The organism is Rahnella perminowiae (assembly GCF_019049695.1).
GTDB lineage: Bacteria > Pseudomonadota > Gammaproteobacteria > Enterobacterales > Enterobacteriaceae > Rahnella > Rahnella perminowiae.
Window position 1 is genome coordinate 1 of the sequence record NZ_JAFMOT010000157.1, and the last position, 57671, is coordinate 57671.

The following is a 57671-nucleotide window of genomic DNA, read 5'->3' on the forward strand; positions in this document are numbered from 1 at the left end:
TTATTATTTTATGAGTGAATGTCTATTTAAACGCTAGCATGTAAAATTGGGTTATAAATGTTATTGTCGTCACACAAATGGTTTTGTTTAACGTTAAACTTTATTTTTATATTCATTGCAAAACACATTTTCTTATGACTAACTATAGGCGATTAATACTGCAGTTGATTTTTTACTGTATTATTTAAGCATCAGGGAGTATTCACGCTGAGTAAGATAACACTGAAGTCCATTGCCAGGGAATTAGGCGTAACACACACGACGGTGTCGAATGCCTTTAATAATCCGGGGAAATTATCAGAATCATTAAAAAAACGAATTATAGATTATGCTCACTCGGTTAATTTTTATGGCCCGGATAATGTGGGGCGGGCATTACGTACCGGTAAATCGAATGCGATTGGCATTATCTTTAACGACACGCTCAGTTACGTGTTTACCGACAGTCATGACGTGCAGCTGATGCAGGGTATCGCCGCAAAATGTGACAAAGAAGGTGTCAGCCTCATCCTGATCCCTTTGCATAATAAGCAGGGCCCGCAGATCAGTGCCATTAACACGGCAGTCGATGGCTACATACTTAATGCTACGCATATTAATGATCAGATCATCGTCAAGGCGCTGGCGAAAAAGGTGCCGGTGGTGACAACAGATTTTCGCATTCCGCCGCACAGCAGTGTATCGATTGATAACCGCAAGGCGATGCATGAAATCTGTCATCACCTGCTGGAAAAAGGGCACCGCGAATTTGGTATTATTTCCTTTCCGTCCTTGCAGGGGCGTAAAGGAATAAAGCCGCTGACCGTTCCTGTTTCCGGTGATAATGACGTCATGATCACCCGGGTAAACGCCTGTGTGGAGACTTTCCATGCCGGAAATATAAATCTGAATAAATGTTTTCTTTGTGAGACAAGTCACCATGAGGAATTTGGTGAAATTGCCGCAAAGGCATTACTTACCCGTAATCCGGAAATTACCGCGCTGATTTGCCTGTCGGATCGGTTTGCACAAGGCGCGGCGAATTACTGTCGGAAAACAGGATTAACGGTTCCACAGGATATCGCCATTACCGGTTTCGATAATATCCCGCGAGCCGGAAATGAAATTGCCCTCACCACCATTTCTCAGGATCCTGTTAAAAAAGGAGAAGTAGCCGCTGGCCTGTTATTAGAAGGAAAACCGAATATTCACTACGATCTCGAATTTACCCTCATTATACGTGGCTCAACCTGATATTTAGGGGCTCGCCATGAAGTCGAAAGTACTGATGTCAATTTTCAGGATGAAATATGGTCTTATTAAATTGTTTTAAAGCTTATGATATTCGTGGCGTACTGGGCACCGAACTTAATGACGATATTGCTTATCGTATCGGCGGCGCATTTGCCCTTTTTTACCGCCCGCAGCGGGTCGTGCTGGGCAGTGATATTCGTCTGACGTCGTCCGCTCTCAAGCTGGCTGTTGCGCGTGGACTCATGGATCAGGGCACGGACGTGATTGATATCGGCATGACCGGCAGTGAAGAGGTGTATTTTGCCACCCGTTCTTTACAGGCGGACGGCGGGATCGAGATTACCGCCAGTCATAACCCGGACAACTATAACGGCATGAAAATCGTGGGCAGGGAGGCGAGGCCGGTCAGCAGCGACAGCGGGTTAAAGGATATTCAGGCGCTGGCTGAAAATCACCTGTTTTCGACGGTGGCGCAGCCCGGTTCGTATCAACAGCGCTCAAACCGGAGCGCTTATCTGGATCATCTGCTTAGCTATTTAACCTTACCCTTCGGACGGCCGCTGCGGGTGGTGGTTAATGCCGGTAACGGTGCGGCGGGCCCGACGCTGGATGCGCTGGAAAATGCCTTTCGGGCACGCAGTATTCCCCTGAATCTGATAAAAATTCATCATGAGCCGGACGGCACTTTTCCCCACGGTATTCCCAACCCGATGCTGCCGGAAAACCGGCTGGCGACGCGCGATGCGGTGCTCGCGCATCGGGCAGATTTAGGCATTGCCTGGGATGGTGATTTTGACCGCTGCTTTATCTTTGATGAACGGGGTGATTATGTTGAGGCGTACTACATTGTAGGATTACTGGCCGCGTTATTTTTGCAACGTTCGCCTGGCGAAAAAATCCTTCATGATCCGCGTCTGGTCTGGAATACCCGCGACATTATCAATGCCAGTCATGGCATCGCCATCGAAACCAAAACTGGCCACGCCTTTATCAAAGAAAGAATGCGCAGTGAAAACGCTATTTATGGCGGAGAAATGAGCGCCCATCACTATTTCCGGGATTTCGGCTACTGCGACAGCGGAATGATCCCGGCTTTACTGGTATTACAACATCTCAGCCAGAGTCGTCAGAAAATGTCCGGGCTGGTTGCTGCCCGTAAAGCCCTTTTTCCGGTATCCGGCGAAATGAACATCTCAGTCAGTCAGCCCGCTGAGGCCATCCGCCGTGTCCGCGACCATTACCAACACCAGGCGCTGAGCACCCGTCTGACCGACGGGCTGAGTATGGAATTTGATAACTGGCGGTTTAATTTACGCTGTTCCAATACCGAGCCGCTCCTGCGGCTCAACGTAGAAACCCGACAATCTAACGCGCTGTTAGCTGAAATCACCGGGAAACTCCTCGCCCTTGCCGGGGCGTAACCGCCCGTTTGTTTGTTACAAAGGACAACGTTATGTCAGCCTTAACGCTAAAAAATATCCAAAAATATTATGACAAAACGGTCGTGATCCCCGATTTGTCTCTGGAGATCCATTCCGGTGAGTTTCTGGTGCTTGTCGGTCCTTCAGGCTGCGGTAAATCAACGTTACTGCGTATGATTGCCGGGTTGGATACGCTGAGCGGCGGGACTATCCACATTGAAAAAACCGATGTGACGGATTTGCCCGCCGGAAAGCGCGGTCTGTCGATGGTATTTCAGTCCTACGCACTCTATCCACACATGACCGTCAGGCAGAACCTGGCATTTGGTCTGAAGAATATCCGTACGCCGCCGGAAGAAATCACCCGGCGCATAAGCGAAGCGGCACTGATTCTGCGGCTGGATGACATGCTGGACCGGTTGCCGCAAAATCTTTCCGGCGGGCAGCGTCAGCGTGTTGCCATCGGGCGTGCCATTGTTCAGCAGCCGAAAGTGTTTTTGTTTGATGAACCACTTTCGAATCTTGATGCGGCACTGCGTGTGCAGATGCGTCAGGAAATCAGTCAGCTTCATGCCCGCCTGAAAAACACCATGATTTACGTGACCCACGATCAGGTCGAGGCGATGACGCTGGCGGACCGGATTGTGGTGCTGAACCAGGGACACATTGAGCAAACCGGCACGCCGGTTGAACTCTATAATTGCCCGGGCAGTCTGTTCGTCGCCGGTTTTATTGGTACGCCGAAAATCAATGTAATCCCGGCGCAGGTCATTGATCGACAACTGAGTATTCAGGGCCAGCCGATATTCCCGCTGGGCGATAAATTCACGGCTGTCCGGGAAGGGCAAGCAGTATCGCTGGCGATCCGCCCCGAGCTGCTTCGCCTGAATGAAGTGACAGATCACGCGTTTGAGGTTTTGGTTGTTTTCACTGAATTGCAGGGTGATTCCACGCTGGTCTATGCGCGCTTTGGCGAACATATCCTGAAAATGAAGTCATCGAAACAGCTCTCCTTTGCTAAAAATACGCCACTCAGGTTCGGGTTTAATGCCGCCAGCATTTTATTGTTTGATGAAACGGGCAAGCGCATTCTCCCGGATGGCGCGTAAAAAAGGCACTTTTCGGTGCCTTTCGACGAAGATAAACCCAATATCAGGCACTTTTTGCCAGCTGCGCCTTATGTTTGTTTTCACTGAGCATGGTCAGTAGCAGCAGAATAACGGCCAGCACACAACCGGCAATCATCACGATAAAACCGCCGTCCCAGCCAAAGTAATCCACGGTATAACCCACAATGGCGCTGGCCGCGACCGAGCCGCCAAGATATCCAAACAGTCCGGTAAAGCCGGCGGCGGTGCCGGCTGCTTTCTTCGGTGCCAGTTCCAGCGCATGTAAACCAATCAGCATTACCGGCCCGTAAATCAGGAAGCCGATGGTGATCATACAGGCCATATCAATGCCCGGATTGCCGACCGGATTGAGCCAGTACACCACGGTCGCGAGGGTGACCAGCACCATAAAGAACACGCCGGTTGCGCCTCGATTACTTTTGAAGACTTTGTCCGACATCCAGCCGCACAACAGGGTGCCGGGAATGCCTGCGTATTCATAAAGGAAATACGTCCAGGAAGATTTATCTAGCGCGAAGTGCTTCACTTCCTTCAGATACGTCGGCGACCAGTCCAGAATGCCGTAACGCAGCAAATAGACAAAGACATTGGCCAGCGCGATGTACCACAGCAATTTATTCGGCAAAACGTATTGCATGAAAATCTGCTTCGCCGTCAGTTCCTGCTCAGCAGATTCTTTTACATAGTCCGGCGGGTAATCGTTTTTGTATTCTTCAATCGGCGGCAGACCGCAGGACTGCGGCGTATCGCGCATGGTCATGAAGGCAAATACCGCCAGCAAGATGGCGCCGAAAGCAGGCATATACAGCGCCGCATGCCAGTCGTTAAACCACGCCATACCCAGCAGAAACAGCAGCGGAGGAATGCCGCCGCCGACGTTATGTGCGCAGTTCCATACCGATACCACGCCACCGCGTTCTTTCTGTGACCACCAGTGCACCATAGTACGTCCGCACGGTGGCCATCCCATTCCCTGGAACCATCCGCACAGAAACAGCAAGACAAACATGATGGCGATGCTTGACGTTGCCCACGGCACGAAGCCCATGAATAACATCACTGCGGCGGCCAGGATCAGGCCAGCAGGCAGAAAGACGCGCGGATTCGAACGATCCGACACCGAACCCATGATGAATTTTGAGATGCCGTAGGCGATGGAAATCCCGGACAACGCAAAACCAAGGTCACCCCGTGAGAAGCCCTGATCAATCAGATAAGGCATCGCCAGTGCGAAGTTTTTGCGCACCAGATAGTAGGCCGCATAACCGAAGAAAATCCCCATAAATATTTGCCAGCGGAGGCGGCGGTACAGCGGATCGACGTGAGTCTCATCAACAGGAGCTTTGTGGGGCGCGGGTTTAAAGATACTGAGCATACATGCCTCCGATGGCATAAATCAGGTCCGACTCATCATGAGCCATGGGGAAATGGCTGGGCCAATGTGTTCTATAACGAACATCATGTTAGCTATTCGCGCACAAACGGACTGTGATTTATGACGGAAATGTTACATTTTTATTACAATCGGGCGGGGTTGTGAGATTGGGTAACAGCACAAAGCAAAAAAGGCGGAGCCTGAGCCCCGCCTGATATTTCCATCACCCCTGAATTTATTGAATTTTCAGGGTACTGATAATGGCTTCTGCATCGGTTTGTGCCTGCTGCTGATTATCCGCAGGCAGGGTAATTTGCAGGGTCAGCAAATGGCTGTCGACCTTGCCCAAAACGATAGACGAATAGGCTTTCTGACCGGCAGAAGTGATCACGCTGTCGTATTGCTGCAACGTCTGGCCGTTCACCTGAATAGATTTATTAGTGACGACCTGCAGATTGGTATCACGCGCTTTTTGCTGATCCTGTAAACGACCCGCCAGAACGTCCAGTGATTCGGGGGTGTTATCTCCCAAAATGACGATCACTGCTTTCTGGCCGGTACTGTCTGCATACACGTGCATATTATTGGCCTGAGTACCCAGCTTACCACTCTGATCGCTCATCCCCTGCGGCAGGGAGAAGGTGACTTTGCCATCCAGCAGGCTGACTGGTGTGGTCGCCGCCGCCGCTGCGGCCGCCGGTGCACCTTTATCTGTGGCCGGTGCATCGGTCGACTTACCGTCACACGCAGCCAGACCGGCGATCAGTACTGCCATTCCCATCATTTTCGCGATATTACGCATCGGGCTTCCTTAAGTGGCCTGTTCACCAGGCTTACATGTTGACTTAACAGCCTTTATGGCAACCTATTCAGGCCACAAATGCAAGTCAGATTATGGCGCGATTTGTGTCTTACCGGCGACCGGGTTTAATGCACGCTGACGGCAGAATGCGGAGTGTTTCCCTTTGCTGACAAACGTTTAAGCAGCATGTTGAGCAGCATGCCGTACATCGGCAGGAAGAACACCAGACAGATCAGGACTTTGAACGTGTAATCCACCATCGCGATTTCTACCCAGTGCTGAGCCATAAAGGCATCGCTGCTTTTGTAGAAGGCGATGAAGAAGAAGGACAGCGTGTCGCTGATATTGCCGAGGAACATTGAGGCGACCGGCGCTATCCACCAGCGGCGGTTCTGGCGCAGGCGGTTAAACACGTGAACATCGAGAATTTGCCCCAGCACATACGCCATAAAACTGGCGGTGGCGATACGGGCAACCATGATATTCAGGCTGTTGAGCGCTCCCATGCCCTGCCATTGCGCTTCAAAGAATAACGCTGAGATGACATAGGAAATGGCCAGTGCGGGCACCATCACGGACAGAATAATCCGTCGTGCCAGCGGTGCACCAAAGATGCGGACAGTCAGATCGGTGGCCAGAAAAATAAACGGAAAAGTGAACGCGCCCCAGGTGGTATGAAAACCAAAGATGGAAACGGGCAGCTGAACCAGATAGTTACTTGAGGTGATGATGGCAATGTGGAATAGCGAAAGCCATATCAGCGCGGAGAACCGCTGCTGAGCAGTAAAGGAGTACATATATGTGACCTTTTTAGTTGATTGGGGTGAGGGAACCCAAATACCCTGCATTCTTGAAACCGCAGGGGCGTTAGCTGTTTGCGGCGCGCATAGTAACTGTTTGCGCACCGTTTGCGCAACAGGGCCGGCGGTTAATTTTAGCGCAATGAGCTCTGTCTGTTGCGTGTGAAATCCAGCGGGTTAAACTATGAGGCTTTGCTGCGCCCAAAGAAGTGTAGAGAAACGAAATGACCGATCCCTTTATCAATCCCGACCATCAGCTTGATGCGCTGGGCTTGCGCTGTCCGGAACCTGTGATGATGGTTCGCAAAGTGGTACGCACCATGAAAGATGGCGAAACACTGCTGATTATCGCCGATGATCCGGCAACGACCCGCGATATTCCCGGTTTCTGCCGTTTTATGGAACACACGTTATTAGCATCTGATACCGATAATCAGCCGTATCGTTATTTACTGTGCAAAGGGTTGAGGGAAAAACAGGGCTGATGGCTCAGCCCGTGTGGTTTATTTCGATTTATTGCGCAACAGCCGCAGCGCATTGGCGGTCACCAGCGCTGTTGCACCGGAGTCCGCCAGCACTGCCAGCCACAATCCGGTCAGACCCATCAGCGTGGTCACCAGGAAAATCGCTTTCAGCCCCAGCGCTATCGTAATGTTCTGGCGGATATTCGCCCGCGTGGCGCGTGAAAGACTGATCATCTGCGCCAGTCCGCTCAGGCGGTTGTGCGTCAGCGCGGCATCCGCCGTTTCCAGCGCGACATCCGTCCCACTTCCCATCGCAATACCGATTGTCGCCGCTTTCATGGCAGGCGCATCGTTAATCCCGTCACCGACCATGGCGACCGGTTTCTGTGCATTCAGCGCGGTGACCGCCGAAACTTTATCGGCAGGCAGCAGACCCGCACGAAAATCAATACCCAGGCGGTCCGCGATGGTTTTTGCCGCGCGCGGATTATCGCCGGTCAGCATGACGGCGGACACGCCCAGTGCTTTGAGTTTCTGCAATGCGTCGGCCGCGTCATCACGCAGACGATCCTGCATGGCGATCAGCCCGATCGCATTCCCTTCCTGTAATACCACGACGACGGTTTTTCCTGTGGATTCCCAGTCAGCAATTTGCACAAAGGTTTCCGGCGTCAGGCCGTTTGGCGTGACACTTTTCGGGGCCAGCACCTGAATTTTACGGCCTGCGACCACACCCTCGACGCCGGCACCGGCCAGGGCCCGGCGATCCTGCGCCGTGAGCGGTAGCGGATTACTGGTTTTTGCGCGGGTCAGAATCGCCTGCGCCAGCGGGTGATGCGAACCTTCTTCTACCGCAGATGCCAGACTTAATACCTCGCCTTCGCTGGCGCCGTTCAGCGGTAAAATCTTCGTGATTTCAGGTTTGCCTTCAGTTAGCGTACCGGTTTTATCCAGCGCAACGGTTTGAATCAGCGCCAGTTGCTCAAGCGCTGCACCCCCTTTAATTAATGCGCCCTGACGCGTGGCCGCTGCCAGTCCGGACGTAATGGCGGCAGGTGTTGAAATCACCAGCGCACACGGGCAGCCAATCAGCAGCAGTGTCAGCCCGCGGTAAATCCAGGTCTCCCACGACAGCCCCATTGCCAGCGGGGGAACGATAATCACCAGCAACGACATCAGCATAATGACCGGTGTGTAATAGCGGCTGAAGGTATCAAGGAAACGCTCGATTGGCGCACGGCGTTCATCGGCTTCTTCAATCAGTTGCAGGATGCGGTCGATGGCGCTGCTGCCCGGTGCGGAAGCCACTTCGAGGCGTGCCAGCCGGTCAACACACAGGCTGCCCGCCGGTACTTTTTCACCGGGCAGATGATCTACAGGCACTGATTCACCGGTCAGCGCGCTTTCGTCGAAACTGGCGGCGCTTTGTAAAACGGCGTCGGCAGGCAGGCGTGCACCTGCCGCGATTTCAATGATATCGCCGGGACGCAAACGGCTGACCGGCACGGTTTCCGATTGACCATTCACAATACGGACGGCGGTATCCGGGATCAGCGCCATCAGCGCTTTTACCCCGCTGCGTGCACGGCCGGATGCAAAAGCCTCCAGGCGTTCACCCACCATAAATAGCAGCAGAACCATGGCCGCCTCGGCCGTAGCCCCGATAAACAGTGCACCGAGCGCGGCGATACTCATCAGCGTTTCGATGGCGAATGGCGAACCGGCCCGTGTCTGGCGAATCGCCTGTCGCAGTACCGGCCATAGCCCGACCAGCGTCGTGGCGATAAACGCGATTTTGCCAGCCTGCGGATTGATATGGTCGAGAATCCAGCTCAGCAACATTAGCGCCGACAGCGCGATCAGAGGCAGCGCTTCCTGGAAACGGGAAGGTTCAGCGGCAGGTTTACTGTGTGGCTTGTCGAGCGATTGCAGGGTAAAACCTGCGGCGGTGACGGCATTCTGTACGTTCCGGGTGATATCAAAACCGGCATCAATCACCAGCTTTTCGGTGGCGAACAAGACTTTGGCGCGGTTGATGCCATGAATGCCGGAAACCGCTTTTTCAATTTTCCGGGCACAGGCCGGGCAATCCATGCCTTCCACCTTCCAGCTGTATTGCTGACTGCCGGAAAGCGGTACTCCGGGGTCATCTTCACCCGGCGAGCCTTCAGTGCCGCTGCCGTCTGATGTGTGTGAGTGCTCACCTGTTTTTGGCGCACAGCAACTGTCTGTCGTGGCGCAGGCAGAAACCGCCAGCGTGGCTTTTTCGCTACAGCAACCTGCCGGATGGGTGCCCGGCTGTGCAATAGCGCCGATTTTGTTGATACGCAGTGCAGGCGCACGTTTGCCCTGACATCCGCAGCTACAGCCGTTGTTTTTTTGCAGTGGGATCATAAAGCCTCCGGTTTGGAACCGAGTGGAATGACTCCCAGTGTAAACCCTGGAGTCAGCTCTAAGGTCAACAAGTATTTTATCAGCGGAACCAGAACGGTTCCGCGGCGGGATATTTTACAGGTATAGCGACCGGACGATCAGGAAGTGCCCGCCAAAATAACAGGCGGCAACCAGCGCGTCAGCGGCGCGGAAGGTAAAGCGGTAACGGCTGACCAGCCAGAGAATATTTCCCAGTAGTAACAGCGCCGCGCCGCAGAATAACGAAAACGCCATGTCGGTGCTGCGTGCGAAATACTGTTCGCCCGCCAGCCAGACCATCAGCAGGGTCATGGCGATGTAAGTGGTCACTGGCCAACGCAGTTCAGCCAGCCGCGTCCAGATCACGGCAAGAAGTATTGCACCGAGGATCAGCAACGTCAGCGGTAGCGGCCAGAAGAAAGTGATGGTCATCTGGCTGGCAAAACTCAGCGTATACAGCAGATGCGACAGGAAGAACGCACCGATGGCATACATAAAGCGTTCTTCAGGCAACAGTAACAGGCCGTCAGCCACCAGCGTCGCCGCCAGACCCAGCAGGATCAGATAGCTGTAAACGTTGAGTGTCGGTGCCTGCCAGGCAAGCAAAAGGAGCAATAACAGGGTGACGGGTTTAAAGACCCAGCGCTGCCAGCGCGGGCCGCGATAGCTGGCATCAACGAATAACCAGCCGGAGAAAAATACAGCGAGGAATGGCCAACTCATTGTTTATCCTTTTATATTTCAGCACAGAACATAAAAACCGATGTCAGGGTCTGCCTTCAGAAAAACGCATCCTGTTTTCCCGGACTTGCTTTCAGTGTAGGAGAGAGAGCATGGCGGCGACAATCAGAAATCCCCGTAACGGCAGGTCTGATGTATGTGGGTTCAGGATGAGAGGAATTTACGGCGCAGGGCGCGCCGTAAAAGCGGGGATTACTTTTTAGCTGGCAGCGGCGGCTGTTTTTTCTGCCAAGCCATCAGTTCGAAGACGCCGAACAGGAAGATGCGGGTTTGCAGCCACGGGCCGATGGTGTCTTTTTCCTTGCCCTGCGTGGCTTTAAGCAGCATTACCTGCAAACCATGCATGAAGAACATGAACACAATCGCCACGTCCAGAAAGTATTTGATCGGCTTAGGGAACGGGTGGATCAGGTTAAACGCCAGAAACACCCAAATACATAACATCAACAACCGACCAATATTGATCAACATCTTACTGCTCCTGTTCTGGTGAGCCGGTTTCAGGCGTCACATCGCGATGGTAGAGGCGATAAGCAACTTGTCCGGCGACTTTCTCACGGTGTAACCGCCAGCTGGCAGGCACATCCAGAGTGTCATGTTCGGCTTCTGTTTCGACATAAATCCAGGCTTCGTCAGCCAGCCACTGGTTGTGCTCCAGCAGGTTCAGGGTGTCTTGCAGAATGCCTTTGCGGAAAGGCGGATCGAGGAAAACCACGTCAAAAGCATTTCCGGTTTTTGCCAGCCAGTTCAATGTATTGACGTTAAATACTTTCGCATCACCGGCGTTTAGCAGCGCCAGGTTTTTCTCTAACTGTTGTGCAACCGGCCGTTCAAACTCCAGCAGTGTTGCGCTGGCCGCATAGCGGGACAATGCCTCCAGACCGAGTGCGCCACTGCCTGCAAAGCAGTCCAGACAATGCGCACCCTGCAAAACCGGCGCCAGCCAGTTGAACAGCGTTTCACGTACGCGATCGGTGGTCGGTCGCAACCCCGGGCTGTGGGGAACCGGAAGTTTGCGTCCGCGCCATTGTCCGCCAATAATTCGGATCTGGCCTGCGGCGGGCGTGTTGGGTTTTTTTGCCATAGTTCGCTTGTGTCATCCAAAGCCGTCAGGCTTCGTTACTTATCGTTTGGAGGGCTATTCTACCGGTGTGTGGGCAATGGGCAAATGTTTAACATTGTCGATTGAAAAACCAGCGGAATTCAATACGCGGGCGTGTTGCCTGCAGGGGAAAGTGATAGACTGCCTGACCATAACCCTATTAATAATCCGTTCGCCAGTCATTAACGGCGAGGAGTGACGTTGTAAAATGGCAAAAGATAAAAAACGCGGTTTCTTCTCCTGGTTCGGTCGTGGCCGTCAGGAAGAAGAGCAGCAGAAGGAAGAAACACGCGACGCACAGTCCGTTGTCGAAGAACAACCGGCGTCCGTGCCTGAGCATGAAGAGTCAGCCGTTGCTGAAGAACCGGGTGTTCCGGTTGAACGTGAGCCAGTTGTTGAACCAGAACCGGAAGTCGGACCCGCGCCGGAAATCGAACCGGAACCTGAAATTGAGCCTGAGCCGCTGACAGAGCCGGAAGCTGAACCGGAACCGGTTCGCGAACAGGCCTCGGCTGAACTGGCACAAGAAATTGTTCACATCACCGAACAGGTTGCCGCGCAGCCTGAGGTTGTTGAAGAAAAAGTCATTGAAGATGAGTTTGTTGAATCGGCAGAAGAGATTGCGGAAGACCAGCGTCAGGATACCCTTGATTCTGTTGACGATAACGCGGCGGTAGACGAACCGCTGCCTGTGGCGTTGGATCCTATCGTCGTCCTGCCTGCCGGTGAAACTGAACAGGAACGCCCGACTAAAGAAGGTTTCTTCGCCCGTCTTAAACGCAGCCTGGTCAAAACGAAGCAGAATCTGGGCTCCGGTTTTGTCAGCCTGTTCCGTGGTAAGAAAATCGATGACGATCTGTTTGAGGAGCTGGAAGAACAGCTGCTGATTGCCGACGTTGGCGTCGAAACTACCCGTAAAATCATCACTTCACTGACAGAACATGCCTCGCGTAAGCAACTGAAAGACGCCGATGCGCTGTACGGCAAGCTGAAGGAAGAAATGTCCGAAATACTGGCAAAAGTTGACGAGCCACTGGATGTCAGCGGCAAAACCCCGTATGTCATTCTGATGGTGGGTGTGAACGGTGTCGGTAAAACCACCACCATCGGTAAAATGGCGCGCCAGTTTGAAGCACAGGGTAAATCTGTGATGCTGGCGGCAGGCGATACCTTCCGTGCGGCGGCCGTTGAGCAGTTGCAAGTCTGGGGTCAGCGTAACAAGATCCCGGTGATTGCGCAGCATACCGGTGCCGATTCCGCCTCCGTCATTTTCGATGCCATTCAGGCGGCGAAAGCCCGCAATATCGACGTACTGATCGCCGATACCGCAGGCCGTTTGCAAAACAAAGCGCACCTGATGGAAGAACTGAAGAAAATCGTCCGGGTGATGAAGAAACTCGACGAAGATGCACCGCATGAAGTTATGCTGACGCTCGACGCCAGCACCGGCCAGAACGCGGTCAGTCAGGCCAAATTATTCAACGAAGCCGTCGGACTGACCGGAATAACGCTGACTAAACTGGATGGCACCGCAAAAGGCGGCGTGATCTTTGCCATCGCTGATCAGTTCAGCATTCCGATCCGCTACATTGGTGTCGGTGAAGGTATCGAAGATTTAAGGCCTTTTAAGGCAGACGATTTTATTGAGGCACTTTTTGCCCGAGAGGATTAATACGGATGATTCGCTTTGAACAGGTCAGTAAAGCTTATCTGGGCGGACGACAGGCGCTTCAGGGCGTCAACTTTCACATCCAGCAAGCGGAAATGGCATTTCTGACCGGACACTCTGGCGCGGGTAAAAGTACCCTGCTGAAGCTGATTTGCGGTATTGAGCGACCGAGTGCCGGACATATTTTGTTTGGCGGTCATGATATCAGCCGCCTGAAATCCAGTGAAGTGCCGTTTTTGCGTCGCCAGATCGGCATGATTTTTCAGGATCACCATTTGCTGATGGACCGTACGGTCTATGACAACGTGGCGATGCCGCTGATCATCTCCGGGGCCAGCAGTGAAGATATTCGTCGCCGCGTGTCGGCCGCACTGGATAAAGTCGGATTACTGGATAAAGCGAAGAACCTGCCGATCCAGCTTTCCGGTGGTGAACAACAGCGTGTGGGTATTGCCCGCGCAGTGGTGAACAAACCTGCAGTGCTGCTGGCGGATGAGCCGACGGGTAACCTTGACGGTGAACTATCAGAAGGTATTTTGCGTTTATTCGAAGAATTTAACCGTGTCGGCGTCACCGTGCTGATGGCGACGCATGATGTGGGTCTGATTGCCCGTCGTAATTATCGCACGCTGACGCTGAGTCAGGGGCGGATGTCGGGAGGGGTGTACTAATGGCAAACAGTCCGAACCCGGCGAAAACCGCAAAAAGCGCCCGTGCTGCGAAAAGCAAAGCATTACAGGGAGGCTGGCGCGAGCAGTGGCGCTATGCGTGGATGAATGCGCTGGCTGACATGTTGCGTCAGCCGCTGGCAACGCTGCTTACGGTGATGGTGATCGCTATTTCCCTGACGCTGCCGAGTGTCTGTTATCTGGTATGGAAGAACGTCAGTACGGCCGCAGAGCAGTGGTATCCGACGCCACAACTGACGGTGTATCTTGACAAAGCACTGGATGATGATGCCGCAGAAAACGTGGTGAAAACCCTGAAAACGGAAGCAGGGGTGGATAAAGTTAACTATCTGTCCCGCGAAGAAGCGATGGGTGAATTCCGCAACTGGTCAGGCTTTGGCGGCGCTATGGATATGCTGGAGCAAAACCCGTTGCCGGCCGTGGCTATCATCACGCCTAAAATGAATTTCCAGGACGCCGCAACACTCAACACCTTGCGCGACCGCGTGGCGGCTGTGCATGGCGTGGATGAAGTGCGTATGGATGACAGCTGGTTTGCCCGTCTCGCGGCGCTGACCGGTCTGGTCGGACAGATTGCGGCGATGATCGGCATCCTGATGGTGATTGCGGTCTTCCTCGTCATTGGTAACAGTGTGCGACTGAGTATCTTCAGCCGGCGCGACACCATCAACGTCATGAAGCTTATCGGTGCGACCGATGGCTTCATTTTGCGACCGTTCCTCAACGGTGGTGCGATGCTTGGTTTCACCGGCGCGTTGTTGTCACTGATCCTCTCGGAAGTCCTGGTACTGCGTCTTGAGAGCGTGGTGACGCAGGTTGCGCAAGTCTTCGGCACGACCTTTGACCTGCACGGTCTGGGCTGGGATGAAAGCCTGCTGCTGCTGATCGTTTCCGCGATGATTGGCTGGATTGCCGCCTGGCTGGCGACGGTTCAACATTTACGGCGATTTACACCACAGTAGTCAGAATTTGCTATAATGTCCCCCTGCTGCTCAGTCATTGTGTATCAGGGGGAAGCGGTTTCAGGCCAGTCAGCCACATCATTTTCCTGCTTCCCCTGCAATGGCACAAATTCACTATCCAATAGTCAGTCTGTCACTTACAGTCTTTAGACTGTTGAATCTGTCCGTGAACTTTATGTAAAATTCGTGGTCGTAGAGCAGCGAATATGAAGGGCTCGGCGTTGCTTTGTTGTCGCCTTTAAGGCCAGCAATGTCGCGGTATCATCCCGCAGCAACGTGGTATAAAACCTGCATTACGTCATACATGAGAGGCTTTAATGACCAAAGAAATGCGCACTTTAGCATTAGTACCCCAAGGTAGCCTGGAAGCCTATGTTCGGGCCGCCAATGCCTATCCTATGCTCACCGCAGAGGAAGAGCGGGCGCTGGCTGAACGGCTGCATTACAACGGTGATCTGGAGGCAGCGAAAGAGCTGATCCTGTCTCACCTGCGCTTTGTTGCTCACATTGCCCGCAACTATTCAGGCTACGGTTTGCCACAGGCAGACCTTATCCAGGAAGGTAACATTGGCCTGATGAAAGCGGTACGTCGCTTTAATCCGGAAGTCGGTGTGCGTCTGGTATCCTTTGCCGTGCATTGGATCAAAGCGGAAATTCACGAATATGTGCTGCGTAACTGGCGCATCGTGAAAGTCGCAACCACTAAAGCGCAGCGTAAGCTCTTCTTCAACCTGCGTAAAAACAAACAACGTCTGGGCTGGTTCAGTCACGACGAAGTCGAGCACGTCGCCCGCGAACTGGGTGTGACCAGTAAAGATGTGCTGGAGATGGAATCACGCATGGCCGCACAGGACATGACGTTTGACCCGACGCCGGATGATGAACCACGTGACGGCGCAGCGATGGCACCGATGCTCTATCTGCAAGATAAGAGTTCTGACTTTGCAGAAACCATCGAAGAAGATAACTGGGATCAGGACGCGACCGACAAACTTTCCTATGCGATGGAAGGTCTTGACGAACGCAGCCAGGATATCATCCGTGCACGTTGGTTAGACGACGATAACAAATCGACGCTGCAGGAACTGGCCGACAAATACGGTGTTTCCGCAGAACGTGTTCGTCAGCTTGAAAAGAACGCGATGAAGAAATTACGTATGGCGATCGAAGCCTGATCAACGTAGCGCAAAACGAAAAAAGCGACCTCCGGGTCGCTTTTTTTATGCCTCAAATTCAGCGATAACGCACCGTGCTTCAGGATTTTCTCCAGACGTCTTCTTCCCGCACAAAACCACATGCCTGCATAAAGGCAGCGGTAACGGCGTCATCATCAGCCTTCATCGTCCAGCTCCTCACCTGTGGCAATTGCGCCTGTAAGTCCTCCATCAGATACAACCCGACACCACGACGGCGGGTGACGTCCCGTACCAACAGATCGTGAAGTTCACCCTGATTGCCGTTGAGCGTGATTTTGACTGCGCCCAGAATGCGTTCATTAAACACGGCCGCGAACAGCGCACGGTTATTTTGCAGGCTGGCTTGCCAGTCACTTACAGTTTGCGCCGGCCAGATTTTGGCCAGATCGATCAGGTCCTGCGCGCTGAGTGACGTCAGTTTTTGGATAGTTAATTTCATGATGCGGAAGGTCAGAAAATGGGAACGCCAGTGTAGCGGATCCTTCTAAAAATCGGGCGTAACTTTTTTTGTACAGTAACAGCGTGAAAACTTTTTTAGAGATCCGAGTATAAGCGATAAATGTTGGCTTTAATCAATAATGCCAGCGTTAACGACTGATTGTCTGAAACGGAACCGATTTTCCATCCAAATAAAATTCTGTTTACACCTCATATTTCTGATTGTGCCATTTGATTTGCAGAAGAAAATTCCTGTTTAATGTTATGAATTATAAAGTCTTATTCGAAAATAAGACGAAATAAGCCGGTAACTCGTTATTACTTATACTAAATTTCCTAAGTGATGACGTTTTGAACAGGCAACAAAGAGCAAACCACAACACACACATGAACGGGGTAATCGGATGAAAGTAACAAAGGGTAAGATCTGGCTGGCAGGGTGTATCGCATTAGCAATGAGTCAGGCGGCGTTCGCAAAAGACATCAAAGTTGCCATCGTGGGTGCTATGTCAGGTCCGGTTGCCCAGTACGGCGACATGGAATTTACGGGGGCAAAACAGGCGATCGCTGACATCAACGCCAAAGGCGGAGTGAAGGGCGATAAACTGGTTGGCGTGGAATATGACGATGCCTGTGACCCTAAACAAGCTGTTGCCGTGGCCAACAAAGTGATTAACGACGGTATCCGTTATGTTATCGGCCACCTGTGTTCTTCTTCCACTCAGCCTGCCTCGGACATCTATGAAGATGAAGGCGTGCTGATGATCACTCCGGCGGCGACCAACGCTGACCTGACCACCCGTGGTTATAAAATGGTGATGCGCACCACCGGTCTGGATTCCGATCAGGGTCCGACCGCAGCGAAATATATCCTCGATACCATCAAACCAAAACGCATCGCTGTTGTGCATGATAAACAGCAATACGGCGAAGGTCTGGCCCGTTCCGTACAGGACGCGCTGAAAAAAGGTGGCGGTAACGTTGTTCTTTTTGAAGGCGTAACCGCAGGCGACAAAGATTTCTCCACACTGGTGGCGCGTCTGAAAAAAGAAAACGTCGATTTCGTTTATTTCGGCGGTTATTACCCGGAAATGGGTCAGATCCTGCGTCAGTCAAAACAAGCCGGTCTGGCAGCGAAATTTATGGGCCCGGAAGGCGTGGGCAACTCTTCATTGTCTAACATCGCGGGTGATGCCTCTGAAGGCATGCTGGTGACATTGCCAAAACGCTATGACCAGGTTCCAGCCAACCAGCCAATCGTTGATGCGCTGAAAGCCAAGAAACTGGATCCAACCGGTCCGTTCGTCTGGACGACTTACGCCGCATTGCAGGCGCTGACGACCGGTATGGAACGTAGTGGCAGCATGGAACCGGCTGATATCGCCAAAAATCTGAAATCAGCGTCAGTGGATACCGTAATGGGCCCGCTGAGCTGGGATGATAAAGGTGACCTGAAAGGATTCGAATTCGGTATCTTCGAGTGGCATAAAGACGGCACGTCTACCCCAATCAAATAAATGCCCGGCATCCTTCGCGCCGCCTCTGCGTTGGCCGCCTTCATTCACCCCGGTCACTTACCTGTGTAAGCTCCCGGGGATTCATTCAGTTGCCGCCTTGATGCAACACGAATGATTTTGGGCATTATGTTTCAGAACAGCGCATTACTCTGCCCGGCGTCTATTGTTATAAGAGGCGCCGGGTTGCAGTCTCAGCACAAGTTATCAAACCCTTGATTAATAAGGATAGGGTATGTCAGAGCAGTTCCTCTATTTCATTCAGCAGATGTTCAACGGTGTCACGTTGGGCAGCACTTATGCGCTGATTGCCATTGGTTACACCATGGTTTACGGCATTATCGGCATGATTAACTTCGCCCACGGCGAGGTGTATATGATCGGCAGTTATGTCTCCTTTATCGTTATCGCCGCCCTGATGATGATGGGTATCGATGCCAGCTGGTTGCTGATCGGTGCCGGTTTCATCGCGGCGATTGTAATTTCCAGTGCGTATGGCTGGAGTATTGAACGCGTGGCATATAAGCCGGTGCGTAACTCCAAGCGTCTGATTGCACTGATTTCTGCCATCGGGATGTCTATTTTTCTGCAAAACTACGTCAGCCTGACCCAGGGCTCACGCGATCTTGCCTTACCGAGTCTGGTTACCGGCCAGTGGAAACTGGGAGAGACCAACGGCTTTGCGGCGACCATCAGCACCATGCAGCTGATTATCTGGGTCGTCACGTTTGTTGCGATGCTGGCGTTGACGTTGTTCATCCGTTATTCACGCATGGGCCGCGCCTGCCGTGCCTGCGCAGAAGATCTCAAAATGGCCAGCCTGCTGGGCATCAGCACGGACCGCGTAATTTCGCTGACCTTCGTCATTGGTGCATTAATGGCGGCCGTGGCGGGCGTTCTGCTCGGTCAGTTTTACGGTGTCATTAATCCGTATATTGGCTTTATGGCCGGGATGAAAGCCTTCACCGCAGCGGTGCTGGGAGGGATCGGCAGTATTCCGGGCGCGATGATCGGCGGCCTGATTTTAGGCGTGGCCGAAGCGCTGACCTCGGCGTATCTGAGCACTGAATACAAAGACGTGGTCTCCTTCGCACTGCTGATCGTGGTGTTGCTGGTGCTGCCGACCGGTATTCTTGGTCGCCCGGAGGTTGAGAAAGTATGAAGCGCCTGAATCTGTTAAATGCGCTGGTCTCGGCATTCGTCCTGCTGGTGCTGGCGGCGTTCATTATGGGATTGCAGCTGAGTCTCGACGGCACAAAACTGGTGGTCAACGGGGCCGGTGAAGTGCGCTGGACGTGGATTGCGATCGGTTGTGTGATCGTCTTCGTGTTCCAGTTGTTCCGCCCGATGGTCAGTAGCAGCCTGAAAAAAGTCTCGGGTCCTGGCTGGGTTTTGCCAAGCTTTGATGGCTCAACGCCAAAACAAAAACTGCTGGCGCTGGTGCTGATTATCGCCGCTATCGCCTGGCCGTTTATCGTCTCGCGCGGCACCGTGGATATCGCCACGCTGACCCTGATCTACATTATGCTGGGCCTCGGTCTCAATGTTGTGGTCGGGCTGTCCGGTCTGCTGGTGCTGGGCTACGGCGGCTTTTACGCCATTGGTGCTTACACGTACGCATTGCTCAACCATTATTATGGCATCGGTTTCTGGGAAGCCTTACCGCTGGCCGGTCTGGTGTCTGCGGCATTCGGTTTCCTGCTCGGATTCCCGGTTTTGCGGCTGCGCGGTGACTATCTGGCGATCGTCACGTTGGGTTTCGGCGAAATTGTCCGTATCCTGCTGCTCAATAATACCGAACTGACCGGCGGGCCGAACGGCATCAGCCAGATCCCGAAACCGACGCTGTTCGGGCTGGAGTTCAGCCGGACGCCGCGCGACGGCGGCTGGGATACCTTCAGCAACTTCTTTCATGTCACGTATGACCCGAGTGATCGCATCATCTTCCTGTACATGGTGGCGCTGCTGCTGGTGATCGCAACCTTGTTCATTATCAACCGTTTGCTGCGTATGCCGCTGGGTCGTGCATGGGAAGCACTGCGTGAAGATGAAATTGCCTGCCGCTCACTGGGCCTGAACCCGACCCGCATCAAACTGACCGCATTCACCATCAGCGCTGCGTTTGCCGGTTTTGCCGGTACGCTGTTTGCGGCACGTCAGGGCTTTGTCAGCCCGGAATCCTTCACTTTTGCGGAATCTGCGTTCGTGCTGGCTATCGTGGTGCTCGGCGGGATGGGCTCGCAGTTTGCGGTTATCCTGGCGGCGATTCTGCTGGTGGTATCCCGTGAGCTGATGCGTGATCTCAATGAATACAGCATGTTACTGCTCGGTGCGTTGATGGTGCTGATGATGATCTGGCGTCCGCAGGGCTTGCTGCCGATGAAGCGACCGCAACTGAAACTGAAACTGTCTAAGCAACAAATCGCGGATCAGGGGGAAAAGGCATGAGTACGCAACCTCTGTTAGCGGTTGAAGGGCTGATGATGCGTTTTGGCGGCCTGCTGGCGGTCAACAACGTGGCGCTGAACCTTAATCAGGGTGAAATTGTTTCCCTGATCGGCCCCAACGGTGCCGGTAAAACCACGGTATTTAACTGCCTGACCGGTTTCTATAAACCAAGCGGCGGCACCATTAAGTTACGTGATCAACATCTTGAAGGATTGCCGGGGCAGAAAATTGCCCGCATGGGCGTGGTGCGAACTTTCCAGCACGTACGCCTGTTCCGTGAAATGACCGTGATCGAAAACCTGCTGGTCGCCCAGCATCAGCACCTGAAAAGCGGTGTACTGGCTGGCCTGTTCAAAACGCCGGGTTTTCGCCGTGCTGAAGCCGATGCTCTGGATCGTGCTGCTGACTGGCTGGAGCGCGTCGGATTGCTCGAACTGGCAAACCGCCAGGCGGGTAATCTGGCTTACGGCCAGCAACGCAGGCTGGAAATTGTCCGCTGCATGGTAACGCATCCGGAAATCCTGATGCTCGACGAACCGGCTGCCGGCCTGAACCCGCGTGAAACTGAAGAGCTGAACCAGCTGATTGCTGAACTGCGTAACCAGCACAACGTGTCGGTGCTGCTGATTGAGCACGACATGAAACTGGTCATGGGCATTTCTGACCGCATCTACGTGGTGAATCAGGGAACGCCGCTGGCGCAAGGCACACCGGCTGAAATTCGTAATAATCCTGACGTGATCCGCGCCTATTTAGGCGAAGGTTAATGGGCGAAGTCTAAGGGACAGAACAAGATGTTGTCATTTAATCAGGTATCCGCCCATTACGGCAAAATTCAGGCGCTGCATGAAGTCAGCCTGAACATTAATAAAGGGGAAATCGTCACGCTGATCGGCGCAAACGGTGCCGGTAAAACCACGCTGCTCGGCAGTTTATGTGGCGAACCGCGTGCGACGAACGGCTCGATTATTTTCGAAGGGAAAGACATCACGCAGTGGCAGACCGCCAAAATCATGCGCGGCGATATCGCGATTGTGCCGGAAGGTCGCCGCGTATTCTCCCGTATGACGGTGGAAGAAAACCTGGCGATGGGCGGTTTCTTTGCCACACGCGATCAGTATCAGGAGCGGCTGGAGCGTGTGTTTACGTTGTTCCCGCGCCTGAAAGAGCGTCGTGTGCAGCGTTCAGGCACCATGTCCGGCGGTGAGCAACAGATGCTGGCGATTGGCCGTGCGCTGATGAGTCAGCCACGCTTGCTGTTGCTCGATGAACCGTCGCTGGGGCTGGCACCTATCATCATCCAGCAGATTTTCGACACTATCCAGCAGTTGCGCGAAGAAGGCATGACCATCTTCCTGGTTGAGCAAAACGCCAATCAGGCGCTGAAACTGGCCGATCGCGGCTATGTGCTGGAAAACGGTCATGTGGTGCTGGAAGACACCGGTGCGGCATTGCTGGCGAACGAAGCAGTGCGTGCGGCTTATCTCGGTGCATAAACTGGCTTCGGATTTTAAAAAACGGTGTTAAACCTGACAAACCGCACGGCAAGCGCTTTGCGGTTTTTATTTTGTCTATAAATTAACATCTCTTACATTCGTATAACTTTGCATACCATCAGGAATATGTCATGAACACAGAAGGTTTACTCGCCGCCCGTATGGTCAGGCTTAAAAGTTCGGCCATCCGGGAATTGCTGAAACACAGCAAGATGGAAGGCGTTATTTCGCTGGCGGGTGGTATTCCTTCTTCGGCGCTTTTTGATTTCGACGGTCTGCGTGAGGCGACGCAACTGGCCATCACTGAACAGCCGGAGCATGCTTTTCAGTATGGGCTGACTGAAGGCAGTTATACGCTGCGTGAGCGTATTGCTGAGCTTTGTCAGGAACGCGGTGTGGTGGCCAGTCCGGATGATATTGTGGTCACTGCCGGCTCCCAGCAGGCGCTGGATCTGGTGATGCGCGCCGTGGTAAACCCGGATGACGTTTTCGTGGTCGAGCGCCCGACCTATCTGGCAGCCTTACAGACGCTGGAACTGGCGGAGGCCAGACTGTTATCCGTCGGTTCTGACGGCGATGGCATGATTGTTGATGAGCTGGCACAACTGCTGAAGACGCAGAAAATCAAAGGTGTATATCTTGTCCCGACATTCGGTAACCCGAGCGGCGTGACCCTGAGTCGTGCCCGTCGCGAACAGCTGGTAAAACTGGCGGCACAGCACGAATTTCTGATTGTGGAAGATGACCCTTACGGCGAACTGCGTTTCACTGAAGAACGCCAGCCGACGCTTTTCGAGCTGTCGAAGGCGCTGTACGGTAACGCGGATAACATCATCTACACTTCGACATTTTCTAAAATTCTGGCACCGGGCCTGCGTCTGGGCTGGGTCATTATGCCCGACTGGCTACTGCACAAAGTTGCCATCATCAAGCAGGCGGCGGATCTGCATGCCAGCGCGCTGTCGCAGACAATTGCCGAATATTATCTCGGCCTGGGCCGTCTGCCGAAGCAGATCGAAACCATCCGTACGGCCTATAAAAAGAAATGTCAGGTTATGGCCGAACTGCTGGAACGCGAACTGGGAGACGTGCTGACGTTTGAATATCCGAAAGGCGGCATGTTCCTGTGGGCACGCTTCCGCGAACCGCGTAATTGTGCTGACTGGATGAAAAAGACGCTGGCGCAGGGTGTGGTATTTGTACCGGGCGAATTCTTCTATGCCGATAACCCGGATCACTCGACGTTCCGTTTGTCGTTCGCTACCGCGACTGAAGAGCAAATGCATGAGGCGGTTGCCCGCCTCAAACGCGCATTGTAATTTTCCTTCGCTTGTCTGTCAGCAGGTACCTTTTTGTGCCCGGTACCTGCCGGCAGGCATTACATGTCGGATGGATAAACTTTACACGGTTTTATATTTTTCGTTCCCTTTTTCCCGCCATTTAACAGCACTTCTTCCGCGTCAAAAAATTCCTGAATATGATTGCTAATGACCGGACAGGCAGCAACACCCTGGAGCAGGGCGCCATGCTGCTTTAGCCAGAATAAAATGCGCACAAAACTGGCCGCATTCGGGCGGTAATGGCCGCTTTTACACGTAATCCCGACCAAAATTCCATTATTTACCGCTATTTCACCGGCAGCCTGTACCGGCGCACCGCTCAGGAAGCTCGAGTGGTGGAAAATATCCACCCTATGATCGTTAGCGTAAAGGCTATTATTGGGCGCCATCACAAATATGGCCCATCCCTCGCCAGCAATATTGGTGCTCATATTACCCGTGTGAAACCGTTCACCGCGTGAATTATAAATGATGCCATTGTTGATATAAATTTTTTTATCTTCACGCTGTGCGCTGTCTAAATAAGTGACGCCCATTTGCAGTCTGCGTAGTAATTCTTCTCCCTTTTTATTATCAAACATATCCGGAATATAAAATTCACGCAGCCAGTCCAAAAAACTCAATGGGCTTGAGGACGTCTTCCAGATTTATAACGGGTCTTTACTATAAGCAATGGCCCTTGCTAAAGGAAAATGGCCGGGTATTAATGCTTCCTGCCAGTAATCTTGATGTAAACGGTGATGTGTTTTGCCCGTTACTCCCACCACAAAAGGTTTTACTGCCGCCCTGACTTTTGCCCAACCCCGAAGTCCGTGGCCTGAGCTATCGCCGGTCACGAGTTGAAGAGTGAGGGCCTTAGCGCGTTTAAGGGCCTGATCATGAAGTATCATGACCGCCGCAGCGCGATGGTTTGCAGGCTTACGGTGATAATATTTCTGACAGGCATCACAAATCATTAGCAGCAGATTGGCTTCTAAATCGGGCGTTTCTAACGTAATGATTTTGTAATGTTGTAAGAGCGTATCAATATGAGCCAGATAAACATTGGCCCTTCTGTGAAACAATCCCAGATTGGATTGCTTTTTAAATTCCTCTATCGTCCATATTTTATCTGGCATATGTTCTTACCTTCCATTTCTCTTAATTACACCTAGTATTTGTATGTTATTTAAGGGGTTGTAAATGAGGTGGGTAGTAGATTTTTCTGAGTGCATGATAATTTTAGTGGCTGTTCAAGTCGAATTCATTATGAATTAAGCAATGCCCTACAAAGCTTTATTTAACATCGCTGTCATATTACTGTCATTGATTTTATGTTTTTCTGTCATTTTTCCATGTCATGTTAGCTCCCGAATAAAAACGTTTCTTAATATCCATTATTTCTCTGCACTTGTTCTACACCAGCAGAATTCAGGAGACAGGCATGTTCATCAACCTCAAAAAAACGGTCATTGGCACCGCGCTGGCGCTGGCTTTCAGCGCCAATGCTTTTGCTGTGACAGAAATTCCTTTCTGGCACTCTATGGATGGCGAGTTAGGCAAAGAAGTGAACTCGCTGGCTGACCGTTTTAACCAGACGCACCCTGATGTCAAAATTGTGCCTGTCTATAAAGGCAAATACGACGAAAGCCTGGCGGCTGGGATTGCAGCGTACCGAACCGGTAATGCGCCTGCGATTCTGCAGGTTTACGAAGTGGGCACCGCGACCATGATGGCCAGCAAAGCCATCAAACCGGTTTACGAAGTGTTCAGTGATGCAGGGATTAAAGAAGACGTTTCCCAGTTTGTGCCGACTGTTTCGGGTTATTACTCCGATTCCAAAGGCCGCCTGCTGTCTCAGCCTTTCAACAGCTCCACGCCGGTGCTGTATTACAACAAAGACGCTTTTAAGAAAGCCGGTCTTAATCCGGATCAGCCGCCGAAAACCTGGCAGGATATGGCGGTGTACACCGAGAAATTACGTGAAGCTGGCATGAAATGTGGCTACGCCAGTGGCTGGCAGGGTTGGATCCAAATCGAGAACTTCAGCGCCTGGCATGGTCTGCCGATCGCTACCAAAAATAATGGCTTCGATGGCACGGATGCTGTTTTGGAATTCAACAAACCAGAGCAAATCAAACATATTCAGATGCTGGAAGACATGAACAAAAAAGGTGATTTCACCTATTTTGGTCGTAAGGATGAATCCACCGCCAAGTTCTATAACGGCGATTGCGCAATGACCACCGCCTCTTCCGGTTCCCTGGCTGACATCCGTCAGTATTCTAAATTCAGCTACGGCGTAGGCATGATGCCTTACGACGCAGACATCAAAGGCGCCCCACAAAACGCCATCATCGGTGGTGCAAGCCTGTGGGTAATGAACGGCAAAGACAAAAATACCTACAAAGGCGTTGCCGAATTCCTGCAATTCCTGACCACACCTGAAATTGCTGCCGAATGGCATCAGAAAACCGGTTATCTGCCGGTGACCACCGCCGCGTATGAACTGACCAAAAAAGAGGGCTTCTACGACAAGAACCCGGGTTCTGACGTTGCTACCCGCCAGATGCTGAACAAGCCGCCATTGCCGTTCACCAAGGGTCTGCGTCTGGGCAACATGCCTCAGATCCGCACCATCGTGGATGAAGAACTGGAAAGCGTATGGAGTGGTAAGAAAACTGCCAAAGAAGCATTAGATACTGCGGTACAGCGCGGGAATTTGTTACTCCGTCGCTTCGAAGCTTCTACTAAGTAATCCAGTTTTGCTCCCTCCCCAGTGAAGGGGAGGGTTGGGGTGGGGTATTAAAGACAACTCAGTCGTTTGCAAAACCCCCTCCCAACCTCCCCTTCGCAGGGGGAGGAGCTAAACCCGCCATCGCATCAACGAGTACACCATCATGAGTTCACACCGTCCCGGTTTTGGTTGCAGCTGGCTGCCCTACGCGCTGGTATTGCCACAGCTGCTGATCACCGCGATATTTTTCCTGTGGCCTGCAGGTCAGGCGCTGTGGTATTCGGTTCAGACGCTGGATCCGTTCGGCTTATCCAGTACGTTTGCCGGTCTGACTAACTTCATACAGCTGTTTCAGGACCCGTACTATCTCGATTCGTTTTATACCACGTTGAAATTCAGCTTTATGGTGGCGTTTATCGGGCTGGCCGTTTCGCTGTTTTTCGCGGCGCTGGTCGATCACGTTGTACGCGGCAGCCGGATTTATCAGACGCTGATGATCCTGCCATACGCCGTTGCGCCTGCCGTGGCAGCCGTATTGTGGATGTTCCTGTTCAGCCCCGGCCTCGGTCTGATCACCCATTTCTTAGGCTCGATGGGCTATAACTGGAACCACGCGCAAAACAGCGGTCAGGCGATGTTTCTGGTGGTGCTGGCATCGGTCTGGAAGCAAATCAGTTACAACTTCCTGTTCTTCCTGGCGGCATTGCAGTCGATCCCCAAATCTCTGGTGGAGGCGGCGGCTATCGATGGTGCGGGTCCGGTTCGCCGGTTCTTCCATCTGGTGTTGCCGCTGATTTCGCCGGTCAGTTTCTTCCTGCTGGTGGTCAATCTGGTCTACGCCTTCTTTGATACCTTCCCGGTGATTGATGCCGCGACGGCCGGTGGCCCGGTACAGGCGACAACTACCCTGATTTACAAAGTGTATCGCGAAGGTTTCTCCGGTCTGGACTTGTCCAGTTCTGCCGCGCAGTCCGTGATTCTGATGTTGCTGGTTTGCGGCCTGACGTTCATTCAGTTCCGCTTTGTCGAGCGTAAGGTGCGTTACCAATGATTGAAAACCGCAGAGGGCTGGATATTTTCAGCCACATCATGCTGCTGCTCGGCGTGCTGGTGATCCTCTTTCCGCTGTATGTCGCGTTTGTGGCGGCATCTCTGGATAACAAACAAATTTTTGACGTGCCGATGACGCTGATCCCAGGCACGCATTTATGGGAAAACATCAGCATCATCTGGACGCAGGGCGCGGGCAACAGCAGTCCGGCATTCGGGCGGATGCTGTTCAACAGCTTCATCATGGCGATGGTGATCACCATCGGTAAGATTTCGGTATCCATGTTGTCGGCCTACGCGATTGTCTATTTTCGTTTTCCGCTGCGTAATCTGTTCTTCTGGCTGATTTTTATGACGCTGATGTTGCCGGTGGAAGTGCGTATTTTCCCGACCGTGCAGGTGATCGCCAATCTGCATATGCTCGACAGCTACACCGGACTGACGTTGCCGATGATGGCGTCTGCGACCGCGACCTTCCTGTTCCGTCAGTTCTTTATGACCTTGCCGGATGAGCTGCTGGAAGCGGCGCGTATCGACGGTGCTGGCGCGATGCGCTTCTTCTGGGACATCGTTTTGCCGCTGTCAAAAACCAACCTTGCAGCGCTGTTCGTCATCACCTTCATCTATGGCTGGAACCAGTATTTGTGGCCGATCCTGATCACCAATGATGCCTCGATGGGCACGGCGGTGGCGGGAATTAAAAGCATGATTTCTTCCGGCGACGGCTCGACCCAATGGAATCAGGTGATGGCGGCCATGATCCTGACCTTATTGCCACCGCTGGCGGTGGTGCTCCTGATGCAGCGCTGGTTTGTGCGCGGCCTGGTAGACAGTGAGAAGTAAACTGAAATGGCAAATTTGAAATTACAGGCAGTGACCAAATCCTACGACGGCAAAAACCAGATTATCCAGAGCATTGACCTGGACGTCGCTGACGGCGAATTCATCGTGATGGTCGGTCCTTCCGGCTGCGGAAAATCCACCCTGCTGCGTATGGTTGCCGGGCTGGAGCGCACCACCTCCGGTGATATTTATATCAACGACCAGCGCGTCACCGAACTGGAACCGAAAGACCGCGGCATCGCGATGGTATTTCAGAACTACGCGCTGTATCCGCACATGACCGTGTTCGACAACATGGCATATGGCCTGAAAATTCGTGGCTTCGGCAAGGCGCAGATCCTCGACCGCGTCGAAGAGGCGGCGCGTATCCTGGAACTCGGCCCGCTGCTCAAACGCAAACCGCGTGAGCTTTCCGGTGGCCAGCGTCAGCGTGTGGCGATGGGCCGCGCTATCGTGCGTGAACCGGCGGTATTCCTGTTCGACGAACCGCTGTCCAACCTCGATGCCAAACTGCGGGTGCAGATGCGCCTCGAACTGCAACAGCTTCACCGCCGTCTGCGCACCACCAGTTTGTATGTCACGCACGATCAGGTCGAAGCCATGACGCTGGCTGAGCGTGTGATCGTGATGAACAAAGGCATTGCCGAACAAATCGGTACACCCTCCGAAGTTTACCGCCGACCGGCAAGTCTGTTTGTCGCCAGTTTTATCGGTTCGCCAGCCATGAATTTATTACCGGGCCAGCTGACTACGGATGGATTATCGCTGGTAATGGAAGGCGGATTTGAATTGCCGCTGCCGGTTCCGCGCCCTGAATGGGGCGGACGTGAACTGACGGTGGGCATCCGTCCTGAACATATTCATCTGACTGATGATACTCAGAAGGGGATCCCGATGGTGCTGAATACGCTGGAACTGCTGGGCGCGGATAATCTGGCGCACGGCAAGCTGGCGGGCAGCGGCGTTGTTGTCCGTTTGTCGCATGAAGTGTTCCCGACAGCCGGATCGCTGTTGCGCTTGGATTTCCCGGCGAAAGCGTTACACTTTTTCGATACTCACAGCGGATTACGGATGGAATGAACATGAAAGCCTGGCCCTATCCACGTATTGTGGCACACCGCGGTGGTGGCGCACTGGCACCGGAAAATACGCTGGCAGCCATCGACACAGGCGCAAAATACGGTCACACCATGATCGAATTTGACGCCAAACTGGCGCAGGGTGGAGAGATCTTCCTGCTGCATGACGATACGCTGCAACGTACCAGCAACGGCTGGGGTGTTGCGGGGGATTTGCCGTGGGAAAAACTGGCCCAGCTTGATGCGGGTGACTGGTACAGCGCCACATTTAAAGGCGAGAAATTGCCGCTGCTGGCGCAGGTAGCCGAACGCTGCGCATACCATCACATGATGGTAAATATCGAGATCAAACCGACCACCGGAACTGATGAGAAAACCGGCACTGACATTGCGCTGGCTGCCCGTGAATTGTGGAAAGATCAGGCCGTTCCGCCGCTGCTTTCCTCGTTTGAATTCGACGCGCTGGTGGCTGCCAAAAAAGCCGCACCGGAATTGCCTCGCGGCTTACTGATCGACGAATGGTACGAAAACTGGAAAGCACTGACCGGTGAACTGGAGTGCGTTTCCCTGCATCTTAACCATAAATTACTGAACGAAGAACGCGTCAGAGCGATTAAAGACGCCGGGTTGCGTATTCTGGTGTACACGGTGAATAGCCCGGAACGCGCCCGCGAATTACTGCGCTGGGGCGTGGACTGTATCTGTACGGATAAGATTGATGTGATCGGGCCCGATTTTGCCTAGAACCTGGTGTTAAAATCCGGCATCAGGCGTGGTGTTCACCACGCCTGAACTGCGGGTTAAGGCGTCTGGTTCAATTTCTGATTCAGCGTCTGATTATTCTGCTGGATCTGCAACCGTTGCTGATTGCTTTGGATTTGTGACTTCAGTTTGAGTTGCTGTTGCTGCTGGCTGTTACGTAAATCCTGCTCCTGCTGGCGTTTTTGCATCTGCTGATTGTTTTGCTGTTGCTGCTGCATGCGTTGTTGCGACGGATTGGTCAGCAGCGGATCGTTAGGATTCGGCACCTTTTCGGCGGCGCTGGCGGTCTGAACGGCAAACAGCAATGGCAGCGCGGCAAGCATTCCATACAAACATTTCATCAGGTCATCCTCCATTTCCGGTCATAGGTTAAGTGTATGCCATCCCGGCGGCAGACGTGTGATTTGAGCGCACGATTCCCTCAAAGCGTGGCACGGCTCTCGTTTGCTCAATAATTAAACAAACGTAAACCATCTTCGTACTTCGCGGTTTCCCCCATTCCGTTACAATCGTGCATCTTTCACTTTTTCTCTGACAAACAGGGCGTAGCTGCCGTGCCTTTACTCATCATTACCACCATTTTGTGGGCCTTTTCCTTCAGCCTGATTGGCGTGTATCTGGCCGGACAGGTCGACAGCGTGTTTTCCGTATTAGTCCGTTTAGGGCTGGCGGCGCTGGTTTTTCTGCCTTTCCTGCGCTGGAAAGGCCATCAGCTCACCACCATTTTGCTGTATATGGCGGTGGGGGCGATGCAGCTCGGTATCATGTATCTCATCAGTTTTGAGGCCTACCTGTATCTGTCGGTACCGGAATTCCTGTTGTTTACGGTAATGACGCCGCTGTATGTCACGCTGATTTATGACCTGATCAGCGGACGGAAAATCCGCATGGGCTATGCGCTCAGTGCACTGCTGGCGGTGGCCGGTGCAGCGATTATCCGTTACGACCATATCAGCGAACATTTCATCATCGGTTTGCTGCTGGTGCAGGCGGCGAATATCTGTTTTGCCATCGGGCAGGTGGGGTACAAGCGTCTGATGGAAACCCGTCCGGTGCCGCAACATACGGCGTTTTCCTGGTTTTATCTGGGGGCGTTGCTTTGCGCAGTGGTGGCGTGGTTCCTGTGGGGGAATCCGCAAAAACTGCCGACCACCCATCTGCAATGGGGGATTCTGGTGTGGCTGGGGATCGGGGCTTCCGGGCTGGGATACTTTATGTGGAACTACGGGGCAACGCAGGTTGATGCGGGAACGCTTGGGATTATGAACAACTTTCACGTCCCGGCAGGGCTGCTGGTTAACCTGGCAATCTGGCAACAGCAGCCGCACTGGCCGAGTTTTATCACAGGTGCCGCTGTGATTATGTCCTCACTGTGGGTACACCGGCGTTGGGTCGTGCCGCGTCGCGAACAAACGGCAGATGATCGCACGCGTGCTGCCGGGCCGAACGAATAAACGCTTCCGTCACAGGCTGACGCTGTTCGCCGTCACGCACGGCGGCGTACAGACGGCTCCATAAGCCTTCGCCCAGGGTTTTGGTGACAACCAGACCCTGGCGCTCAAAACTCTCCACTACCCAGTGCGGTAACGCTGCAATCCCCATCCTCGCCGACACCATCTGAATCAATAACAATGTGTTATCGACACTTTTCAGTGACGGGCTGATACCTGCCGGTTGCAGGAAATGTCGCCAGATATCCAGACGCTGGCGTTGCACCGGATAAATCATCAGCGTTTCAGTGCTCAGATCTTCCGGCGTGATGACCGCTTTGCCTGCCAGCGGATGATCCGGTGCCAGCACCAGACGCACTTCAAAATCAAACATCGGAGAATAGTGCAAACCGCTACGCGGCAGGATGTCGGAGGTTAATACGATGTCCAGCTCGCCCTGTTGCAGTGCGGGCTGCGGGTCGAATGTCACGCCGGATTTGAAATCCATTACTACTTGTGGCCAGTTCTGATGGAAATTATCCAGTGCGGGCGTTAACCACTGAATACAGCTGTGACATTCAATCGCGATACGCAGCGAAGTCTGATGTGGCTCATTGCATGCCTGCAATGCCTGCTGAATTTGTGGCAGCACCTGTTCTGCCAGATTGAGCATGATTTCACCCTGCGGGGTAAAACGCAGGGGCTGACTTTTTCGCACGAACAATCTGAAACCGAGGCGTTGCTCAAGGTCACTGAACTGGTGCGACAGGGCCGATTGGGTCTGATGAAGCTGCGAGGCGGCTGCGGCCAGTGACCCGGTGTTGCGCAGTGCTTGCAACGTTCGCAGGTGTTTCAGTTCGATCATGAGTGTCCTTCACTTTGTCATGAATAATTTGCGCTTGTGGAATATACACTACCTGCGGATTATGGATGTGTAAACATCTGGATGGCTAAACAGGACTTAAAAAGATGACGATACTGAATCACACTCTGGGTTTTCCACGCGTTGGTCTGCGTCGTGAACTTAAAAAAGCACAAGAAAGCTACTGGGCGGGTAATGCCACGCAGGAAGAATTGCTGGCAACCGGTCGCGAATTGCGAGCCCGTCACTGGAAACAACAAGCTGAAGCCGGCGTGGATTGGGTCCCGGTGGGCGATTTTGCCTGGTACGATCACGTACTGACCACCAGTCTGCTGCTGGGTAACGTGCCTGCACGTCACCAGAATGACGACGGCTCTGTTGACCTCGACACTTTATTCCGTCTTGGCCGCGGCCGTGCACCGACCGGTAAACCGGCTGCCGCAGCGGAAATGACCAAATGGTTTAACACCAACTACCACTATATGGTGCCGGAGTTCGTGAAAGGTCAGAAATTCAAACTGACCTGGACACAACTGCTGGAAGAAGTGGATGAAGCGCTGGCGCTCGGTCACAAAGTGAAACCGGTTCTGCTTGGCCCGCTGACCTATCTCTGGCTCGGCAAAGTGAAAGGCGAACAGTTTGACCGTCTTTCCCTGCTCAACGACATCCTGCCTGTATATCAGCAGGTGCTGGCTGAACTGGCAAAACGCGACATCGAATGGGTGCAGATTGACGAACCGGCTCTGGTGCTGGAACTGCCTCAGGAATGGCTAAATGCTTACAAACCGGCTTATACCGCCCTGCAACAGAATAAAATTAAACTGCTGCTGACCACCTATTTCGACAGCGTCGGACATAATCTCGACACCCTCCGGGCCCTGCCGGTTCAGGGGCTGCACATTGATGCCGTTGCCGGTCATGATGATCTGGAAACCGTCATCAACGCGCTGCCAAAAGAGTGGCTGATTTCTCTGGGTGTCATCAATGGTCGTAACGTCTGGCGGGCGGATCTCAGCACCTGGTTTGAACGTCTCAAGCCACTGGTTGAAGGCCGTAACGTCTGGATTGGCAGTTCCTGTTCATTGCTGCACAGCCCGATCGACTTAAACGTTGAAAGCCGTCTGGATGATGAAGTGAAAAGCTGGTTCGCCTTCGCCCTGCAAAAATGTGCCGAACTGGCATTGCTGACATCTGCCCTGAACAATCCCACCGCGCAGGCACAACAGAAACTGGCTGAATACAGTGCGCCAATCCGTGCCCGTCGCGAATCAGCCCGCGTAAATAACGCTGCTGTGGGGAGACGTGTGGCTGCAATCACGGCTACGGATATTGAACGTCAGCACGTTTATACCGAACGTGCCAAAGCACAGCGTGCCCGTTTCAACCTGCCGGCATGGCCGACGACGACCATCGGTTCATTCCCGCAAACCACTGAAATCCGTGGTCTGCGCCTGGACTTTAAACAAGGTCGTCTTGATAAGAGCAAATATCGTACCGGTATCAGTGAGCACATCCGGCAAGCCATCAAAGAACAGGAGCGTCTGGATATCGACGTACTGGTTCACGGCGAAGCGGAACGTAATGACATGGTGGAATACTTCGGCGAACACCTGGATGGTTTTGTGTTCACGCAAAACGGCTGGGTACAGAGCTACGGCTCACGTTGTGTGAAACCACCGGTCATTATCGGCGACGTCAGCCGTCCGGAAGCGATCACCGTTGAGTGGGCGAAGTACGCACAGTCTCTGACCGAAAAACCGGTGAAAGGCATGCTGACCGGCCCGATTACCATTCTCTGCTGGTCATTCCCGCGTGAAGATGTCAGCCGCGAAACTATCGCCAAACAAATCGCGCTGGCATTGCGCGACGAAGTGGAAGATCTGGAAAAGGCCGGTATCGGCATCATCCAGATTGACGAACCGGCACTGCGTGAAGGCCTGCCATTGCGCCAGTCTGAATGGAATGCCTACCTGCGCTGGGCGGTGGATGCGTTCAAACTGAATGCCGCGATTGCCAGAGATGACACGCAGATCCACACCCACATGTGTTATTGCGAGTTCAACGACATCATGGATTCCATTGCCGCGCTGGATGCCGATGTGATCACAATCGAAACCTCACGCTCCGATATGGATTTACTGGAGTCGTTTAAAGATTTCGAATACCCGAATGAAATCGGTCCGGGTGTTTACGACATTCATTCGCCAAACGTACCAAGCGTTGAATGGATTGAAGATCTGCTGCGTAAAGCCGCAGACCGTATTCCGGCCGAACGCCTGTGGGTCAATCCGGACTGCGGCCTGAAAACCCGTGGCTGGCCGGAAACCCGTGAGTCGCTGGAAAACATGGTGAAAGCGGCCAAGCGTCTGCGTGCTGAGAAAATCTGAGTGAACGCTGACTAGATTTACGTTGTGGTGTTGCTGAAACGTTTGGGGCACTCCGGTGCCTCTTTTTTATGGGGGTCTTCTTTGGCCTGTTAGCTGAGTCACGCAGGGGTAAAAGGGTTGCTGAGCCATGCCCCGGTTCAGGAAAAATACCGGGCGCTCTGCGTCGGCATACCGGCGGCAATACCGTAGTCAGTTGGAAAACAGGGCATCGTCACCATCAGGGTAGAATAATTTTCGTTCCCTGAGGCGAGGAGGCGAGTTTCTTTACCGCTGCCATCACTTTCTCCGGCGTACGTAAAAAGGTGTGAATTCCGGTCTGGACGCATCGGTTATGTGCAAACCGGTCGCTGTTTTCCAGCTGAATTTCAGTGATTAACAGGACAACATCGGCCTGAGCAATGTCGGTTTGTGACAGGGCATTTTCGATGCCCAGTGCACCTTGCGTTTCGACTTTCACCGGCCATTTTTCCTGCAGGCACAGTTTTTCCAGCTTTTCTGCCGCCATATAAGTATGCGCCACGCCACTGATACAGGCGGTTACGGCGACCAGTTTGAGCGACATAATATTTCCCCTGTTTAAAAAGTTTATCCACCGAGCGTCACGTTATAACCGTATTTTTCGGCCATCGTATAAAACGGCGCAACAGTGGCGTCATCCGGCACCTTTATCTTATGCATTGAATACGGTTTATCCAGTAACGGATATTTTGCTTCGCCGTATTTATGGAAAGGCAGCAGATGGATTTCAGTTAAGTTGAAGGGTCGCAGAAAATCCAGAATTTGTTGCATATTTTCAATCGTTAACGTGAAGCCGGGGATCAGCGGTACGCGGGGGATCAACTTAACGCCGCGCCGCGCCAGCGCCGTAAAATTTTGCCGTACTCTCGACTGGTTCATATTCAGAACCGATCTTGCATGAGTAGGATCCATTATCTTGAAGTCATACAACACCTGATCGCAGTGATCGGTGAGCGACAGCAGGTGATCCAGCGGCGCATCGCCCGCCGTTTCGATCGCCGTCGTTATACCTAATGCCTGTAGCTGCCTGAGCAACTCACCGGCAAACTCGTGCTGCATCAGTACTTCGCCGCCGGAAAGCGTGATACCACCGCCTGATGAGCGGAAAAATACCTCATCTTTGAGCAGGCGCGTCATTAACTCCGGCAGCGTGATGTCTTCACCGACATATTCCATTGCACCGCTCGGGCATTCGTTCGGATCCTGCAGGCAGGTGCGGCAGTTCAGGCATTTTGCCTGACGTTTGATGATCTGAATGCGCGGCGACATCGATTCAGGGTTGGCGCACCACGGGCAGCGATGCGGACAGCCTTTGAAGAAAACCAGGGTACGAATACCCTGACCATCATTGAGTGAAAAACGCTGAATATTGAAGATACGCGCGTGTCTTTCCGCGGCCTCCCTGACGGGGATCTGCCCGTCAGAGCTGATGTGCGGTGCGGCCGATAATGTCATCCTGGATCTCCTTTGACAGCTCAACAAAAAACGCGCTGTATCCCGCTACCCTGACGACCAGCCCTGCGAAATCCTGCGGGCGTTTTTGCGCTTCGCGAAGCTGCTCAGCATTCACCACGTTGAACTGTACATGCTGCAACTTCAGGCGGGTGAACGCGCAGAGGAAATCGGCCAGTTTATTCAGCCCCTGCCTGCCTTCAAGCGTTGATGGCGTGAATTTCACATTCAGCAGTGTGCCATTGGAGAGCAGTGTGTTGTCGAGTTTACTGACGGATTTCAGTACCGCTGTCGGTCCCTGATGGTCCTGTCCCCTCATCGGTGAAAGGCCGCCATCTGCCAGTTGTTCACCGGCAAAACGACCATCTGGCGTTGCGCCGACCACTGCGCCCAGCGGTACATGCGCGGAAACCGTATACGAGCCTGGCGTAAACTGACCGCCACGTGGATTGCGAAACTGCTCGACTTGTTTGCAGTAGAAACGCAGCAAATCGGCACTGATCAGATCGACCTCATCAATGTCATTACCGTACTTCTCAAAGCGGTTGATCAGACGGGCACGAATGGCGAGCCCTTCTTCGCCGGCAAAATTCCCTTTCAGAGAAGCCAGTAATTCATCAAAGGTCAGACGTTGCTGATCAAATACCATGCCTTTCAGCGCATGCAGGGAATCACTGAGGTTAGCGATACCGATGCCCTGAACACCGGAAAAGTTGTAACGTGCGCCGCCAGCGGTAATGTCTTTACCGCTGTCCAGACAACCTTCAATAAACGAAGACAGCAGCGGAACCGGTGCCCAGTCGCGGTGGCCGATATCACAGATGTTGCTGCCTTGCGCCATCAGTCTGACGTAATGGCTGATTTTCCGGCGGATCTGTTCCACCAGTTCTGGATAAGTGATCGCCGGGTTGCCCTCGTTCTCATACAGCGCCAGTTCCATGACCTTTAACAGGTTAAACATGGCGATATCGTGCAGGCCGTAGGTTTTTCCGGGGATCGACAGTTCGACGCAGCCCACGACAGCATAATCCCGCGCATCTTCGAGGCGTACGCCACGGTTAAGAAACGCCGGAACCACCACTTCATCATTGAATATTTGCGGAATACCGGTACCGAGACGGATCGTTTCAGCGGTTTTCAGCAGAAACTGACGGTCGATCAGTTCATTGACCCGTACGCCAAGGTTAGGCTGTGGCAGGCAAATGCTCTGATACGCGTCCAGACACAGAAACGACAGCACATTGATGGCACTACGTCCGGCGTCGGTCAGGCCGCCGAGCAAAATGGTATAACCCGTCGGGAAGCCGGCGAAGTAACGAGCGCTGGACATCGAACGCAGCAGCACGATGTCATTGCACTTTATCCACAGGCTTTCCAGCAACTCTTTAAGGAACGCCGGTGATTCACCGTGCGAAAGGGAATACTGATAGAACGGCAACATGTACAGATCGAAGCGCCCGAGCGATAACGAGCTGGCATTGGATTCGATTTGTAAAATGATATTCATGTACCAGAACAGCTGGCAGGCCTGATAGAAATCCTGCGGTTTATTGACTGAAATATGACGCGAAATGCGGGCAATACGCATCAGCTCCTGTTTTCGCGAGGCATCCTGACAGGCTTCTGCTAACCCTTCTGCCAGCGCGGCGTAGCGCAAAATATGCCGCTGTGCTGCCTGTAGCGTAATCAGCGCTGCCTGATAAAAGGTATTATCCGGCGCGCCGGCGACGCGCTGCTGAAGTTCTGAAACGACGTTATCCAGGCCAGAATTCAGTAACCGGGGATAATCAATAATGATATGCCCCTGGCCTTTGTCTGTCTGGTTGATACTGAATATCTGCATTTTGGTGGCAGCGGTGACATCTTCCGGCATCTGACTGTTGATGAAATCTTTCATCGAACGCGATTCCCAGTAAGGGAAAAGCTGTGTGCGGTAAATCTGTTTATCCTGCTCCGAAATGTTAAAGCGGTCCTGTGGACGGGCTGAAAACCCATCCAGTTCTTCCAGCAACCAGTAGGGGTCCATTTCAGGAGAGATGATCCCCGCACGCGGTTTGACCGTACGGTTACCGGCAATCAACTCGCCTTCACGCAGGGCAATCTCAACGTTATCCAGAATATGTGCCGTGGCCTTTGCGCGGCGCAGAAGCGTAGGTTCGCCTTCTGTGCTGCGGTGACTTTCGGTATACAGCAGGGCACGTTCCAGCGAAATTTCACGCGGGCTGGCGAAAAGTGCGGCTTTAAGACGTTCTGTGCGGGAAGTCATCTCATTCTCCCTGGCGTCAATCCGTGATGGCAGCGTTGGCGAGATGTGCTGCGATTTTTTCCATGATGGCATCTGCCCGTTTTACGGCATCACTGATGGCCACACGCACCGTGACTTTACCTCTGAAGCGCTCTTCCTGTTTGATGCCAATGTCTTTCGTCAGGATCACGATGTCTGCCGCCGCCACATCTTCCGGCGTCAGTTCGTTTTCCAGGCCGATTGAACCCTGCGTTTCAACTTTGCATTCCCAGCCTTTAGCTTTTGCCGCGCGTTCAATCGCTTCAGCCGCCATATAGGTATGAGCAACACCGGACGGGCACGCGGTTACAGCAATAATGTGAGTCATGATGTTTTCCTTTGGGTTCAGTTAATTTCGAAGTCCAGATCAAGTTCTGATTCCTGACGCGTTTTTGCCGACTGCTTTTTGGCGGCCAGATATTTCAGCGTGTTGACGCACAGTGCCGTGACAACCATGCCGACCAGCAATGCACCGATATACCCCAGTTTTCCCTGTACAACCGGCAACACAATCAGTCCGCCCCAGCCGGCATAGCATTGAGCGCCAACCAGAGCTGCTGTCACCGCCGCACACACTGAACCAGCCATGATGGCAGGAATGACACGCAGCGGGTCAGAGGCGGCAAAAGGAATAGCACCTTCGGTGATGCCGACGCAGCCCATCAGCATGGCGGCTTTGCCCGCTTCGCGCTCTTCAGTGGAATAATATTTACGGCCAATCAGCGTGGCGAAACCCAGTCCCAGAGGCGGTGTTGCGATAGCCACGGCGGCAATGGCCACCACGGTATACACACCCTGTGCCACGCAAATCAGCATGAAAGCGTAGGCAACTTTATTCACCGGCCCGCCCATGTCGAAGGCCAGCATCAACCCCATAATGATGGCAAGCACAATAATGCTGCCCTGCTGCATGCCTTGCAGCCAGTGAGTCAGGGAGGTGGTCAGCAGACCAACCGGTTCGCCCAGTCCCCACATCATGACCCCTGCTGTCAGCAGCGTGCCGATAATCGGGATCACGAAGATCGGCATCACCGAGCGCAGGATCTTCGGTACGCGGATCTTTTTAAGATAGAAGACGATAATGCCACCCAGCAGGCCAGCGATGATCGCGCCAAAAAATCCTGCACCGAATGACGCACCGACCCAGGCACCGATGGCAGCAGGAGCCAGCGCGGAACGATCCGAGATGGAATAGCCGATATAAGCCGCCAGAAAAGGCACCATCAGGGTTAAACCAGCGACACCGATATCAAACAGCTTTTTCAGGTTCGGATCGGTTGCCGCATCCGGTACGGCACCTTTGCCATACAACATCACGGAGACCGCCAGCAAAATGCCGCCTGCGACCACAAATGGGATCATATGAGACACGCCAGTCATCAGATGCTGGCGGGTATTTTTTAGAATAGTGATCAAGTCTTTCATGATGAACTCCACGAAAACCGGTGCCGGGCTAAAAATCGCAAATATCAGGGTTTCATTTCAAAACCGCAGATACAGAAAGGCTATCGACCACAACAATAGGCCGCTGCTGATAACGCTAATAGTGGACAAATTTGTGTTTTACTGGACTTTTGTAATGTCCTGCCAAAAATGCGAGCAGGTTCAAATAAGCCGAAATAAAGCGAGGTTTGTGCGCTCGTTTGCTGTGTGAGCTGCTTCGCAAAAAATGACAGATATTACATTTATCCAGTGTTTGTCATTTTTGTCTGGTAGCTATTGGATCCGCCTGACTCTTATTCTGCAAAGAGCCGGTGCATTACACCGGAATTTGGGATGAGGATTCAGAAATGAGTAAGACGTTGAGCTTCACCTGCATGTTAGTCAATGGGGTTCATGCCCGGCCAGCCAGCCATATTGAAACGTTGTGCAATGGCTTCGGGTCTGCGTTTCAGTGGCATAATGGGCGCACTGACCGCGTTGCCGATGGTAAAAGTGTTCTTTCACTGATTGGTGCCGATATTCTGTTTAATGATGAATGCCTGGTCACCATAGAAGGGAATGACGAAGACGCCGCGTACAGGGCGCTGGCTCATTTCATTGAATACCAACTCCCTCATTGTGATGAAGCCCTGCCTGAGCATGATGAAAGCGCGGAACTTGAGCCGCTTCCTGAATCCCTGAGCCATCTTTCTCCGTTGGTTTTCCGCGCCCGTTCAGTCAGTGAAGGGTGCGCGTCCGGAAAACTGGTCAGCCTTTCTGATGTGAACCTGGCAACATTCAGGGACTTACCCGCGTCTCAGGGGAAAGATAAAGAACAAAGCCTGCTTTGCCGCGGGCTGGCTGGATTGGAAAAATCTCTCAATTTACAATTGATGGCGGGCAGCGGGACGATGACTGCGGTGCTGGAATCACACCTTTCTTTGCTGCGTGATAACAGCCTGCGCGAAGCTTTGCTGAGCCGTGTGGCACAAGACCGGAGCTGTGCACAAAGTATTGTGGACACCGCAGCATATTTCAGCTCGCAACTCGCACAATCGTCCAGTGCTTATTTGCGTGAACGCGAACTGGATATTCGTGATGTCAGCTTCCGGCTTTTACAGCAAATCTATGGTGAGGAACGCTTTCCTTCCCAACAGGCACTGAGCGAAGCGAGTATTTGTCTGGCCGATGAACTGACGCCGAGCCAGTTTCTCGAACTGGATAAAACCCATCTGAAAGGTCTGCTGCTCGGCAGCGGAGGCAGTACGTCACATACCGTGATCCTCGCCCGATCATTCAATATACCCACTCTCGTCGGTGTGGATCCGCAACCACTTCTGGCTTATTTACAGCAGGATGTGCTGATCGACGGCGATCTCGGTCTGATTGCCTGTGCACTCAGCGAACCGGTACGTCGTTATTATTGTCAGGAACAGGCAGTGCAACAGGCGCTGCGCGGACAGCAAAGCGAATATCTCGATAAACCCGGGTACACGGCAGACGGAGTGCGTCTTGAAGTGGCGGCCAATATCGCTCATTCGGTTGAAGCCAGCGCGGCATTTGATCATGGCGCTGAAGCGATCGGGCTGTTCCGTACGGAAATGTTGTATATGGACCGCGCCAGCGCCCCTTCCGAAGATGAGCTGTACAATATTTATTGTCAGGCGACGGAGGCAGCCCGGGGCAAAACTATCATTGTCCGCACGATGGATATCGGGGGAGATAAGCCGGTTCATTATCTGAACATTCCTGCCGAAAACAACCCGTTCCTCGGTTATCGCGCCGTGCGTATTTATCAGGAATTTCTGCCGTTATTTCATACGCAGTTGCGTTCGATCCTGCGCGCCTCGGCGCACGGGTCGCTGAAAATCATGATCCCGATGATCTCTTCCATGGAGGAGATCTTATGGGTGAGAGAGAAGCTGGCGGAAGCCAAACAGTCGCTGCGCAGCGAGCAAGTGCCGTTTGATGAAAAAATTCAGTTGGGGATCATGCTGGAAGTGCCGTCGGTGATGTTCATCATCGATCAATGCTGTGAAGAGATTGATTTCTTTAGCATCGGCAGCAATGACCTGACGCAATATCTGCTGGCGGTCGATCGTGATAATACGAAAGTGACCCGCCATTACAACAGCCTGAATCCGGCCTTTCTGCGCGGGCTCGATCATGTTGTGCGCGAGGTGCATCGTCACGGTAAATGGATTGGTTTATGCGGTGAGCTGGGCGCGAAAGGCTCGGTGTTGCCGCTACTGGTTGGAATGGGGCTTGATGAAATTAGCATGAGTGCGCCGTCAGTTCCGGTGACCAAAGCGCGTCTGGCAAAACTCGACAGCCGCGAATGCCGCCTGTTGCTTAACCGCGCCATGCAGTGCCGGACGTCGCTGGAAGTCGAACACCTGCTGGCGCAGTTCAGGATGACGTTTAACGATGCTCCGCTGATTACGACGGAATGTGTGACGCTTAATGCCGACTGGCGCAGCAAAGAAGAAGTGATTAAAGGTATGGTGGATAACCTGATGCTGGCAGGGCGTTGCCGTTATCCGCGCAAACTCGCCGCTGATGTCTGGGCGCGGGAAGCCGTATTTTCCACCGGTCTCGGGTTTGGTTTTGCGATACCGCACACCAAATCAGAGCACATTGAGCAATCGACCATCAGCGTCGCGAAACTTCCGCAACCGGTGCAGTGGGGTGATGAACAAGCACAATTTGTGATCATGCTGACCCTCAATAAACATGCCGCAGGCGACCAGCATATGCGGATTTTCTCAAGGCTGGCGCGACGGATTATGCATGACAGTTTCCGCGACGCACTGATGCATTCGGCCACGGCAGCACAGATTGAAACGTTGCTCAAACAAGAGCTTGAACTCTGACAGGAGAGGGTATGGAACTTTATCTGGATACTGCTGATATCAGCGCAGTAAAACGTTTATCCCGGATTTTGCCGTTGCAGGGCGTGACCACGAACCCGAGCATTGTGGCTAAATCGCAAACTTCCCTGTGGGAGGTTTTGCCCGCGCTTCGTGATGCATTAGGAGGAGAAGGGAAACTGTTTGCGCAGGTACTGGCAAATCAAACTGAGCAGATAGTTGAAGAAGCTGAATTATTGTATTCCCGCGTGCCAGGGCTTGTGGTCAAAGTGCCGGTAACCGCTGCCGGGTTGGCAGCGATTAAGACGCTGCGTATTCGTAAAATTCCAACCCTGGGAACCGCTGTGTATGGTGCGGGGCAAGGGTTACTATCGGCACTGGCCGGGGCCGAATATGTCGCGCCTTATGTTAACCGGCTGGATGCCCAGGGGGGTGATGGCATTGCGATGGTGACCGAGTTGCAGCAATTGCTTACCCTGCATGTACCGCATGCCAAAGTGCTGGCCGCCAGTTTTAAAACGCCGCGCCAGGTTCTGGCCTGTCTGCTGGCAGGCTGTCAATCGGTCACGATCCCTGTCGATGTCGCGGAGCAATTGATCAGTGCGCCCGCCGTACAGGCGGCTGTCGATAAATTTGAACAAGACTGGCAAGGTGCTTTCGGGCAACTTTCACTTTAATCGGCTAACGTTGCGTAAAAAGCCCGGCAGGAAAACCTGTCGGGCCTTTGTCATTCTGGTCAGTATCCTTTTACTTTACGCCTTACTTTTACTTAACTCCGTACTGCGCAAAGAAAGCCAGCATGCGTTGCCAGCCATCGGCAGCGGCTTCAGCATGGTAACTCGGGCGATAATCGGCGTTAAACGCGTGACCCGCTTCGGGATATACCACGATTTCCGCTGTGGCATTGGCTGCGCGAATGGCCTGTCGCATGGTTTCAATGGTATCCAGAGGAATGCTCGAATCTTCCCCGCCATACAAACCCAGCACCGGTGCATCCAGTGCCGCTGCGCGGTCAACCGGTTGGAACGGGCTGGTTAGCGTTTTATCACCGACCAGTTTACCGTACCAGGCTACGCCCGCTTTCAGTTGCGGATTGTGCGCCGCATACAGCCAGGTGATGCGCCCGCCCCAGCAGAAACCGGTGATACCTAATTTTGAAATATCCCCGCCATGCTGTGATGCCCAGTGTGCAGTATGATCGAGATCGGAAAGCACTTGCTGGTCCGGCACTTTGCTGACCAGTTTGGCAAACAGCTCACTGATTTCGGTGTAATCACGCGGGTCACCCTGACGGAAATATAACTCCGGCGCGATGGCCATATACCCCTGCTTCGCCAGCCGGCGGCAGATATCCTGAATGTGTTCATGTACACCAAAAATCTCCTGCACGACCAGCACGATCGGTAATTTACCGGTGAACTGTTCAGGACGGGCGAGATAGGCGGGCATATCTTCGCCCTGTGAGGGAATGGTGGTCTGGCCTGCGTGCAGCCCGTCGGTGTCGGTATGTATGGTGGTGCTGGCGACGGGCGTGACGGCAGGAGCAAAGCTGGTCGGAGCCTGTTTCAGGGTAAGCAATTCTTCTTTTTTCATCGGGTGTCTCCAGGCAAGTGTCCATACGGAAATCTGTGGCTATGGATTAAAACTATAGCCGGAAAGCATGAACAGCAAGGCGCAAGAGATGTTCTATAGTTAAAAGTTAATCAGGAAAGTCATCACGGAAGATTCACAGAACACCCGAAACTTTTGCCGAGGAGCTATGTTCAATGTCCAAATCACCCTCTAAAGTCACCAAGAAAAGTGAGTTAAAACCGGTAAGCCGCGCCCCCGCCACGGGCATTGAGTCTTCGCAGCCAGGCCTGGGGGATCTTGCCCCCGCGGATCGTGCTTATCAGCCTTCAGCACAACCTACACCGCCAGGAAAAGAACCGACAGCTTCCGGTAGCGCCAGGAGTCCGAAAAATAGCAATACCAAACTTGATGCATTAGAACACCACCGCAAAAATGGAGAAAAACAGCCGCTGACCACCAATCAGGGCACCAAAATTGCCGATGACCAGAATTCGCTGAAAGCCGGAAGCCGCGGTCCGACACTGCTTGAAGATTTCATCCTGCGCGAAAAAATCACTCACTTTGACCATGAGCGCATCCCGGAACGTATTGTTCATGCGCGCGGTGCGGCAGCGCACGGTTATTTTCAGCCATACCGCAATATGAAAGATGTCACCAAAGCCAGTTTCCTTTCAGACCCCGAAAAGAAAACCCCGGTTTTTGTACGATTTTCTACTGTTCAGGGGTCCCGCGGCTCGGCAGATACCGTACGTGATATCCGCGGCTGGGCGACCAAATTTTATACGGATGAAGGGATTTACGATCTGGTGGGTAACAATACGCCGGTGTTCTTTATTCAGGATGCACATAAATTCCCTGACTTTGTCCACGCGGTCAAACCTGAACCGCATAATGAAATCCCGCAAGGCGCGAGTGCGCATGATTCCTTCTGGGATTACGTTTCTCTGCAACCGGAAACGCTGCATAACGTTTTCTGGGCGATGTCTGACCGCGGCATTCCGCGCAGTTACCGCACGATGGAAGGTTTCGGCATTCATACGTTCCGCTTTGTGAATGCCGAAGGGAAAGCCACTTTTGTCCGTTTCCACTGGAAACCGGTGGCCGGAAAAGCGTCTCTGTTATGGGATGAAGCACAGAAACTGGCGGGGAAAGACGCGGATTTTCACCGCCGTGATTTGTGGGAAGCCATCGAAGCCGGAGATTATCCGGAATACGAACTGGGGGTTCAGTTGATCCCGGAAGAAGACGAGTTCAAATTTGATTTCGACTTGCTCGACCCGACTAAACTCATTCCCGAAAAACTGGTGCCCGTAGAACTGATCGGCAAAATGGTGCTTAACCGTAACCCCGATAATTTCTTTGCTGAAACCGAGCAAGCCGCGTTCCATCCCGGACATATTGTGCCGGGCATAGATTTTACCAATGATCCGTTGTTACAGGGGCGTTTGTTCTCTTACACCGATACGCAAATCAGCCGTCTTGGCGGGCCAAATTTCCATGAAATTCCGATCAACCGGCCGACATGTCCTTTCCATAACTTCCAGCGTGACGGTATGCACCGCCAGGATATTGATACCAATCCGGCAAACTACGAGCCGAATTCCATCAACAATAACTGGCCAAGGGAAACGCCTCCGGCAGCATCCGGCGGCGGCTTTGAAAGTTATCCTGAGCGTATTGGTGCAGAAAAAATTCGTCAGCGCAGCCCGTCATTTGCCGAATATTATGCCCATCCGCGCCTGTTCTGGCTGAGCCAGACAGCGGCGGAGCAGGATCATATTATCGGGGCCTTCTCATTTGAATTATCGAAAGTGGCGCGGCCTTATATCCGCGAGCGGGTGGTGGATCTGTTGGCGCATGTTGATCAGACGCTGGCGCAAAAAGTGGCGAAGAATCTGGGTATTACCCTTTCCGCAGATACTCTGAATATCAAACCGCCGAAGCCGGTGAATGGCCTGAAAAATGATCCGTCGCTGAGTTTGTATGCCAGCGGTAAAGGCACGCTCAAAGGACGTCAGGTGGCAATATTATTGGGGGAGGGCGTGAAAGCGGCAGATGTTCTGGAAACGTTGCAGGCGCTTCAGGTCGCAGGCGTCCATCCTAAACTGCTGGCCAGTCATTTAGGCAATGTAACTGCCGATGATGGCTCCACGTTGCCGGTTGATGCAACCTTTGCCGGGGCGCCTTCCATCACCGTGGATGCGGTGATTGTTCCGCACGGACATATCGATGCACTGCTCATGAACGGCGATGCGCGGCATTACGTGCTCGAAGCCTACAAGCACCTGAAAGTTGTAGGCCTAAGTGGCGATGCACGCCGCTTCAAATCACTGCTGGGGTTGACGGATGACGTGCCGGAAGAGGGCGTTGTCGAAGGTGAAAAAGCGGAGGGAGCATTACTGAAAACGTTCCTGAAAGAAATGCTCAAACACCGGATCTGGTCACGCAGTGCGTTGGCAGAGGCTGTGCCTGCCTGATTTGCTGTAGCTGAAAAGCAGGCAACCTCCGGTAACGGAGATTGCCTGTTCAGGTTTCCGTGAAATGCACCTTTATTTTGTGATGAGTGTCACAAAATAAATGTATGCGCAATTCAAGTTGTTACATCATAGTGACGACCGTCACGAAATAACGCCACAATGTTGAGTACAGTTGCCGGGTGTTCCTCCTGCCAATAAATGACCTTACACACCGAGGAGTTTGTTATGTCTCAGCCCGAAGTTTTCCATCTTGGCCTGGCCAAAAAAGATTTAAACGGCGCGTCGCTGGCGATTGTTCCCGGCGATCCTGAGCGCGTAGAAAAAATTGCCAAACTGATGGAGAACCCGGTTCGTCTGGCCTCCCACCGCGAATTTACCTCATGGCGTGCTGAGCTTGATGGCAAATCTGTGATTGTTTGCTCAACCGGTATCGGCGGGCCTTCTACCTCCATCGCAGTGGAAGAACTGGCACAGCTGGGGATCCGTACTTTCCTGCGTGTCGGCACAACGGGTGCGATCCAACCACATATCAATGTCGGTGACGTGCTGGTCACGACCGCTGCCGTTCGTCTTGATGGCGCGAGCCTGCACTTTGCGCCGATGGAATTCCCTGCGGTAGCCGATTTTGCCTGCACTACCGCGCTGGTTGCGGCGGCAGAAGCCGTGGGAGCCGCGACACACATTGGCGTTACTGCATCTTCTGACACGTTCTATCCGGGTCAGGAACGTTATGACACTTACTCCGGCCGTGTTGTCCGTCGCTTCAAAGAATCGATGAAAGAATGGCAGGAAATGGGCGTCATGAACTACGAAATGGAATCCGCGACTCTGCTGACCATGTGTGCAAGCCAGGGGCTGCGCGCCGGGATGGTTGCCGGTGTTATCGTGAACCGCACGCAGCAGGAAATCCCTAATGCGGAAACCATGAAAAAGACCGAAAGCCATGCAGTGAAGATTGTTGTCGAAGCGGCCCGCAGACTGCTTTAGTCCCTGTAAAACTAAAACAACCACATCTTATCAACGGGCCTCTGACGGCCCGTTTTTTTGCTCTGTTAAGCAGATCTGTTAAGGTCATGTTAGTAATCCATCTGGAATAATTGATGTATTCCCTTCCGGATCTCTGACACAAGGAACTGCATTTTTGACTGTTCACGACCTTCTTGAGTACACCACTACCTTCATTCGTGCCCATCAGGTGTGGGCTGCGCCGATCGTTTTTTTTCTGGCCTTTGGTGAATCGCTGGCATTCCTTTCCCTGCTGCTTCCGGCAACGTTTATCTTGTTGGGGCTCGGTGCGCTGATTGGCGAAACCGGCATACCGTTCTGGCCCATCTGGGCAGCCGCCGCTGCGGGGGCTTTCCTGGGCGACTGGCTTTCTTACTGGATTGGTGCCCGTTATCAGGATCGTGTTGGCAATTTCTGGCCTTTCTCCCGTCATCCGCAAATGTTGGTTCGGGGGCATGCTTTCTTTGAAAAATGGGGCATGCCGGGGGCCTTTATCGGCCGCTTTTTTGGCCCGCTTCGCGCCGTTGTGCCACTGGTTGCTGGCATCTGCGGTATGCCGCAAAAGTATTTCCAGATTGCGAATGTGACTTCGGCACTTATCTGGGCTTTCGGCATTCTGGCACCCGGTGCGTTTGGCATTCAGTGGCTGAGCCGCTGGTTTTAAATCCTGCCCTCTGTCGTTGCCCGTCGCAAGGGGGCAAATACAGAGAAATTCCTTTTTGGAAGACGTCTCGCAAAGGTTCAATGCAACAGAAAATAGACTGGACATCCATACAGCCTGACATTACCTTGGCCGCAAGAGACTTGAAGAGGGAAATCACGTGGATATCAGCATTCTGACTGCCCTGGGGGCAGGGTTAATTGGCTTACTCTTAGGATGGCTGATTGCCAGTTTGCGCCAACAGCAACAACAGACGGAGTATGAAACGCAACGCCGTTTGCTGGAACAATCGCTGGAACAGCTTAAAACGGAAAATGATACGCACAAAATCGAGCGGCAATCAGGCCAGCAGCAACTGCGTGAAGCTGAACTTGAGCTGCGAAAACTGCACAGTCTGCAGGCGGCCAGCCAGGAAAAATTACAACTTCTTGTCCACTGGCAAAACGAGTGTGACCAACTCAATCAGGAACTGCGTGCGCAGCGGGAAATCAACAGTGCGCAGGAAGCTGAGTTGCGTGAGGTTTCGACCCGTCTGGACGAAACCCGCATGGCGGCTGAAGAAAAGCAGCGTCTGCTGATTAACAGCGAACAGCGCCTGAGCAGCCAGTTTGAAAACCTGGCTAACCGGATTTTCGAACAAAATGGCCGTCGTGCCGATGAACAGAACAAGCAAAGTCTCGATAAGTTACTGCTGCCGTTGCGTGAGCAACTGGATGGTTTCCGCCGCCAGGTGCAGGACAGCTTCGGGCAGGAAGCCCGTGAGCGACATACGCTGGCGCATGAGATCCGCAATTTACAGCAACTGAATGTGGAGATGGCACGCGAAGCCGTCAACCTGACTAAAGCTCTGAAAGGTGATAATAAAACGCAGGGCAACTGGGGTGAAGTGGTTCTGAGTCGCGTGCTCGAGGCTTCCGGTTTACGCGAAGGGCATGAATACCAGACGCAGGTCAGCGTGCAGGTGGATAGCAACAGCCGGATGCAACCTGATGTGGTCGTACGGTTACCGCAGAATAAAGACGTGGTGATTGACGCCAAAATGACGCTGGTTGCGTATGAGCGTTATTTCAACAGTGAGGATGACAGCGAGCGGGAAGCGGCACTCAATGAACATATAGCCTCAGTGCGCGGACATATCCGCCTGCTCGGGCGCAAAGATTACCAGCAACTTCCCGGTCTGCGCAGCCTCGATTATGTGCTGATGTTTATCCCCGTTGAGCCTGCTTTTCTGTTGGCTATCGACCGGGAGCCCGAATTGATCAGCGAAGCGCTTCGCCACAATATTATGTTGGTCAGCCCGACGACCTTGCTGGTGGCGCTACGAACGATCAGCAACTTGTGGCGCTATGAGCATCAGAGTCAGAACGCCAAACGTATCGCCGATCGCGCGGCCCGTCTTTACGACAAACTGCGACTGTTTGTGGATGACATGGAGTCGATGGGACAAAGTCTCGACAAAGCGCAGGGAAGTTATCGATCCGCGATGAATAAACTCTCGCAAGGCCGTGGTAATCTTATCGGGCAGGTGGAAAGTTTTCGCGCGCTGGGTGTTGAAGTTAAACGACCTATCAGTCCCTCTCTGGCTGAAATAGCGAAAGCGGAAAACGAACCTGAAGACACCGCATCTCTGCCCGATACCTCTGATGCGGAAGAAGAACAGACGCTGAACCCGGGTGAGTTAACCGCTCACGAGCAGGCATTGCTCTCAGAGGGGCCGCATCGTGTGTGATTCAATGCGTGAATCTTCGCAATATGTTGAATCACCATCGGTGATGGGGCTTTCGAACGGGTTCTGATACACTTCTCCCCAAGAGTTCGACTGAAAAAGCAGGCATAAATAATGGAAAAGCAGACGCCGGAAACCACCCATTTTGGTTTTCGTACAGTAGCCAAAGATGAAAAACAGGAAATGGTGGCAGAAGTCTTCCATTCCGTTGCGGCAAAATATGATTTGATGAATGACCTGATGTCTTTTGGTATTCATCGCATCTGGAAACGCTTCACAATTGATTGCAGCGGTGTCCGTCAGGGACAACGTGTGCTGGATCTGGCCGGTGGTACGGGCGATCTGACCGCAAAATTCTCCCGTCTGGTGGGTGAGAAAGGCGAAGTCGTTCTGGCGGATATCAACGATTCCATGTTGAAGATGGGGCGCGAAAAGCTGCGCAATCTCGGCATCGTTGGCAACGTCAGTTACGTTCAGGCGAATGCCGAGGCCCTGCCGTTCCCGGACAATTATTTTGACTGCATCACCATCTCTTTCGGTCTGCGTAATGTGACTGAAAAAGAGAAGGCGCTGCGCTCCATGTTCCGTGTCCTCAAGCCGGGCGGCCGTCTGCTGGTATTAGAATTCTCCAAACCGGTGTTCAAACCGCTGAGCAAAGCTTATGACACCTATTCCTTCCATATTTTACCGCGTATAGGTGAACTGGTTGCGCATGATGCGGAAAGCTATCGTTATCTGGCTGAATCAATTCGTATGCATCCGGATCAGGAAACACTGAAAGGAATGATGGCAGACGCAGGTTTTGAAAATGTGACTTATCACAACCTGACTGGCGGCATCGTGGCGTTACATCGGGGTTTCAAATTCTGATATGAGTATGCCGATGTTGTTAACGCCGTTACTGACTGCCGCTATCGAGACGCCGCTTAATTACCTGCTTTTCAGAGATCGCAGCATGAAGGCGGCACGGACACGTCTGGCCGGCAAAGTTCTGCGTGTCGAATTGCAGGAACTGAGTACACCCCTGACGTTTGTATTCAGTGAACACAAAATTGATGTGCTCGGACAATGGGATGGGGCGGCGGATTGCACTGTCACCTCGAAACTGTCAGTGCTGCATAAGTTACGTGATCGCCAGCAGTTGTCGCCAATGATGCGTAGTGGCGGGCTGGTGGTTGATGGTGATATCGCCGTGGTTCAGCAATTTTCTGCATTGCTGGATATGGCGGAAATTGAGCCTGCTGAGTTTCTGGCTCCCTATATCGGTGATATTGCGGCACAGGGCGTGAGCCAGGCTGTGCAGGGGGCTTTCAGCTTTCTGCAAAAAGGGCTGAAACATCAGCAGAGCTATGTAGCGCAAACGCTGACGGAAGAGTGGAAAATGGCACCCGGTCCGCTGGAAGTTGTCTGGTTTAGTGATGAGGTTTCCGCACTGGTGGGCGAACTGGATGCGCTGGATAAACGAATCAAAAAACTGGAGGATAAACCGTGACGCCTAGGGAAATGCGACGTTTATATCTGATTATCCGCATGTTTCTGATCTACGGCCTTGACGAACTGATCCCTAAAATCCGCTTAACGTTACCGCTGAGAATGGGGCGTTATCTTTTTTTCTGGTTACCTCATCGTCATAAAGAAAAACCGTTGGGTGAGCGCATGCGTCTGGCACTGGAACAACTTGGACCGGTATGGATCAAGTTCGGTCAGATGATGTCGACACGCCGCGATCTTTTCCCTCCGCAAATTGCCGATCAACTGGCTTTGCTCCAGGACCATGTTCCGCCGTTTGATGGCGCAAAAGCCCGTCAGCAAATTAATGCTGCGCTGGGTGGCCCGCTGGAAACCTGGTTTGATGAGTTCGACCAGACACCGCTGGCATCTGCGTCGATTGCTCAGGTGCATACAGCGATCCTGAAAGAAAACGGCAAACCAGTGGTGCTCAAAGTTATCCGCCCGGATATTTTACCGACCATTGTTGCGGACATCCGTTTGATGTCGCGTCTTGCTGGCTGGTTGCCGATTCTGTTGCCAGATGGCCGCCGTTTGCGTCCGCGTGAAGTGGTGCGCGAGTATGAAAAAACGCTGCTTGATGAACTGAATCTGTTACGTGAAGCTGCGAATGCCATTCAGCTTCGTCGTAACTTTGAAGGGAGCCCGATGCTGTATGTGCCGGAAGTTTATCCGGATTATTGCAGCGAACAACTGATGGTGATGGAACGTATTTATGGGATCCCTGTTTCTGATATTGAGGCGCTGAAAAAGCAGGGCACCAATATGAAATTGCTGGCGGAGCGCGGTGTGCAGGTCTTCTTCACTCAGGTTTTCCGCGACAGTTTCTTTCATGCCGATATGCATCCGGGCAATATTTTTGTGAGCTACGAAACGCCGGAAGATCCTTGCTACATAGGCATTGATTGCGGCATAGTTGGTTCGCTCAACAAGGAAGACAAACGCTATCTGGCGGAGAATTTCATCGCGTTCTTTAATCGCGATTACCGCAAAGTGGCGGAGTTGCATGTCGATTCCGGCTGGGTCCCGCGTGATACCAACGTTGAAGAATTCGAATTTGCGATCCGGACAGTGTGTGAACCGATTTTTGAGAAACCGCTGGCGGATATTTCCTTCGGTAACGTATTGTTAAATCTGTTTAATACGGCTCGCCGTTTTAATATGGAAGTCCAGCCTCAGCTGGTGTTGCTGCAAAAGACACTGTTGTATGTCGAAGGCCTCGGGCGTCAGCTTTATCCTCAACTGGATTTGTGGACAACGGCGAAACCTTTCCTCGAAAGCTGGGTTCGTGATCAGGTTGGCCTGCCAGCGATGATCCGTGCACTGAAAGAGCGTGCGCCGTTCTGGATTGAGAAAATGCCTGAACTGCCAGATTTGGTTTATCAGAGCCTGCAGCAGCACAAGCTGTTGCAATACAACATTGAGAAACTTTCCTCCCAGATTCATAACCAGAGTTCCCGTCAGGGACAGTCTCGTTATTTGTTGGGAATGGGTGCGACGCTGTTGTTGAGCGGAACCCTTTTACTGTTAGGCGGCGTTAAGGTTTACCCCGCTTGCCTGATGGCGGCAGGTGTTGTTTCATGGTTAATCGGATGGAAACGCGCCAGCTAAACAAATTGTTTTAAATCGAATGCCGTTTGCGGACGGCAATGAATGTGGTTCCTTCCTATTTGAGGTGAAAATAATGGGTGGTATTAGTATTACAAAAATCCTAATCCTCGTTGTTCTTGTAGTACTGCTGTTCGGTACGAAGAAACTGCGTGGTCTGGGCGCTGATTTGGGTGCATCGATCAAAGGTTTTAAAAAAGCCATGAGTGATGACGACACTCAGCCAAAACCTAAAGACGCTGACATTCCTCCTAATGACGCTGATTTCGTAGCCAAGTCTGTTGAAAGCAAGCCAGAAACGAAAGCAGAAGACACCAAGAGCCAAAACAAAGAGCAGGTATAAGCCGTGTTCGATATTGGATTTAGTGAACTGCTGCTGGTATTGGTGATTGGCCTGGTTGTCCTCGGGCCCGAGCGTTTACCTGTAGCAGTCAGAACAGTAGCAGGCTGGATCCGTACGCTTCGTGCAATGGCTGCTTCAGTTCAGAGCGAATTATCGCAGGAACTGAAGCTCCAGGAATTGCAGGATAGCCTGAAGAAAGCGGAAGAATCCGGTCTGAAGAATCTCACGCCAGAAATCAAAGCGTCTATGGACGAGTTGAAAGAGGCCGCAGAATCTATGAAGCAGTCGATCAATTCAGGATTGAATCCTGCGGAGAAGGCTGTCGAAGACGCCAAAGCGGAAGGCAACACTATCCACAATCCTGTTCTGGATGAAGCTGAAGCGCACCATGATGCAGGTGTCTCTCCTGCTGCTGCCGACAAGGTAATTTCTGCACCAGCCGCTGCACCGCAAAGTGCTGTTGATGCTGCCCTGGCATCAAACAGAACGGCGCATGCCGCAGCTGAAACGGTGGCGGCATCGGTGGAACCTGTCGCTGACAGTTCTGTTGACGTTTCACCTGTTGTGAAAACCGCGGCTGAAGCCCCTGTGGAGGAACCCACAGCACCGGTTAAACCGGCTTCATCAACTCAAACGACAGGCGAGCGTTAAACATGGCCGTTGAAGATACACAACCCCTTATCAGCCATCTGATCGAGCTACGTAAACGTCTGCTGAATGCCATTATCTGTATTATTGTGGTGTTTTTAGCGCTGGTTTATTTTGCAAATGACATCTATCAACTGGTGGCATCGCCGCTGATCAAGCAAATGCCGCTGGGTGCGAGCATGATTGCGACTGACGTCGCGTCGCCGTTCTTTACGCCTATCAAACTGACTATGATCGTCTCGGTGTTTGTCTCTGCACCGTTCATTTTGTATCAGGTCTGGGCATTTGTAGCACCGGCACTTTACAAACACGAACGCCGGCTCATGATGCCGCTGCTGTTCTCAAGCTCCGCGTTATTCTATCTCGGTGTGGCGTTTGCTTATTTCGTCGTGTTCCCGCTGGCGTTCGCTTTCTTTGCGAAAACCGCACCGGCTGGCGTGCAGATAGCCACCGACATTAACAACTACCTCGATTTCGTGATGGCGTTGTTTATGGCGTTTGGCGTCTCCTTTGAAGTGCCTATCGCGATTGTGCTGCTTTGCTGGAGTGGTGTAACGACCCCGGAAGATCTGAAAAAGAAACGTCCTTATGTACTGGTCGGGGCTTTTGTAGTCGGGATGTTGTTAACACCGCCGGATGTATTCTCGCAAACGTTGCTGGCCATTCCGATGTACCTGCTATTTGAAATTGGCGTGTTCTTTGCCCGTTTCTATGTCGGAGGCCGTCGCCGGTCGGACGTCGACAACGAGACCGATCCGGATCAGTCTGCTTAAAGTTTTTTTCGTTATAGAGAACCGCCCTGTTGGGCGGTTTCTTTTTCAGGACTCTCCATGTTTGAAATCGGTATAAATCTTACCAGCAGTCAGTTTGATAAAGACCGGCTGCAGGTGGTGGAAAGAGCCAGAGCCGCCGGTCTGAGCGGCATGTTGATCACCGGAACGTCAGCGCAGGAAAGTGTCGAAGCGCAGAAAATGGCGGATGATCATCCTGATTTTTGCTGGTCGACGGCGGGTGTGCATCCGCATCAGGCGAGCGACTGGAATGCGCAGGTTGAAGCCGGTATCCGCGAGCTCGCAGCGTTACCCAATGTGGTTGCGATCGGCGAGTGCGGGCTGGATTTCAATCGTAACTTTTCTCCGGCAGATCGGCAGGAAGCGGCTTTTACCGCGCAGCTGGCGCTGGCGAAAGAACTGCAATTACCGGTCTTTCTGCATTGTCGCGATGCTGGGGAGCGCTTCGCCGCGTTGCTCAAACCTTGGCTGTCCGGTTTGCCGGGCGGTGTGGTTCATTGTTTTACCGGCACCCGTCAGGAGCTTGAGTTGTATTTATCTCTCGGACTGTCGGTGGGTATTACCGGTTGGGTATGTGATGAGCGTCGCGGGCTGGAACTGCGTGAAATGCTGCCGCTGATCCCGGCGGAGAGGTTATTGCTGGAAACCGATGCACCGTATTTACTGCCGCGTGATATGGAAAACAAACCGAAAAACCGTCGCAATGAACCCGCTTTCCTGCCGCATATTGTGAAGCAGGTGGCCCTTTGGCGTGGTGAGGATCCCCTATGGCTGGCGGACGTTACGGATGACAATGCGCGTAAGCTTTTTGCCCTTCCGGCACGCGGCTGAACCCCGTAAAAAGGTACTGCAGGGCAGTGCCTTTTTACGGTCGACCCATCCAGTTCAACAGAGCGGGAATACCGGTTACATTTTTTGGAAGTGCGTATTTTCGATGCTCTGACGAACCGGCTGGTTGATGAGATTAAGCATCAGCAGTGAACGTGCTTCGCCGTCCGGTTCAGTATAAATCGCTTCGATACCAGCAAAAATTCCGCCGGTAATCACCACCTGATCGCCTTCATACGGTGTATCAGGATCACGAATATCAACTGATGGCGGTTCCATCAACTGTTTAATGACATCAGGCTGGACGGTGGCAAGTTTCGCACCAAAGCGGATGAAGTGGCTGACACCACGCGTTGCGTTGATAGTCGTGGTATGGATCCGCTCAGGGTCGAACTCGACGAACATATAATTCGGAAACAGTGGCTCGCTGACCGCAGTGCGGCGTCCGCGCACCAGTTTTTCAAGCGTGATCATTGGCGTCAGGCAGTTAACGTGCTGGCGCTCAAGATGTTCTTTTGCGCGAAGAAGCTGACCACGTTTGCAATAGAGTAAATACCAGGATTCCATAGTTTCCCACATAAAAGCGTCGAGCGGGGCAGCATACCAAAAGCCGCTCAGGAGATATAGACAGTGCAAGTCTCTGCAGACGTTTGCTGATTGTCGGCCCGTTATCTTTTATTATCGGAGAAAAGCGCATTCTTATCCCCTCTATTAGTCCTATTTTATCAGGAGAAATCTCATGGAGTTATTCTTACTGAGTAACGGTAAGCTTTCAGGTGAATCTGAGTTACTGGGCTACGCTAAAGCGCGTATCCAGACTATGTTTGAGGCGCACAAGATTACCTCAGCTGTCCTAATCCCTTATGCCCTGATCCGCAGCGATTACGATGCCCGCGCCCTGGAGCTTTCTGATGTGCTGGGCATTGACGTTAGCAGTATTCATCATGCAGCAAACCCGGCTGAAGCGATTGCCAGCGCGGAATGTATTTTGATCAGCGGCGGGAATACCTGGATGCTTAATCAAATGTTGCATGAACACAGCCTGATCGTGCCGATCCAGCGGGCAGTGCGTGAGCGCAATGTACCTTATATCGGCTGGAGTGCGGGCTGCAATGTCGCCACACCCAGTATCCGTACCACCAATGATATGCCTGTTCGCAACTCTGTGGTTCTGCCTTCTCTTGGCCTGTTCCCGGTGCAAATCAATCCGCACTATATTGATGCCCATTTAAGCGGTCATATGGGTGAAACCCGTGATGAGCGCATTGCAGAATTCTGCGCGGTTAATCCGTCGGAATCAGTAATTGCGTTGCGTGAAGGCAGCCTGTTACAGGTGTCCGGCAACAATCTGAGCTACTTCAGTGCGAAAGAGCAGGGTTTTAAAGTTTTCCGTCACGGGCAGGATACGCAGGAATATCAGGACACTCAGGCGATTCAGTCTCTGGTGCCTTTTAACTGCCTGTAATTGTCGTCACGATACTACTTCCGCATCGTCAGTCCAGAAATACCCGGCTGACGGTTATACAGTTTTTACGTTATCAGACTTTAGTTACTGTTAAGAAATTTACTCATAACAAACTTGCTGATAACAAAAAGGCAGCAACAACCCCGGAGAGGCTCTATAATGCTCTCCTTCAACCCGGCGACTCAGAATCAGCATGAAATACCGTGATTTACGTGACTTCCTCTCGTTACTTGAAAAGAGAGGCCAACTGAAACGCATTAGACAGTCAGTTGACCCTTATCTGGAAATGACCGAAATTGCCGATCGCACCCTGCGTGCAGGCGGTCCCGCGCTTTTGTTCGAAAACCCCAAAGGCTACGACATGCCGGTTCTGTGCAATTTATTTGGCACACCTCAGCGTGTGGCGATGGGCATGGGCAAAGAAGATGTCAGTGCGTTGCGGGAAGTCGGTGAATTACTGGCATTTCTGAAAGAACCTGAGCCACCGCGGGGCTTGCGTGATTTATACGACAAAGCGCCAAAGTTTAAACAGGTGCTGAATATGTCGACCAAAATGCTGCATTCCGCCCCGTGCCAGCAGCAGATTTGGGAAGGTGATGCGGTCGATATCACCAAAATTCCGGTGATGCAG

Annotated in this window: 55 protein-coding genes (1 of these 55 running past the window's edge); 36 read left to right on the top strand and 19 right to left on the bottom strand. The window is 52.7% G+C overall.

The window, feature by feature from the left end; all coding sequences use genetic code 11:
- Positions 1 to 207 precede the first annotated feature (207 nt).
- Genes J1781_RS04460 through J1781_RS04470 form a run of 3 tightly spaced genes read left to right on the top strand, consistent with a single transcriptional unit; the run spans position 208 to position 3763 of the window.
- On the top strand, positions 208 to 1233 hold the full coding sequence (locus J1781_RS04460; protein WP_217233272.1) for a LacI family DNA-binding transcriptional regulator: 1026 nt from the start codon (positions 208 to 210) through the stop codon (positions 1231 to 1233).
- Positions 1234 to 1289: 56 nt separating this feature from the next.
- Positions 1290 to 2654 carry a phosphohexomutase domain-containing protein gene (locus tag J1781_RS04465; RefSeq protein WP_217219524.1) on the top strand — a complete coding sequence of 455 codons (1365 nt, stop codon included), beginning with the start codon at positions 1290 to 1292 and terminating at the stop codon, positions 2652 to 2654.
- Between the two features lie 32 nt (positions 2655 to 2686).
- Positions 2687 to 3763 (top strand): ABC transporter ATP-binding protein, encoded by a 1077-nt coding sequence (locus J1781_RS04470; protein WP_217219525.1) that lies wholly within the window; start codon positions 2687 to 2689, stop codon positions 3761 to 3763.
- Positions 3764 to 3806: 43 nt separating this feature from the next.
- Here J1781_RS04470 and glpT read toward each other — a convergent pair whose 3' ends face one another.
- From glpT to J1781_RS04485, 3 genes are all read right to left on the bottom strand, one after another.
- Complete coding sequence (gene glpT / locus J1781_RS04475) at positions 3807 to 5159, bottom strand: glycerol-3-phosphate transporter (RefSeq protein ID WP_217137699.1); 1353 nt, start codon at positions 5157 to 5159, stop codon at positions 3807 to 3809.
- A gap of 235 nt (positions 5160 to 5394) precedes the next feature.
- Complete coding sequence (locus J1781_RS04480; protein WP_217157791.1) at positions 5395 to 5961, bottom strand: DcrB family lipoprotein; 567 nt, start codon at positions 5959 to 5961, stop codon at positions 5395 to 5397.
- Positions 5962 to 6086: 125 nt separating this feature from the next.
- Positions 6087 to 6758, bottom strand: a complete 672-nt coding sequence (locus J1781_RS04485; protein WP_129992153.1) for a 7-cyano-7-deazaguanine/7-aminomethyl-7-deazaguanine transporter — start codon at positions 6756 to 6758, stop codon at positions 6087 to 6089.
- A 227-nt stretch (positions 6759 to 6985) separates the two neighbouring features.
- On the opposite strand from J1781_RS04485, the gene tusA reads away from it, so the two are divergent.
- The gene (gene tusA / locus J1781_RS04490) at positions 6986 to 7246 is read left to right on the top strand and encodes a sulfurtransferase TusA (protein ID WP_129992154.1); all 261 of its coding nucleotides are present in this window, start codon (positions 6986 to 6988) and stop codon (positions 7244 to 7246) included.
- Between the two features lie 18 nt (positions 7247 to 7264).
- On the opposite strand, the gene J1781_RS04495 is transcribed toward tusA, so the two are convergent.
- From J1781_RS04495 to rsmD, 4 genes are all read right to left on the bottom strand, one after another.
- Positions 7265 to 9619 (bottom strand): zinc/cadmium/mercury/lead-transporting ATPase, encoded by a 2355-nt coding sequence (locus J1781_RS04495; RefSeq protein WP_217233257.1) that lies wholly within the window; start codon positions 9617 to 9619, stop codon positions 7265 to 7267.
- 114 nt (positions 9620 to 9733) lie between these two features.
- Positions 9734 to 10360, bottom strand: coding sequence for a lysoplasmalogenase (locus tag J1781_RS04500; protein WP_129992156.1), 627 nt, complete (start codon positions 10358 to 10360; stop codon positions 9734 to 9736).
- A 210-nt stretch (positions 10361 to 10570) separates the two neighbouring features.
- Positions 10571 to 10849, bottom strand: coding sequence for a DUF1145 family protein (locus tag J1781_RS04505; protein ID WP_129955187.1), 279 nt, complete (start codon positions 10847 to 10849; stop codon positions 10571 to 10573).
- Position 10850: 1 nt separating this feature from the next.
- Positions 10851 to 11462: a 16S rRNA (guanine(966)-N(2))-methyltransferase gene (rsmD, locus tag J1781_RS04510; RefSeq protein ID WP_217233258.1), complete on the bottom strand. Its 612-nt coding sequence runs from the start codon at positions 11460 to 11462 to the stop codon at positions 10851 to 10853.
- Positions 11463 to 11688: 226 nt separating this feature from the next.
- Here rsmD and ftsY point away from each other — a divergent pair, with 226 nt between their 5' ends.
- From ftsY to rpoH, 4 genes are all read left to right on the top strand, one after another.
- Entirely contained in the window at positions 11689 to 13152 is a 1464-nt protein-coding gene (gene ftsY, locus J1781_RS04515; RefSeq protein WP_129992158.1) for a signal recognition particle-docking protein FtsY, read from the top strand.
- A 5-nt stretch (positions 13153 to 13157) separates the two neighbouring features.
- A complete protein-coding gene (gene ftsE, locus J1781_RS04520) occupies positions 13158 to 13820 on the top strand; it encodes a cell division ATP-binding protein FtsE (protein WP_013577472.1) in 663 nt (220 codons plus the stop codon).
- Entirely contained in the window at positions 13820 to 14800 is a 981-nt protein-coding gene (gene ftsX / locus J1781_RS04525; RefSeq protein WP_129955184.1) for a permease-like cell division protein FtsX, read from the top strand. Before ftsE ends, ftsX begins: the two co-directional genes overlap by 1 nt.
- 317 nt (positions 14801 to 15117) lie before the next feature.
- On the top strand, positions 15118 to 15975 hold the full coding sequence (rpoH, locus tag J1781_RS04530) for an RNA polymerase sigma factor RpoH (protein WP_015699086.1): 858 nt from the start codon (positions 15118 to 15120) through the stop codon (positions 15973 to 15975).
- 79 nt (positions 15976 to 16054) lie between these two features.
- Here rpoH and panM read toward each other — a convergent pair whose 3' ends face one another.
- Positions 16055 to 16435: an aspartate 1-decarboxylase autocleavage activator PanM gene (panM, locus tag J1781_RS04535; RefSeq protein ID WP_217233259.1), complete on the bottom strand. Its 381-nt coding sequence runs from the start codon at positions 16433 to 16435 to the stop codon at positions 16055 to 16057.
- Between the two features lie 403 nt (positions 16436 to 16838).
- Between panM and J1781_RS04540 the strand changes: the two genes are divergently transcribed.
- The 6 genes from J1781_RS04540 (at position 16839) to J1781_RS04565 (ending at position 23211) form a co-directional block, all read left to right on the top strand.
- Complete coding sequence (locus J1781_RS04540; RefSeq protein ID WP_129955182.1) at positions 16839 to 17951, top strand: branched-chain amino acid ABC transporter substrate-binding protein; 1113 nt, start codon at positions 16839 to 16841, stop codon at positions 17949 to 17951.
- A 232-nt stretch (positions 17952 to 18183) separates the two neighbouring features.
- Positions 18184 to 19110 carry a high-affinity branched-chain amino acid ABC transporter permease LivH gene (gene livH / locus J1781_RS04545; protein WP_013577467.1) on the top strand — a complete coding sequence of 309 codons (927 nt, stop codon included), beginning with the start codon at positions 18184 to 18186 and terminating at the stop codon, positions 19108 to 19110.
- Positions 19107 to 20396, top strand: coding sequence for a high-affinity branched-chain amino acid ABC transporter permease LivM (locus tag J1781_RS04550; RefSeq protein WP_129955181.1), 1290 nt, complete (start codon positions 19107 to 19109; stop codon positions 20394 to 20396). The genes livH and J1781_RS04550 overlap by 4 nt, the downstream gene beginning before the upstream one ends.
- Complete coding sequence (gene livG / locus J1781_RS04555; protein WP_217233260.1) at positions 20393 to 21163, top strand: high-affinity branched-chain amino acid ABC transporter ATP-binding protein LivG; 771 nt, start codon at positions 20393 to 20395, stop codon at positions 21161 to 21163. Before J1781_RS04550 ends, livG begins: the two co-directional genes overlap by 4 nt.
- A 27-nt stretch (positions 21164 to 21190) precedes the next feature.
- Positions 21191 to 21892, top strand: coding sequence for a high-affinity branched-chain amino acid ABC transporter ATP-binding protein LivF (gene livF / locus J1781_RS04560; protein WP_015699082.1), 702 nt, complete (start codon positions 21191 to 21193; stop codon positions 21890 to 21892).
- Between the two features lie 131 nt (positions 21893 to 22023).
- Complete coding sequence (locus tag J1781_RS04565; protein WP_129992161.1) at positions 22024 to 23211, top strand: aminotransferase-like domain-containing protein; 1188 nt, start codon at positions 22024 to 22026, stop codon at positions 23209 to 23211.
- Between the two features lie 59 nt (positions 23212 to 23270).
- On the opposite strand, the gene J1781_RS04570 is transcribed toward J1781_RS04565, so the two are convergent.
- A complete protein-coding gene (locus tag J1781_RS04570) occupies positions 23271 to 23846 on the bottom strand; it encodes an IQM protein middle domain-containing protein (RefSeq protein ID WP_217233261.1) in 576 nt (191 codons plus the stop codon).
- Between the two features lie 33 nt (positions 23847 to 23879).
- Positions 23880 to 24350, bottom strand: coding sequence for a hypothetical protein (locus tag J1781_RS04575; protein WP_217233262.1), 471 nt, complete (start codon positions 24348 to 24350; stop codon positions 23880 to 23882).
- A 305-nt stretch (positions 24351 to 24655) separates the two neighbouring features.
- On the opposite strand from J1781_RS04575, the gene ugpB reads away from it, so the two are divergent.
- The 5 genes from ugpB (at position 24656) to ugpQ (ending at position 29664) form a co-directional block, all read left to right on the top strand.
- The gene (gene ugpB, locus J1781_RS04580) at positions 24656 to 25969 is read left to right on the top strand and encodes a sn-glycerol-3-phosphate ABC transporter substrate-binding protein UgpB (RefSeq protein ID WP_129955178.1); all 1314 of its coding nucleotides are present in this window, start codon (positions 24656 to 24658) and stop codon (positions 25967 to 25969) included.
- A 142-nt stretch (positions 25970 to 26111) separates the two neighbouring features.
- Positions 26112 to 26999: a sn-glycerol-3-phosphate ABC transporter permease UgpA gene (gene ugpA, locus J1781_RS04585; RefSeq protein WP_129955177.1), complete on the top strand. Its 888-nt coding sequence runs from the start codon at positions 26112 to 26114 to the stop codon at positions 26997 to 26999.
- A complete protein-coding gene (gene ugpE, locus J1781_RS04590) occupies positions 26996 to 27841 on the top strand; it encodes a sn-glycerol-3-phosphate ABC transporter permease UgpE (RefSeq protein WP_129955176.1) in 846 nt (281 codons plus the stop codon). Before ugpA ends, ugpE begins: the two co-directional genes overlap by 4 nt.
- 6 nt (positions 27842 to 27847) lie before the next feature.
- On the top strand, positions 27848 to 28921 hold the full coding sequence (locus J1781_RS04595) for a sn-glycerol-3-phosphate import ATP-binding protein UgpC (RefSeq protein ID WP_129992162.1): 1074 nt from the start codon (positions 27848 to 27850) through the stop codon (positions 28919 to 28921).
- Between the two features lie 2 nt (positions 28922 to 28923).
- Positions 28924 to 29664: a glycerophosphodiester phosphodiesterase gene (gene ugpQ, locus J1781_RS04600; protein WP_217233263.1), complete on the top strand. Its 741-nt coding sequence runs from the start codon at positions 28924 to 28926 to the stop codon at positions 29662 to 29664.
- Between the two features lie 56 nt (positions 29665 to 29720).
- Here ugpQ and J1781_RS04605 read toward each other — a convergent pair whose 3' ends face one another.
- Entirely contained in the window at positions 29721 to 30023 is a 303-nt protein-coding gene (locus J1781_RS04605) for a DUF2756 domain-containing protein (RefSeq protein WP_015699075.1), read from the bottom strand.
- Positions 30024 to 30236: 213 nt separating this feature from the next.
- On the opposite strand from J1781_RS04605, the gene J1781_RS04610 reads away from it, so the two are divergent.
- Entirely contained in the window at positions 30237 to 31136 is a 900-nt protein-coding gene (locus J1781_RS04610; protein ID WP_129955173.1) for a carboxylate/amino acid/amine transporter, read from the top strand.
- Here the strand turns inward: J1781_RS04610 and metR are convergent.
- On the bottom strand, positions 31042 to 31977 hold the full coding sequence (gene metR, locus J1781_RS04615) for an HTH-type transcriptional regulator MetR (RefSeq protein ID WP_129955172.1): 936 nt from the start codon (positions 31975 to 31977) through the stop codon (positions 31042 to 31044). The two genes, J1781_RS04610 and metR, sit on opposite strands and share 95 nt — an antisense overlap.
- A gap of 104 nt (positions 31978 to 32081) precedes the next feature.
- Between metR and metE the strand changes: the two genes are divergently transcribed.
- Positions 32082 to 34361, top strand: coding sequence for a 5-methyltetrahydropteroyltriglutamate--homocysteine S-methyltransferase (gene metE, locus J1781_RS04620; RefSeq protein ID WP_217233264.1), 2280 nt, complete (start codon positions 32082 to 32084; stop codon positions 34359 to 34361).
- Positions 34362 to 34578: 217 nt separating this feature from the next.
- Here the strand turns inward: metE and J1781_RS04625 are convergent, their stop codons facing one another.
- The 5 genes from J1781_RS04625 to J1781_RS04645 are packed head-to-tail and all read right to left on the bottom strand — an operon-like array spanning position 34579 to position 39540.
- Complete coding sequence (locus J1781_RS04625) at positions 34579 to 34923, bottom strand: PTS fructose-like transporter subunit IIB (RefSeq protein WP_129955170.1); 345 nt, start codon at positions 34921 to 34923, stop codon at positions 34579 to 34581.
- A 23-nt stretch (positions 34924 to 34946) separates the two neighbouring features.
- Positions 34947 to 35834 (bottom strand): [formate-C-acetyltransferase]-activating enzyme, encoded by an 888-nt coding sequence (locus tag J1781_RS04630; protein WP_217233265.1) that lies wholly within the window; start codon positions 35832 to 35834, stop codon positions 34947 to 34949.
- Positions 35800 to 38097, bottom strand: coding sequence for a formate C-acetyltransferase (locus J1781_RS04635; protein WP_217220908.1), 2298 nt, complete (start codon positions 38095 to 38097; stop codon positions 35800 to 35802). The genes J1781_RS04630 and J1781_RS04635 overlap by 35 nt, the downstream gene beginning before the upstream one ends.
- A gap of 16 nt (positions 38098 to 38113) precedes the next feature.
- Positions 38114 to 38443, bottom strand: a complete 330-nt coding sequence (locus tag J1781_RS04640) for a PTS fructose-like transporter subunit IIB (protein ID WP_129955167.1) — start codon at positions 38441 to 38443, stop codon at positions 38114 to 38116.
- 17 nt (positions 38444 to 38460) lie between these two features.
- Complete coding sequence (locus J1781_RS04645; protein WP_129992166.1) at positions 38461 to 39540, bottom strand: PTS fructose transporter subunit EIIC; 1080 nt, start codon at positions 39538 to 39540, stop codon at positions 38461 to 38463.
- Between the two features lie 365 nt (positions 39541 to 39905).
- On the opposite strand from J1781_RS04645, the gene ptsP reads away from it, so the two are divergent.
- Complete coding sequence (gene ptsP, locus J1781_RS04650; RefSeq protein ID WP_217233266.1) at positions 39906 to 42410, top strand: phosphoenolpyruvate--protein phosphotransferase; 2505 nt, start codon at positions 39906 to 39908, stop codon at positions 42408 to 42410.
- A gap of 11 nt (positions 42411 to 42421) precedes the next feature.
- On the top strand, positions 42422 to 43084 hold the full coding sequence (gene fsa, locus J1781_RS04655) for a fructose-6-phosphate aldolase (protein WP_217233267.1): 663 nt from the start codon (positions 42422 to 42424) through the stop codon (positions 43082 to 43084).
- An 88-nt stretch (positions 43085 to 43172) separates the two neighbouring features.
- Here fsa and J1781_RS04660 read toward each other — a convergent pair whose 3' ends face one another.
- The gene (locus J1781_RS04660; protein WP_129992168.1) at positions 43173 to 44000 is read right to left on the bottom strand and encodes a dienelactone hydrolase family protein; all 828 of its coding nucleotides are present in this window, start codon (positions 43998 to 44000) and stop codon (positions 43173 to 43175) included.
- 173 nt (positions 44001 to 44173) lie between these two features.
- Here J1781_RS04660 and katE point away from each other — a divergent pair, with 173 nt between their 5' ends.
- From katE to tatD, 11 genes are all read left to right on the top strand, one after another.
- Complete coding sequence (gene katE / locus J1781_RS04665; protein WP_217137683.1) at positions 44174 to 46456, top strand: catalase HPII; 2283 nt, start codon at positions 44174 to 44176, stop codon at positions 46454 to 46456.
- Positions 46457 to 46681: 225 nt separating this feature from the next.
- Positions 46682 to 47443 (top strand): uridine phosphorylase, encoded by a 762-nt coding sequence (udp, locus tag J1781_RS04670; protein ID WP_129955161.1) that lies wholly within the window; start codon positions 46682 to 46684, stop codon positions 47441 to 47443.
- A 154-nt stretch (positions 47444 to 47597) separates the two neighbouring features.
- The gene (locus tag J1781_RS04675; RefSeq protein WP_013577438.1) at positions 47598 to 48125 is read left to right on the top strand and encodes a DedA family protein; all 528 of its coding nucleotides are present in this window, start codon (positions 47598 to 47600) and stop codon (positions 48123 to 48125) included.
- A gap of 157 nt (positions 48126 to 48282) precedes the next feature.
- The gene (rmuC, locus tag J1781_RS04680) at positions 48283 to 49851 is read left to right on the top strand and encodes a DNA recombination protein RmuC (RefSeq protein WP_217233268.1); all 1569 of its coding nucleotides are present in this window, start codon (positions 48283 to 48285) and stop codon (positions 49849 to 49851) included.
- Between the two features lie 111 nt (positions 49852 to 49962).
- Positions 49963 to 50718, top strand: a complete 756-nt coding sequence (gene ubiE, locus J1781_RS04685) for a bifunctional demethylmenaquinone methyltransferase/2-methoxy-6-polyprenyl-1,4-benzoquinol methylase UbiE (protein WP_129955159.1) — start codon at positions 49963 to 49965, stop codon at positions 50716 to 50718.
- Between the two features lie 13 nt (positions 50719 to 50731).
- Positions 50732 to 51340, top strand: coding sequence for a ubiquinone biosynthesis protein UbiJ (gene ubiJ / locus J1781_RS04690; protein ID WP_129955238.1), 609 nt, complete (start codon positions 50732 to 50734; stop codon positions 51338 to 51340).
- Complete coding sequence (gene ubiB / locus J1781_RS04695) at positions 51337 to 52968, top strand: ubiquinone biosynthesis regulatory protein kinase UbiB (protein ID WP_129955158.1); 1632 nt, start codon at positions 51337 to 51339, stop codon at positions 52966 to 52968. The genes ubiJ and ubiB overlap by 4 nt, the downstream gene beginning before the upstream one ends.
- Before the next feature lie 73 nt (positions 52969 to 53041).
- Positions 53042 to 53308: a twin-arginine translocase TatA/TatE family subunit gene (gene tatA, locus J1781_RS04700; protein ID WP_129992171.1), complete on the top strand. Its 267-nt coding sequence runs from the start codon at positions 53042 to 53044 to the stop codon at positions 53306 to 53308.
- Between the two features lie 3 nt (positions 53309 to 53311).
- Positions 53312 to 53959, top strand: a complete 648-nt coding sequence (gene tatB, locus J1781_RS04705; RefSeq protein ID WP_217233269.1) for a Sec-independent protein translocase protein TatB — start codon at positions 53312 to 53314, stop codon at positions 53957 to 53959.
- Positions 53960 to 53961: 2 nt separating this feature from the next.
- On the top strand, positions 53962 to 54729 hold the full coding sequence (tatC, locus tag J1781_RS04710) for a Sec-independent protein translocase subunit TatC (RefSeq protein WP_129955155.1): 768 nt from the start codon (positions 53962 to 53964) through the stop codon (positions 54727 to 54729).
- Positions 54730 to 54786: 57 nt separating this feature from the next.
- Entirely contained in the window at positions 54787 to 55578 is a 792-nt protein-coding gene (gene tatD, locus J1781_RS04715) for a 3'-5' ssDNA/RNA exonuclease TatD (protein WP_217157493.1), read from the top strand.
- Between the two features lie 75 nt (positions 55579 to 55653).
- On the opposite strand, the gene rfaH is transcribed toward tatD, so the two are convergent.
- Positions 55654 to 56142: a transcription/translation regulatory transformer protein RfaH gene (gene rfaH / locus J1781_RS04720; RefSeq protein ID WP_205951622.1), complete on the bottom strand. Its 489-nt coding sequence runs from the start codon at positions 56140 to 56142 to the stop codon at positions 55654 to 55656.
- Positions 56143 to 56314: 172 nt separating this feature from the next.
- Between rfaH and pepE the strand changes: the two genes are divergently transcribed.
- Both pepE and ubiD read left to right on the top strand, forming a co-directional pair.
- Entirely contained in the window at positions 56315 to 57040 is a 726-nt protein-coding gene (gene pepE, locus J1781_RS04725; RefSeq protein WP_129992174.1) for a dipeptidase PepE, read from the top strand.
- A gap of 193 nt (positions 57041 to 57233) precedes the next feature.
- Positions 57234 to 57671, top strand: partial view of a 4-hydroxy-3-polyprenylbenzoate decarboxylase gene (gene ubiD, locus J1781_RS04730; protein WP_217220912.1) — the start only. The gene runs 1053 nt beyond the window's last position; only the first 438 of its 1491 coding nucleotides appear in the window; the start codon lies at positions 57234 to 57236; its stop codon lies off the right edge, out of view.

Bases quoted from the DNA above. Each gene is read 5' to 3' on its own strand.
- panM (WP_217233259.1), bottom strand. From the start codon at position 16,435: ATGAAATTAACTATCCAAAAACTGACGTCACTCAGCGCGCAGGACCTG.
- J1781_RS04645 (WP_129992166.1), bottom strand. From the start codon at position 39,540: ATGAAAGACTTGATCACTATTCTAAAAAATACCCGCCAGCATCTGATG.
- tatD (WP_217157493.1), top strand. From the start codon at position 54,787: ATGTTTGAAATCGGTATAAATCTTACCAGCAGTCAGTTTGATAAAGAC.
- J1781_RS04500 (WP_129992156.1), bottom strand. From the start codon at position 10,360: ATGAGTTGGCCATTCCTCGCTGTATTTTTCTCCGGCTGGTTATTCGTT.
- J1781_RS04595 (WP_129992162.1), top strand. From the start codon at position 27,848: ATGGCAAATTTGAAATTACAGGCAGTGACCAAATCCTACGACGGCAAA.
- udp (WP_129955161.1), top strand. From the start codon at position 46,682: ATGTCTCAGCCCGAAGTTTTCCATCTTGGCCTGGCCAAAAAAGATTTA.
- ugpB (WP_129955178.1), top strand. From the start codon at position 24,656: ATGTTCATCAACCTCAAAAAAACGGTCATTGGCACCGCGCTGGCGCTG.
- rpoH (WP_015699086.1), top strand. From the start codon at position 15,118: ATGACCAAAGAAATGCGCACTTTAGCATTAGTACCCCAAGGTAGCCTG.
- J1781_RS04575 (WP_217233262.1), bottom strand. From the start codon at position 24,350: ATGCCAGATAAAATATGGACGATAGAGGAATTTAAAAAGCAATCCAAT.
- J1781_RS04605 (WP_015699075.1), bottom strand. From the start codon at position 30,023: ATGAAATGTTTGTATGGAATGCTTGCCGCGCTGCCATTGCTGTTTGCC.
- ptsP (WP_217233266.1), top strand. From the start codon at position 39,906: ATGAGTAAGACGTTGAGCTTCACCTGCATGTTAGTCAATGGGGTTCAT.
- livH (WP_013577467.1), top strand. From the start codon at position 18,184: ATGTCAGAGCAGTTCCTCTATTTCATTCAGCAGATGTTCAACGGTGTC.
- J1781_RS04480 (WP_217157791.1), bottom strand. From the start codon at position 5,961: ATGCGTAATATCGCGAAAATGATGGGAATGGCAGTACTGATCGCCGGT.
- ubiJ (WP_129955238.1), top strand. From the start codon at position 50,732: ATGTTGTTAACGCCGTTACTGACTGCCGCTATCGAGACGCCGCTTAAT.
- J1781_RS04550 (WP_129955181.1), top strand. From the start codon at position 19,107: ATGAAGCGCCTGAATCTGTTAAATGCGCTGGTCTCGGCATTCGTCCTG.
- J1781_RS04635 (WP_217220908.1), bottom strand. From the start codon at position 38,097: ATGACTTCCCGCACAGAACGTCTTAAAGCCGCACTTTTCGCCAGCCCG.
- livF (WP_015699082.1), top strand. From the start codon at position 21,191: ATGTTGTCATTTAATCAGGTATCCGCCCATTACGGCAAAATTCAGGCG.
- J1781_RS04660 (WP_129992168.1), bottom strand. From the start codon at position 44,000: ATGAAAAAAGAAGAATTGCTTACCCTGAAACAGGCTCCGACCAGCTTT.
- J1781_RS04640 (WP_129955167.1), bottom strand. From the start codon at position 38,443: ATGACTCACATTATTGCTGTAACCGCGTGCCCGTCCGGTGTTGCTCAT.
- ubiE (WP_129955159.1), top strand. From the start codon at position 49,963: ATGGAAAAGCAGACGCCGGAAACCACCCATTTTGGTTTTCGTACAGTA.
- rsmD (WP_217233258.1), bottom strand. From the start codon at position 11,462: ATGGCAAAAAAACCCAACACGCCCGCCGCAGGCCAGATCCGAATTATT.
- tusA (WP_129992154.1), top strand. From the start codon at position 6,986: ATGACCGATCCCTTTATCAATCCCGACCATCAGCTTGATGCGCTGGGC.
- tatA (WP_129992171.1), top strand. From the start codon at position 53,042: ATGGGTGGTATTAGTATTACAAAAATCCTAATCCTCGTTGTTCTTGTA.
- metR (WP_129955172.1), bottom strand. From the start codon at position 31,977: ATGATCGAACTGAAACACCTGCGAACGTTGCAAGCACTGCGCAACACC.
- J1781_RS04630 (WP_217233265.1), bottom strand. From the start codon at position 35,834: ATGACATTATCGGCCGCACCGCACATCAGCTCTGACGGGCAGATCCCC.
- J1781_RS04485 (WP_129992153.1), bottom strand. From the start codon at position 6,758: ATGTACTCCTTTACTGCTCAGCAGCGGTTCTCCGCGCTGATATGGCTT.
- J1781_RS04470 (WP_217219525.1), top strand. From the start codon at position 2,687: ATGTCAGCCTTAACGCTAAAAAATATCCAAAAATATTATGACAAAACG.
- ugpA (WP_129955177.1), top strand. From the start codon at position 26,112: ATGAGTTCACACCGTCCCGGTTTTGGTTGCAGCTGGCTGCCCTACGCG.
- J1781_RS04495 (WP_217233257.1), bottom strand. From the start codon at position 9,619: ATGATCCCACTGCAAAAAAACAACGGCTGTAGCTGCGGATGTCAGGGC.
- rfaH (WP_205951622.1), bottom strand. From the start codon at position 56,142: ATGGAATCCTGGTATTTACTCTATTGCAAACGTGGTCAGCTTCTTCGC.
- ugpE (WP_129955176.1), top strand. From the start codon at position 26,996: ATGATTGAAAACCGCAGAGGGCTGGATATTTTCAGCCACATCATGCTG.
- ftsE (WP_013577472.1), top strand. From the start codon at position 13,158: ATGATTCGCTTTGAACAGGTCAGTAAAGCTTATCTGGGCGGACGACAG.
- pepE (WP_129992174.1), top strand. From the start codon at position 56,315: ATGGAGTTATTCTTACTGAGTAACGGTAAGCTTTCAGGTGAATCTGAG.
- J1781_RS04465 (WP_217219524.1), top strand. From the start codon at position 1,290: ATGGTCTTATTAAATTGTTTTAAAGCTTATGATATTCGTGGCGTACTG.
- ugpQ (WP_217233263.1), top strand. From the start codon at position 28,924: ATGAAAGCCTGGCCCTATCCACGTATTGTGGCACACCGCGGTGGTGGC.
- ftsY (WP_129992158.1), top strand. From the start codon at position 11,689: ATGGCAAAAGATAAAAAACGCGGTTTCTTCTCCTGGTTCGGTCGTGGC.
- katE (WP_217137683.1), top strand. From the start codon at position 44,174: ATGTCCAAATCACCCTCTAAAGTCACCAAGAAAAGTGAGTTAAAACCG.
- tatC (WP_129955155.1), top strand. From the start codon at position 53,962: ATGGCCGTTGAAGATACACAACCCCTTATCAGCCATCTGATCGAGCTA.
- ftsX (WP_129955184.1), top strand. From the start codon at position 13,820: ATGGCAAACAGTCCGAACCCGGCGAAAACCGCAAAAAGCGCCCGTGCT.
- fsa (WP_217233267.1), top strand. From the start codon at position 42,422: ATGGAACTTTATCTGGATACTGCTGATATCAGCGCAGTAAAACGTTTA.
- J1781_RS04540 (WP_129955182.1), top strand. From the start codon at position 16,839: ATGAAAGTAACAAAGGGTAAGATCTGGCTGGCAGGGTGTATCGCATTA.
- J1781_RS04625 (WP_129955170.1), bottom strand. From the start codon at position 34,923: ATGTCGCTCAAACTGGTCGCCGTAACCGCCTGTATCAGTGGCGTGGCG.
- livG (WP_217233260.1), top strand. From the start codon at position 20,393: ATGAGTACGCAACCTCTGTTAGCGGTTGAAGGGCTGATGATGCGTTTT.
- glpT (WP_217137699.1), bottom strand. From the start codon at position 5,159: ATGCTCAGTATCTTTAAACCCGCGCCCCACAAAGCTCCTGTTGATGAG.
- metE (WP_217233264.1), top strand. From the start codon at position 32,082: ATGACGATACTGAATCACACTCTGGGTTTTCCACGCGTTGGTCTGCGT.
- J1781_RS04565 (WP_129992161.1), top strand. From the start codon at position 22,024: ATGAACACAGAAGGTTTACTCGCCGCCCGTATGGTCAGGCTTAAAAGT.
- J1781_RS04505 (WP_129955187.1), bottom strand. From the start codon at position 10,849: ATGTTGATCAATATTGGTCGGTTGTTGATGTTATGTATTTGGGTGTTT.